46 protein-coding genes and 8 tRNA genes (1 of these 54 cut by a window edge) are annotated in these 57,671 nt (G+C 46.1%); 36 read left to right on the top strand and 18 right to left on the bottom strand.

The features are described 5' to 3' along the window. Both IEW88_RS13510 and gap read right to left on the bottom strand, forming a co-directional pair. Positions 1-77 carry the start of a D-hexose-6-phosphate mutarotase gene (locus tag IEW88_RS13510; protein ID WP_147904694.1) on the bottom strand. Its footprint begins 784 nt before the window's first position, so the window shows 77 of its 861 coding nt (coding positions 1-77); the start codon lies at positions 75-77; the stop codon falls past the left edge of the window. A gap of 67 nt (positions 78-144) precedes the next feature. After that, the gene (gene gap, locus IEW88_RS13505) at positions 145-1,158 is read right to left on the bottom strand and encodes a type I glyceraldehyde-3-phosphate dehydrogenase (protein ID WP_147904695.1); all 1,014 of its coding nucleotides are present in this window, start codon (positions 1,156-1,158) and stop codon (positions 145-147) included. 185 nt (positions 1,159-1,343) lie between these two features. Here gap and malQ point away from each other — a divergent pair, with 185 nt between their 5' ends. From malQ to msrB, 5 genes are all read left to right on the top strand, one after another. Then, the gene (malQ, locus tag IEW88_RS13500) at positions 1,344-3,527 is read left to right on the top strand and encodes a 4-alpha-glucanotransferase (protein WP_147904696.1); all 2,184 of its coding nucleotides are present in this window, start codon (positions 1,344-1,346) and stop codon (positions 3,525-3,527) included. Positions 3,528-3,690: 163 nt separating this feature from the next. Beyond that, positions 3,691-5,868: a 1,4-alpha-glucan branching protein GlgB gene (glgB, locus tag IEW88_RS13495; protein ID WP_147904697.1), complete on the top strand. Its 2,178-nt coding sequence runs from the start codon at positions 3,691-3,693 to the stop codon at positions 5,866-5,868. 17 nt (positions 5,869-5,885) lie between these two features. Beyond that, complete coding sequence (gene glgX, locus IEW88_RS13490; protein ID WP_229670488.1) at positions 5,886-7,916, top strand: glycogen debranching protein GlgX; 2,031 nt, start codon at positions 5,886-5,888, stop codon at positions 7,914-7,916. Positions 7,917-8,005: 89 nt separating this feature from the next. Next, positions 8,006-9,535 carry an NADP-dependent phosphogluconate dehydrogenase gene (gene gnd / locus IEW88_RS13485; protein ID WP_053425720.1) on the top strand — a complete coding sequence of 510 codons (1,530 nt, stop codon included), beginning with the start codon at positions 8,006-8,008 and terminating at the stop codon, positions 9,533-9,535. A 114-nt stretch (positions 9,536-9,649) separates the two neighbouring features. Then, positions 9,650-10,048 (top strand): peptide-methionine (R)-S-oxide reductase MsrB, encoded by a 399-nt coding sequence (msrB, locus tag IEW88_RS13480; protein WP_053425719.1) that lies wholly within the window; start codon positions 9,650-9,652, stop codon positions 10,046-10,048. On the opposite strand, the gene IEW88_RS13475 is transcribed toward msrB, so the two are convergent. Then, positions 10,029-10,823 carry a DUF2989 domain-containing protein gene (locus tag IEW88_RS13475; RefSeq protein WP_185148616.1) on the bottom strand — a complete coding sequence of 265 codons (795 nt, stop codon included), beginning with the start codon at positions 10,821-10,823 and terminating at the stop codon, positions 10,029-10,031. The genes msrB and IEW88_RS13475 overlap by 20 nt on opposite strands. A gap of 117 nt (positions 10,824-10,940) precedes the next feature. Here IEW88_RS13475 and IEW88_RS13470 point away from each other — a divergent pair, with 117 nt between their 5' ends. The 5 genes from IEW88_RS13470 (at position 10,941) to IEW88_RS13450 (ending at position 17,239) form a co-directional block, all read left to right on the top strand. After that, complete coding sequence (locus IEW88_RS13470) at positions 10,941-12,440, top strand: glyceraldehyde-3-phosphate dehydrogenase (RefSeq protein WP_229670486.1); 1,500 nt, start codon at positions 10,941-10,943, stop codon at positions 12,438-12,440. 282 nt (positions 12,441-12,722) lie between these two features. Beyond that, positions 12,723-13,850, top strand: a complete 1,128-nt coding sequence (locus tag IEW88_RS13465; RefSeq protein ID WP_147904700.1) for a M14 family metallopeptidase — start codon at positions 12,723-12,725, stop codon at positions 13,848-13,850. Between the two features lie 96 nt (positions 13,851-13,946). Continuing rightward, on the top strand, positions 13,947-14,273 hold the full coding sequence (locus IEW88_RS13460; RefSeq protein ID WP_147904701.1) for a zinc ribbon domain-containing protein: 327 nt from the start codon (positions 13,947-13,949) through the stop codon (positions 14,271-14,273). Between the two features lies 1 nt (position 14,274). Then, on the top strand, positions 14,275-14,556 hold the full coding sequence (locus IEW88_RS13455; protein ID WP_053425714.1) for a YeaC family protein: 282 nt from the start codon (positions 14,275-14,277) through the stop codon (positions 14,554-14,556). Further along, positions 14,543-17,239, top strand: coding sequence for a DUF349 domain-containing protein (locus tag IEW88_RS13450; RefSeq protein ID WP_147904702.1), 2,697 nt, complete (start codon positions 14,543-14,545; stop codon positions 17,237-17,239). The genes IEW88_RS13455 and IEW88_RS13450 overlap by 14 nt, the downstream gene beginning before the upstream one ends. 63 nt (positions 17,240-17,302) lie before the next feature. On the opposite strand, the gene ansA is transcribed toward IEW88_RS13450, so the two are convergent. Then, complete coding sequence (gene ansA, locus IEW88_RS13445) at positions 17,303-18,316, bottom strand: asparaginase (RefSeq protein WP_053425712.1); 1,014 nt, start codon at positions 18,314-18,316, stop codon at positions 17,303-17,305. Between the two features lie 233 nt (positions 18,317-18,549). Here ansA and IEW88_RS13440 point away from each other — a divergent pair. The 8 genes from IEW88_RS13440 to IEW88_RS13405 all read left to right on the top strand — a co-directional run bounded on the left by IEW88_RS13440 (position 18,550) and on the right by IEW88_RS13405 (position 22,494). Then, a tRNA-Ser gene (locus IEW88_RS13440) sits at positions 18,550-18,640 on the top strand. Between the two features lie 214 nt (positions 18,641-18,854). Continuing rightward, positions 18,855-19,490: a UvrY/SirA/GacA family response regulator transcription factor gene (gene uvrY / locus IEW88_RS13435; protein ID WP_286049908.1), complete on the top strand. Its 636-nt coding sequence runs from the start codon at positions 18,855-18,857 to the stop codon at positions 19,488-19,490. Between the two features lie 24 nt (positions 19,491-19,514). Next, positions 19,515-21,329, top strand: a complete 1,815-nt coding sequence (gene uvrC / locus IEW88_RS13430; protein ID WP_147904703.1) for an excinuclease ABC subunit UvrC — start codon at positions 19,515-19,517, stop codon at positions 21,327-21,329. A gap of 30 nt (positions 21,330-21,359) precedes the next feature. Next, positions 21,360-21,902 carry a CDP-diacylglycerol--glycerol-3-phosphate 3-phosphatidyltransferase gene (gene pgsA / locus IEW88_RS13425; RefSeq protein WP_147904704.1) on the top strand — a complete coding sequence of 181 codons (543 nt, stop codon included), beginning with the start codon at positions 21,360-21,362 and terminating at the stop codon, positions 21,900-21,902. Positions 21,903-22,035: 133 nt separating this feature from the next. After that, positions 22,036-22,111 (top strand) — tRNA-Gly (locus IEW88_RS13420). A 15-nt stretch (positions 22,112-22,126) separates the two neighbouring features. Then, positions 22,127-22,200 (top strand) — tRNA-Cys (locus IEW88_RS13415). Between the two features lie 57 nt (positions 22,201-22,257). Further along, positions 22,258-22,344: transfer RNA gene (locus IEW88_RS13410), tRNA-Leu, on the top strand. 74 nt (positions 22,345-22,418) lie between these two features. Further along, positions 22,419-22,494, top strand: a tRNA-Gly gene (locus IEW88_RS13405). A gap of 133 nt (positions 22,495-22,627) precedes the next feature. Here the strand turns inward: IEW88_RS13405 and IEW88_RS13400 are convergent. The 6 genes from IEW88_RS13400 to IEW88_RS13375 form a co-directional block, all read right to left on the bottom strand. Then, a complete protein-coding gene (locus IEW88_RS13400) occupies positions 22,628-24,046 on the bottom strand; it encodes an SLC13 family permease (RefSeq protein WP_147904705.1) in 1,419 nt (472 codons plus the stop codon). A gap of 44 nt (positions 24,047-24,090) precedes the next feature. Further along, positions 24,091-25,047: a porin gene (locus IEW88_RS13395; RefSeq protein WP_147904706.1), complete on the bottom strand. Its 957-nt coding sequence runs from the start codon at positions 25,045-25,047 to the stop codon at positions 24,091-24,093. Next, on the bottom strand, positions 25,040-26,362 hold the full coding sequence (locus tag IEW88_RS13390; protein ID WP_147904707.1) for a dicarboxylate/amino acid:cation symporter: 1,323 nt from the start codon (positions 26,360-26,362) through the stop codon (positions 25,040-25,042). Before IEW88_RS13390 ends, IEW88_RS13395 begins: the two co-directional genes overlap by 8 nt. 197 nt (positions 26,363-26,559) lie before the next feature. Further along, a complete protein-coding gene (locus IEW88_RS13385; protein WP_147904708.1) occupies positions 26,560-27,942 on the bottom strand; it encodes a sigma-54-dependent transcriptional regulator in 1,383 nt (460 codons plus the stop codon). Then, entirely contained in the window at positions 27,943-29,736 is a 1,794-nt protein-coding gene (locus IEW88_RS13380; RefSeq protein ID WP_147904709.1) for a sensor histidine kinase, read from the bottom strand. It abuts the gene before it with no gap. Further along, entirely contained in the window at positions 29,736-30,509 is a 774-nt protein-coding gene (locus tag IEW88_RS13375) for a pseudouridine synthase (protein ID WP_147904710.1), read from the bottom strand. The genes IEW88_RS13380 and IEW88_RS13375 overlap by 1 nt, the downstream gene beginning before the upstream one ends. A gap of 156 nt (positions 30,510-30,665) precedes the next feature. Between IEW88_RS13375 and IEW88_RS13370 the strand changes: the two genes are divergently transcribed. Continuing rightward, entirely contained in the window at positions 30,666-31,628 is a 963-nt protein-coding gene (locus tag IEW88_RS13370) for an aldo/keto reductase (RefSeq protein WP_147904711.1), read from the top strand. Between the two features lie 54 nt (positions 31,629-31,682). Here IEW88_RS13370 and IEW88_RS13365 read toward each other — a convergent pair whose 3' ends face one another. The 3 genes from IEW88_RS13365 to IEW88_RS13355 form a co-directional block, all read right to left on the bottom strand. Next, positions 31,683-32,510: an HAD family acid phosphatase gene (locus tag IEW88_RS13365; protein ID WP_147904712.1), complete on the bottom strand. Its 828-nt coding sequence runs from the start codon at positions 32,508-32,510 to the stop codon at positions 31,683-31,685. Between the two features lie 89 nt (positions 32,511-32,599). Continuing rightward, positions 32,600-34,696: a hypothetical protein gene (locus IEW88_RS13360; protein ID WP_229670503.1), complete on the bottom strand. Its 2,097-nt coding sequence runs from the start codon at positions 34,694-34,696 to the stop codon at positions 32,600-32,602. A 356-nt stretch (positions 34,697-35,052) separates the two neighbouring features. After that, the gene (locus IEW88_RS13355) at positions 35,053-36,681 is read right to left on the bottom strand and encodes an electron transfer flavoprotein-ubiquinone oxidoreductase (protein WP_147904739.1); all 1,629 of its coding nucleotides are present in this window, start codon (positions 36,679-36,681) and stop codon (positions 35,053-35,055) included. Between the two features lie 231 nt (positions 36,682-36,912). On the opposite strand from IEW88_RS13355, the gene IEW88_RS13350 reads away from it, so the two are divergent. The 9 genes from IEW88_RS13350 to IEW88_RS13310 all read left to right on the top strand — a co-directional run bounded on the left by IEW88_RS13350 (position 36,913) and on the right by IEW88_RS13310 (position 44,473). Then, positions 36,913-37,662: an electron transfer flavoprotein subunit beta/FixA family protein gene (locus IEW88_RS13350; RefSeq protein WP_147904714.1), complete on the top strand. Its 750-nt coding sequence runs from the start codon at positions 36,913-36,915 to the stop codon at positions 37,660-37,662. Then, entirely contained in the window at positions 37,662-38,588 is a 927-nt protein-coding gene (locus IEW88_RS13345) for an electron transfer flavoprotein subunit alpha/FixB family protein (protein WP_147904715.1), read from the top strand. Before IEW88_RS13350 ends, IEW88_RS13345 begins: the two co-directional genes overlap by 1 nt. A 189-nt stretch (positions 38,589-38,777) precedes the next feature. Then, positions 38,778-39,197, top strand: a complete 420-nt coding sequence (locus tag IEW88_RS13340) for a putative periplasmic lipoprotein (protein ID WP_147904716.1) — start codon at positions 38,778-38,780, stop codon at positions 39,195-39,197. 22 nt (positions 39,198-39,219) lie between these two features. After that, entirely contained in the window at positions 39,220-40,722 is a 1,503-nt protein-coding gene (locus IEW88_RS13335; RefSeq protein ID WP_147904717.1) for a DNA recombination protein RmuC, read from the top strand. 65 nt (positions 40,723-40,787) lie between these two features. Next, a complete protein-coding gene (locus IEW88_RS13330) occupies positions 40,788-41,972 on the top strand; it encodes a class I SAM-dependent methyltransferase (RefSeq protein ID WP_147904718.1) in 1,185 nt (394 codons plus the stop codon). Positions 41,973-42,859: 887 nt separating this feature from the next. Then, a complete protein-coding gene (locus tag IEW88_RS13325; protein WP_053425154.1) occupies positions 42,860-43,081 on the top strand; it encodes a hypothetical protein in 222 nt (73 codons plus the stop codon). Between the two features lie 96 nt (positions 43,082-43,177). After that, positions 43,178-43,444 (top strand): hypothetical protein, encoded by a 267-nt coding sequence (locus IEW88_RS13320; RefSeq protein ID WP_147904719.1) that lies wholly within the window; start codon positions 43,178-43,180, stop codon positions 43,442-43,444. Positions 43,445-43,544: 100 nt separating this feature from the next. Then, the gene (locus tag IEW88_RS18890; protein ID WP_147904720.1) at positions 43,545-44,012 is read left to right on the top strand and encodes a GIY-YIG nuclease family protein; all 468 of its coding nucleotides are present in this window, start codon (positions 43,545-43,547) and stop codon (positions 44,010-44,012) included. Positions 44,013-44,023: 11 nt separating this feature from the next. Beyond that, complete coding sequence (locus tag IEW88_RS13310) at positions 44,024-44,473, top strand: hypothetical protein (RefSeq protein ID WP_147904721.1); 450 nt, start codon at positions 44,024-44,026, stop codon at positions 44,471-44,473. Between the two features lie 242 nt (positions 44,474-44,715). Here the strand turns inward: IEW88_RS13310 and IEW88_RS13305 are convergent. From IEW88_RS13305 to IEW88_RS13295, 3 genes are all read right to left on the bottom strand, one after another. Then, positions 44,716-44,792, bottom strand: a tRNA-Met gene (locus IEW88_RS13305). A 52-nt stretch (positions 44,793-44,844) separates the two neighbouring features. Next, positions 44,845-44,921, bottom strand: a tRNA-Met gene (locus IEW88_RS13300). A 71-nt stretch (positions 44,922-44,992) separates the two neighbouring features. After that, a tRNA-Met gene (locus tag IEW88_RS13295) sits at positions 44,993-45,069 on the bottom strand. Positions 45,070-45,310: 241 nt separating this feature from the next. Here IEW88_RS13295 and rlmKL point away from each other — a divergent pair. The 5 genes from rlmKL to rmf all read left to right on the top strand — a co-directional run bounded on the left by rlmKL (position 45,311) and on the right by rmf (position 51,750). Next, positions 45,311-47,443 (top strand): bifunctional 23S rRNA (guanine(2069)-N(7))-methyltransferase RlmK/23S rRNA (guanine(2445)-N(2))-methyltransferase RlmL, encoded by a 2,133-nt coding sequence (rlmKL, locus tag IEW88_RS13290; protein WP_147904722.1) that lies wholly within the window; start codon positions 45,311-45,313, stop codon positions 47,441-47,443. Next, positions 47,440-47,679, top strand: coding sequence for a glutaredoxin family protein (locus IEW88_RS13285; protein WP_147904723.1), 240 nt, complete (start codon positions 47,440-47,442; stop codon positions 47,677-47,679). The genes rlmKL and IEW88_RS13285 overlap by 4 nt, the downstream gene beginning before the upstream one ends. A 2-nt stretch (positions 47,680-47,681) precedes the next feature. Next, positions 47,682-49,592 carry an ATP-binding cassette ATPase Uup gene (gene uup / locus IEW88_RS13280; RefSeq protein WP_147904724.1) on the top strand — a complete coding sequence of 637 codons (1,911 nt, stop codon included), beginning with the start codon at positions 47,682-47,684 and terminating at the stop codon, positions 49,590-49,592. Between the two features lie 12 nt (positions 49,593-49,604). After that, complete coding sequence (locus IEW88_RS13275) at positions 49,605-51,245, top strand: DUF3466 family protein (protein WP_147904725.1); 1,641 nt, start codon at positions 49,605-49,607, stop codon at positions 51,243-51,245. Positions 51,246-51,567: 322 nt separating this feature from the next. After that, the gene (rmf, locus tag IEW88_RS13270) at positions 51,568-51,750 is read left to right on the top strand and encodes a ribosome modulation factor (RefSeq protein ID WP_008898994.1); all 183 of its coding nucleotides are present in this window, start codon (positions 51,568-51,570) and stop codon (positions 51,748-51,750) included. A gap of 206 nt (positions 51,751-51,956) precedes the next feature. On the opposite strand, the gene IEW88_RS13265 is transcribed toward rmf, so the two are convergent. Beyond that, positions 51,957-54,338 (bottom strand): TonB-dependent receptor domain-containing protein, encoded by a 2,382-nt coding sequence (locus IEW88_RS13265; protein WP_147904726.1) that lies wholly within the window; start codon positions 54,336-54,338, stop codon positions 51,957-51,959. 179 nt (positions 54,339-54,517) lie between these two features. Between IEW88_RS13265 and IEW88_RS13260 the strand changes: the two genes are divergently transcribed. The 3 genes from IEW88_RS13260 to trhO all read left to right on the top strand — a co-directional run bounded on the left by IEW88_RS13260 (position 54,518) and on the right by trhO (position 56,763). Further along, the gene (locus IEW88_RS13260) at positions 54,518-55,168 is read left to right on the top strand and encodes a LysE family translocator (RefSeq protein ID WP_147904727.1); all 651 of its coding nucleotides are present in this window, start codon (positions 54,518-54,520) and stop codon (positions 55,166-55,168) included. A 35-nt stretch (positions 55,169-55,203) separates the two neighbouring features. After that, positions 55,204-55,746, top strand: coding sequence for a YaeQ family protein (locus IEW88_RS13255; RefSeq protein WP_147904728.1), 543 nt, complete (start codon positions 55,204-55,206; stop codon positions 55,744-55,746). 99 nt (positions 55,747-55,845) lie between these two features. Beyond that, positions 55,846-56,763, top strand: coding sequence for an oxygen-dependent tRNA uridine(34) hydroxylase TrhO (gene trhO, locus IEW88_RS13250; RefSeq protein WP_147904729.1), 918 nt, complete (start codon positions 55,846-55,848; stop codon positions 56,761-56,763). Between the two features lie 60 nt (positions 56,764-56,823). Here trhO and IEW88_RS13245 read toward each other — a convergent pair. Next, positions 56,824-57,671: IS4 family transposase (locus tag IEW88_RS13245; protein WP_188713511.1), on the bottom strand; the 848-nt coding region annotated here is incomplete at its 5' end.

The following is a 57,671-nucleotide window of genomic DNA, read 5'->3' as shown; positions in this document are numbered from 1 at the left end:
CCACATTGGAGTACATAACAAGGTAGGTCTGTCAGGTGGGCGAAACCAGATTGTTCAGTAATGCTGTTATTGCTCATTGGATTATCTCAAACGCTAAAGAAAGAAAAGGCGGCTAAAAAGCCGCCCCTGTATAGTCTCAATACCTTACTTTGAAAATTTCATCATCTCAACAGTGTTGTCCAGCATTCTGTTGCTGAAACCCCACTCGTTGTCATACCAGGCCATGACTTTGACTAAACGACCATTTACACGGGTTTCGCTGGCGTCAAAAATAGAGGACATTGGATTGTGATTAAAGTCGACAGACACCAATGGTAAATCGTTGACAGCTAATACCTGATTCATCGGACTCTGAGCTGCAGCTTTACGGATAATATCGTTGACTTCTTCAACTGTGGTGTTACGACCGGCAATAAAAGATAAATCCACTAACGACACGTTCAGGGTTGGCACTCGTACCGCTAAACCGTCAAATTTACCTTTCAGCTCTGGTACGACTAAACCTACGGCAGCAGCTGCGCCAGTTTGTGTTGGGATCATTGACATAGCAGCTGCACGGGCACGACGCACGTCAGTGTGGTATACATCACTTAAACGCTGATCGTTGGTGTACGCATGAATAGTCGTCATTAAACCAGATTCAATGCCTAACGCATCGTTTAATGGTTTAGCGATAGGAGATAAACAGTTGGTGGTGCATGAGGCGTTTGAGATGATGGTCATATCTTTAGTAATGACATCGTGGTTCACACCGTACACTACTGTTGCATCCACATCTTTCGCCGGAGCAGAAATAATGACTTTTTTAGCGCCTGCGCTTAAGTGAGCTCCTGCAGTCTGACGGTTGGTGAACAGACCTGTACATTCCAGCACCACGTCAATATTTAATTCTGCCCACGGCAGATTCGCCGGGCTACGTTCACTTAAAGTCAAAATTTCGTCTTTGTTAACGAAAATAGCTTTGTCTGAGTGCTCAACGTCAGCGAAGAAAATGCCATGCGCTGTATCGTATTTAAGCAAATGAGCGTTAATAGCAGCATCGCCTAAATCGTTGATGGCTACAACTTTGATGTCGTAATTCTTTTTGGATTCATATAAAGCGCGTAAAACGTTGCGGCCAATGCGACCAAAACCATTAATTGCTACACGAATTGTCATAACCTATCCCCAGACTGTAATTTAATTCTGTAATAAAATTACATTTTTTGTCATTCTTTTCAAGTACAAAAAAGTTATGCATTCGTATTTTGTTAATCCGGGTCTTGAATCTGGAGTAGACTGTGGTAGTTAATTTTTCCTAACCATTTACTTTTCCGAGCAAAAAACAGGTCGCTGGAGCCTTTATGGACAAACAATTACTTTCTGATCTGATTGCCTTTACCGGCATAGAAACACAATTTACTGACGCCTGGGGCAATCAATCAGAAGTCGCAGAGAAAAACTTACTCACTTTGCTGGCAGCTCAGGGCTTTGCCGTAGATAACGATGCACTGGCTCGTGAGCAGCTTCTGGAGCGTCAGCAAGATCATTGGGAGCAGTTACTGGATCCTGTTTCTGTGCAAAAAGCCGGGCACGATATCCAAATCGAACTGAAGTTACCTATCGCTTTAGCCAATACGCCTTTAGAGCTGGTGTTGACCACAGAACAAGGCAAAACACATACTTTTACAGTGACAGCAACTGATGATGCTGATTTAAATCAGGTGATGGTATTTGACGGCGAAGAATATCAGCAATATCAATGGACTTTACCTGTTTTGCTTGACCAGGGTTATCATAGTTTAAGCCTGACTCTGGGTGAGCTGGATTTTGTACAATCGCTGATCATTACGCCGTCTGCGTGCTTCCAGCCAGCAGAATTTAAAAAACAAAAACAATGGGGTGTATCTGTCCAATTGTATTGTGTACGCTCTGATCAAAACTGGGGGATAGGTGACTTTGCAGACTTACGTTTCCTGCTTGGTCATTTAGCTAAACAAGGCGCTGATTTTGTTGGGTTAAATCCTATCCATGCGCTGTATCCAGCCATGCCGGAATCTGCGAGTCCTTACAGTCCATCGTCCCGTCGCTGGTTAAATATCATTTATGTGGCTGCGCCACAAATGCCTGGTTTTGATCAATGCAAGCAGGTAAAACAGCTGGTCAATGCGCCAGGATTTCAGCAACAGTTGGACGCTGCGCGCGCTGCACAATGGGTCGATTATAGCGCTGTAACCCGTCTGAAACTGCCTGTATTCAAAGCGTTGTATCAATGGTTTATCGAACACCAGTCTGAACACGCTGAACTGGCTGCGGCTTTTTCTGTATTTAAACAACAATCTGGTGAAAGTTTATTACAACTGGCGCTTTATGATGCAATTCACGCGCATTTGATTCAAAAAGATAGTCATGCCTGGGGATGGCCAGTATGGCCAGAAGCTTGGCAAAGACCAGACAGCGATGAAGTATTGGCTTTTGCCAAAGCCCATGCAGATGAACTGGATTTTTATTGTTACCTGCAATTTATCGCCCGAGAGCAGTTGGCTCAGGCACAAGCTTTTGCCAAAGAACAGGGTATGTTATTAGGTTTGTACCGTGACCTGGCTGTTGGCGTCAGTGAAGCTTCAACCGAAATCTGGGGGAATCCTGATCTATACTGCCGCGATGCCAGTGTTGGTGCGCCGCCGGATATTTTAGGACCCAAAGGCCAGAACTGGGGCTTACCTCCGATGTTGCCTTATCAGATGTTTCAGCAAGCCTACCGTCCTATGATCGATTTGTTCCGTGCCAATATGCAAAACTCTGGTGCGCTGCGTATTGACCACGTGATGGCTTTATTACGCTTATGGTGGGTGCCGAAAGGCGCTGAAAGTGCTGGTGATGGCGCTTACATCTATTATCCTATTCAGGATTTGTTAGGTATTTTGGCTCTTGAATCGCAGCGTCATCAGGTGGTCGTGATAGGGGAAGATTTGGGCACTGTGCCGGATGGTATTCGCGAAATACTGGCTGAATATGGTATGTACTCTTATCGGGTATTTTTCTTCGAAAAAGCTGAAGATGGTGGTTACGTGTCTCCGGCCCATTATCCGGTGCAGGCGATGGCGACCTTAACCACTCATGATATGCCTACTTTAATTGGCTATTGGCACTGTGGTGACTTGCATTTAGGTAAAGAAGTAGGGCTGTACCGCGATGATCAGCTGCCGGGTCTTTTTGAATCCCGTCACAAAGATAAGCAAAAAATTCTTGATTCATTGCATGGTCACCAGATGTTAGCTCCTCATTTTGACCATAATGTCGATCACGTTGGCATGAGCACTGAATTGAGTTATGCGATTCAGCGCCATGTGGCTAAAGGCTCCAGCCAGTTGTTGTGTTTACAATTGGAAGATTGGATGGAAATGACGCAACCTGTCAATATTCCGGGCACCAGCGATGAATATCCGAACTGGCGCCGCAAACTAACGATGACGCTCGAGCAACTATCAGAGCAACAGAATGTCAATCAGTTGCTGCAAGAGCTAACTCGTTTGCGCCGCAATTAACTGACTCAAACGATGTAAATGAAATTGAATTTTTGAGGCCATAAATAAATTAAAGTTATGGCTTCAAATAATTCGGCCATAAAACTGCCAAAACCGCATGGCAGTTTTAATCTAATTTGTTATCTTAGAAATTAAGACGGTAAAAAAATCAAAAGGATAGTTCATGTCCGTAACTCAGTTAGCCTCTGCCAGTTGTTCTTCTCCATTTTCTGTATTGTCTTGGCAAAAAGGGACAACCAAAGGCTTTATGATCCGGGCTTATTTGCCGGATGCCGCAAAGGTTGAAGTTTTTGATCTTGCGACCCGCAAGTCTTTAGGGCAGATGGTTGCTCAGTCTGTGTTACACGGTTTATTTGAGCTTGAATTGCCAACTAAACGCAAAACCAGTCCTTATTACTTTCAGATTGAAACACCGCATCACCATAGCTACGAGCTGGTCGACCCTTATCAGTTTGAAGAAGAGGCTTACTACGCCGTACACTTTGTCAACAGTAAGCCAGAGAATTTGTATAAACAGCTAGGTGCTCAGTTGGTCGAATTGAAACTGGGTAAAAAGACACTCAAAGCGACCCGTTTTGCAGTGTTTGCTCCCAATGCATCCAGTGTGAGTTTGATAGGTGATATGAATCAATGGGATGGCAGGCGTCATCCTATGCAGCGCACCGAATGTGGTCATTGGGTGTTGCTGGTTCCTGAAGTTGGAGCCGGTGTTCGGTATAAATTTGAAATCAAAGACAGCTTTGGTAATTTGCTACCGCACAAGGCCGATCCGCTGGCTTTTGCTGCCGAACAGTACCCCTCACACGCATCGCTGGTGTTCGACCACTCACAGTACAAATGGCAGGATCAGAAGTGGCAAGAGCGCACTGTTGATCCTTATCACGAAGCTATGAGCATCTACGAGTTGCACCCGGGCTCGTGGAAGCATAATCAGCATGGTGAACCTTTAACCTACACTGAGCTTGCACTTGAGCTTATTCCTTATGTGCTGGACATGGGCTACACCCATATCGAGTTATTACCGGTAATGGAGCATCCATACTCTGGCTCCTGGGGTTATCAGCCACTTGGTTTGTTTGCCGCGACTTCACGTTTTGGCACCCCTGATCAGTTCAAGGCCTTTGTCGATGCCTGTCATCAGGCCGGACTTGGAGTGATTTTAGACTGGGTTCCGGCGCATTTTCCGGAAGACGCGCATGGACTGGCCCGCTTTGATGGCAGCCATTTGTATGAATACGAAGATCCTCGCCGTGGTTGGCATCCGGATTGGAACTCCTGCATTTACGATTATGGTAAAGACCCGGTTCGTCAGTTTTTAGTGGCCAGTGCATTGTTCTGGCTGGATTACTTCCACATTGACGCCTTGCGAGTCGACGCCGTAGCTTCGATGCTGTATCTGGATTACTCACGTCGGGACGGCGAGTGGGTGCCAAATGTTGATGGTGGTAATCACAATTACGAAGCCATCAGTCTGTTACGCTGGCTCAACACTGAAGTGTATCGGCAGTATCCGAAGGCCATGATGATAGCTGAAGAGTCCACTTCTTTTGATGGCGTCACCCGGCCGGTAGATTTAGGTGGTTTAGGCTTTGGCTTTAAATGGAATATGGGCTGGATGAATGACACCCTGCGTTACATTAAAAAAGACCCCGCCTATCGGAAGTTCCACCATAACGATTTAACCTTTTCTATGGTGTACGCGTACAACGAGAACTTTATCCTGCCGTTATCTCACGACGAAGTGGTGCATGGCAAAGGCAGTATTATCAATAAGATGCCTGGAGATGAGTGGCAACAAGCTGCGAATTTACGCGCTTATTATGCATTTATGTTTGCCCATCCGGGTAAAAAGCTGAATTTTATGGGCAATGAATTTGGTCAGGGCACTGAGTGGGATCATAACCAGCAATTGCCATGGTATTTATTATCTTTTGATAAACACAGGGGTGTACAACAGCTGTTCCGTGACTTAAACCTGACCTACAAAGCTTGCCCCCCATTGCATCAGTTGGACCATGAGGCGGCTGGTTTTCGCTGGATTAATTATCAGGATGCTGAACACAGTACCTTGAGTTTTTATCGTTTGGACAAACACGCCAATGCGGTGTACGTGGTCAGTAACTTTACGCCTGTTCCTCGCAGCGGCTTCCGTTTATCCGTAGCTGAGCCAGGCGAATACGAAGTGATCCTCAATACGGACAGCGAATACTATTGGGGCAGTAATTACCCTGTCGGAGAGTATTTACCGGCCTTTGCAGCTGCGGCCTTCGGGTTAAACTACATGGTGCAGTTGGATTTGCCTCCTTTATCGACCCTGTATTTGAGAAGAAAAATATCGTGAGCAGCAAGGCAGAGCAGATGTCTGAATGGATAAGCACAGTGGGTAGTGTATATCCACCAGGACCACAGCAAACCGGATCGGACAGCTGGAATTTTTCGGTTTACGCTCCTGATGCTTCTGCGCTTTGGTTATGTCTGTTTTGTGCTGATACAGAAGAGCCCTTGGCAGAAATTGAGTTTTTCGCCCGCACTGGTGAATCATGGCACTTGCATGTGGCTGGCATTGAGCAAGGCACTCTGTATGGATTACGTGCAGAAGGGGTGTGTCAGGCCAGTTCAGGCTTAGTGTTTGATCGCAACCGTCTGTTGATCGATCCCTACGCCAAACAGTTAAACCGGGCTCTGGTATGGAACGAACGGCTTTATCAGGTGCATAGTCATTATATGGTGCCTAAGGCTGTGCTCAGAACCGTTGAATTTGACTGGCAAGGCTCAAAAAAACCAGCCATCCCCCGTGAAAAAACTATTATCTACGAAGCTCATGTCAAAGGTCTGACCAAACTACATCCTGATGTGCCGGAACCGCTGCGTGGTAAATACCAGGGCATGTGCCATCCCGCTGTGATCCGGCACTTAAAAGACTTAGGTATCACGACGGTTCAATTGTTGCCTGTCGCCAGTTTTATGAGTGAACCTCGGTTAGAAAAGCTGAAACTAAGTAATTACTGGGGTTATAACCCCATCAACTTTTTTTCTCCGGACGCCCGCTATCAGGTAGATGATGCAGTCAAGGAGTTTAAAGAGCTGGTTCGCACTTATCACCAGCATGGCCTGGAAGTCATTCTGGATGTGGTGTTTAATCACACGGCTGAAGCAGAGGATTACCGCTTAAGCTTCAGAGGCCTGGCAAACCGGCATTATTACCTGTTTGAAAATCATGCCGATATTACCGACTACCAGCAGAACTGCAATTACAGTGGCTGTGGCAATACACTCAATGTTGCTCATCCAATGACACAGCGTTTGGTGTTGGATGCATTGCGCTATTGGGCCACTGAGATGCAAGTCGATGGGTTTCGTTTTGATCTGGCCGTGACCTTAGCCCGTGAGCATAAACGCTTTGATGCGTACGCAACTTTTTTACAAGTGATAGCACAGGACCCTGTATTAAGTCAGGTGAAATTAATAGCCGAACCATGGGATTTAGGTCCCTTTGGTTATCAGCTCGGCCAATTTCCGGCGCATTGGTCTGAACTGAATGATAAATGCAGAGACACCTTTCGCTCTTTCTGGCGTCAGGATCCTGGCCAATTACCACAATTTGCTACCCGGTTGTTAGGATCCCGCGATATTTTTCAGAAGCATCACAAGCCAGCTTGTTGCAGTGTGAATTACATCAGTTATCACGATGGGTTTACCTTGCAGGATATGGTGTCGTATCAGGATAAGCACAACTGGCTGAATGCAGAGCAAAATCGTGACGGGCATGGTCATAATTTAAGCGTCAATTACGGTGTGGAAGGGCCCAGCAGCGACGCTGATATTCTGCGCAACAGATACCAGCACAAACGAAATTTAGTCGCCACTCTGATGCTCAGTCAGGGCATAGTACACTGGCTCGGAGGAGACGAGCTGAGTCAGACTCAACAAGGTAACAATAACGCTTATTGTCAGGACAATGAGATCAGTTGGTTACACTGGCATCTGGATTATCAGGCCAGTCAATTTTTAGCTTTTGTCAAAAAGATGATTCGGCTACGCCAACAATTTAGCTGTCTGCAGCAACTCTCTTTGTTGGATGATCAGTATCAATTGCATGGTGACAAACATCAGGTGAGCTGGTATCTGCCCGATGGAAGTGTGAAACAAGACGAACATTGGACTGATCCCTACAAAACCAACTGTGTTTTTGTGATAGAGCATTTAAAAGATCAGCAAAGTCTTTTGGTGATTATCAACGCAGCGGATCATCCACTGCAGGTCGATTTACCGAAAAAAAGTTGGCAGCTGTTGCTGGATACGGAATTTGACACGGGTGAACCGCTGGAAAAAGCAGCAACAAGAACACGTTATATGCAAAGCGCACGATCTTTATCCATTTGGAGCTGAGTTTTTTCAGCTTGGCTTTTTCTTTATCCGCAGTTTTCCAGTATAATCGCGGCCACTTTTGCAGTGCCGGATTTTAAAAGGAAAATCAAATGTCTGAGACATCCGTATTATGTGATATAGGTTTTGTCGGCGCAGGTGTCATGGGGAAGAACCTCATTTTAAACCTGGCTGATCACGGTTATCGGGTTGCCGCTTTTGATTTAGACCATAAAAAACTGGAAGCTGTGATAGCGCAGGACAAAGCCGAGCGGGGCGATAAACCTGCCCGGGTCATCAGCTGCAGCTCTTATACAGAACTCCTGTCGCGTTTATCCTCTCCTCATTTAGTGATCTTATCTGTGCCAGCCGGCAAGCCTGTTGATGATGTCTGTTTAAAACTGATCGATGCCGGTATTCAGGCCGATGACATTATTGTTGATACAGGCAATAGCTTGTGGACAGACACGGTGCGCCGTGAAAAACACTACGAAGGCAAATTTATTTTCTTCAGTACAGCGGTCTCTGGTGGTGAAGTGGGGGCCCGTTTTGGCCCTTCCTTGATGCCAAGTGGCGATCCTTATGCATGGACCAGGATTGAACCTATCTGGCGCGCTATTGCGGCCAAAGTTGACCCTGCAACAGGTCGTCCGCTGGAACGGCACGAACCCGGTAATCCGGTGACAGAGGGAGAATCCTGCGCCACTTATATTGGGCCGGGCGGTTCAGGTCACTATGTCAAAATGGTGCACAACGGTATCGAATATGCCGATATGCAGCTGATTTGTGAAGTCTATCAGGTGATGCGTGACGCACTTGGTATGAGTGCAGAGCAGGTATCCAAAGTATTTAAAGAGTGGAATCAGGGCATATTAAACAGTTACCTGATGGAAATCAGCGCTGAAGTGCTGGCCACGAAAGATTCAGAAACAGGCTTACCCCTGGTCGATGTGATACTGGATAAAGCCGGACAAAAAGGCACTGGTCTTTGGACTGCAGTCAGCAGTCTGGAATTAGGTTGTCCTGCACCTACGATCAGCGAAGCTGTATTTGCCCGTTCTATGTCGACTTTAAAAGATCAGCGGGTGTTAGCATCTACGTTGTTATCTGGTCCTGTGCGTGAACATTGCACAAATCAGACTGCTGAGCAGATGATCAAGCAGCTGCATGACGCACTGTACTGCGCCAAAATTTGTGTGTATGCACAAGGCTTTGATTTAATGAAGACCGCAGCAGCCGAGCATGGTTGGCAACTGAATTTTGCTGAGATTGCAAAAATCTGGCGCGCAGGTTGTATCATTCGCGCAGTGTTTTTACAGTCTATTACTGAAGCTTATGAGCGTAACGACGATTTACAGAATTTACTGTTGGATCCGTTTTTCTCCAAACAAATTTCTGTCAATCAGATGAACTGGCGTCGGGCTGTGGCTGAAGCAGCCATGACAGGTATTCCGGTATCTGCATTAAGCTCAGCTTTAAGTTATTACGACTCGTACCGTACTGCCGTCTTGCCTGCTAACTTGCTGCAAGGGCAGAGGGATTATTTTGGCGCTCACACCTTTGAGCGTACGGATAAAGCTAAAGGTAAAACTTTCCATGTCGACTGGGGTCATACCGACAGGCCGATGCAAAAAATTAAGTAAATAAAAAGCTCCGCAAGGAGCTTTTTACGTATTAAGAGTACTGTCGGCATAAACTGCTGTTGAACAGCGCAGCACTTTTTGTTTTGCTGCCTGTCCTTTGACCTGGAGTAATGAATGAAAAAAACTGAACAAGAATGGCGTCAGCAACTCACCGAAGAGCAATACAGAGTGACACGGCAAAAGGGTACTGAGTATCCTTTTAGCGGCTCCTTACTGCACAATAAAGCAACAGGCTGTTATCACTGTATCTGTTGTCAGCAGCCCTTGTTTGATTCTGCAGATAAGTTTGACTCCGGCTGTGGTTGGCCATCATTTAGTAAAGCCATCAAAGGTCAGGTCAAGTATGAAAAAGATCACTCTCATGGCATGAACCGTATCGAGATTTTATGTCAGCACTGTGATGCACACTTAGGTCATGTGTTTGACGATGGCCCGGCTCCCACCGGGCAAAGGTATTGTGTCAACTCCGTATCATTACTCTTTAACGCGGATGTTAAAATTTCGGCGGAGTAAAGTGCCCCAGCTGCAGCTGAGCCATAGTATGCTCAGCTGTGTCTTTAATTTTTTCGTGATCAAGCTGGGCTTGCTCCAAATAAATTTTTAGCTCTTGCAGCTCGACATTAAAAGCGCCGCTTTGCTGCGCCAGCAGTGCCCAATGGTAGGAGCTGGCGTAATCTTTTTTCTTATAAAACATACTGCTCAAGGATGCATAAATTTCCGGGTCGACTTTAGGTTGTGGCGGATAAAGCTCCAAAGCATGGTGCAGCAGTTGAATGCTTTTTTCTCTGTCTCTTTTACTGTAATAACTGACTAATGCCATTTGCAGCTCTGGTGTTTCCAGCTGATTATTTTGTTCAGCCTGCAAAAATCGCTGCAGATGACTGTCACTCTTATTACGCGACCAGTGGTAATACAACAGATGCGGATCATCAGAGCTGATGGTTTCATCACTTAAACGTTTGATCTCTTTAAGGCTTGTTATATAACCTACCATGCGAGTGCTGGTTTTTTCTTTCAGCTTGATATGCTCTATGCCTGCGGCCAACTCAATACATTTTGAGTATTTTTCAAGATCTATCAGCAACTGGTATTTATTTTTATCCGAAGGCAGATGCTTTTCCTCAAAGCGCTGCATAATCAGGTCACGGCGTTGCAGGTTACAATGAGAATCATCATTTAAGTCGTTGCAAATTCCAGGTTCTTTTTCACAAACAGCACGTAGCGTCAGCTCACCTTCAGAGCAGGCTCCCAGCAATACCAAGCTAATGCTTACCAGCAAATATTTCATAAGTATCTCATTCGTCTTTTCTGCCTCCAGCATAACGAAGAATTCAGAAAAAATCTTTTTGTAATTGTTGTCGTAGTATTACATGTTCAATTACAATGCGCCTGCCTGAATGTGGCGATGACCACAGGCACACCTCTGAACCTACAAGACGTAAAAGGCGAAACCATGACTCTATCACACGAAGAACAGTATCAACGCAGCTGGCAGGAGCGCCAGGAGTACGCTGAGAACATGCAACCTATTATAGGTCGTTTGTATCGCAATAAAGGCATTGAGGTTGTGGTTTATGGTCGTCCTCTGGTCAATGCAACCACTATTGACATCATTAAAGCACATAAAACAGTCGAACGTTTTGAACAGCAGAAGTTACGTTTAAGAGAAAGTTTTCCGGTTTTAGAAGCTATCTCCAAAATGGAACTGGCTCCGGGCCGCGTCGATATTGGTAAGCTGGCTTTTGCTTATCTGTACAAAAATGCTGGCGAAGGTCAAACCTTGCAGCAGTATTTAGATAGTCAGCTGTCTGAAATATTACACCGGGGCGATCAAATTAAGCCTGTGGACGTGGTGCTGTACGGTTTCGGTCGTATTGGCCGTTTGTTAGCCCGTCTGATGCTGGAGCGCTCAGGCCCAAGCAGTAAATTACGCTTACGTGCCATAGTGGTGCGGGGCGGTCGCAAAGGTGATTTAGAGAAACGCGCCAGTCTGCTGCGTCGCGATTCTATCCATGGCCCGTTTAACGGCAGTATTACCGTGGATGAAGAAAACGGCGGCATCAAGGCCAATGGTACTTTTATTAAAGTGATTTATGCCGATTCACCTGAGTTGGTCGATTACACCGCCTATGGCATTCACGATGCGCTGGTGGTGGATAACACGGGTATTTGGAAAGATGACAAAGAACTGTCTATTCACTTTAAATCCAAAGGCGCTGCGAAAGTGTTATTAACAGCTCCGGCCAAAGGCGAAGTGCACAACGTGGTCTATGGTGTGAATCACAGCATGATCCAGCCACAAGACCGCATCGTTTCAGCTGCAAGCTGCACAACTAATGCGATCACGCCTGTGTTAAAAGCTCTGAACGATGAATACGGCATCAAAAACGGCCACGTAGAGACTGTGCATTCGTACACCAACGATCAGAACTTAATCGACAACTACCACAAAGCAGAACGTCGTGGTCGTGCAGCACCACTGAATATGGTGATCACTTCAACGGGTGCCGCCAGCGCTGTCGCTAAAGCCTTACCAGAGTTAAAAGGTAAGCTGACGGGAAATGCAATTCGGGTTCCAACCCCTAATGTGTCTATGGCAATTTTGTCATTAAATCTGAATAAAACAACCAACCGTGAAGAGCTGAACAGCTATTTACAAAAAGTAGCACTGTTTTCTGAGCTCCAAGACCAGATCGATTTCACCAGTTCCACTGAAATTGTCTCCAGCGACTTAGTCGGCTCACGTTATGCTGGTGTGGTCGATTCTCAAGCGACCATAGTGCAGGATGACCGCTGTGTACTTTATGTATGGTATGACAACGAGTTTGGTTACAGCACTCAGGTGATTCGAGTGATGAACGAGATGGCTGGTATTAAATACCCAACCTTACCTATCAGCAAATAATAAAAGAACGTTGAACGGGCCGCCTTAGTGCGGCCTTTTTTGTTATCGAAGGTTACTAAATCTGTGGTAGCTGCAGATCAGCACGCAGTGATCCCCAAAGCGATGCGTCATGCATATCAGGGACCTTGAAGGGCAGGTTTTGCAGCGCCCGACAAAAAAAGGAGAAAGGCAGTCTCTAGTCAACAAAGCTGTGGCTTCAAGTGCGAAGGGGATAGTGTTATGATGCCGGTCCGTTAAGACTGCCCCAAGGCAGCATCTGTTACCTAACCAAGTGGATATGTTATGAAAATTACCTGTAATTTTGACAGCGGTAATATTGACGTGATCAAAGCCGAACATCCAGCCGATATTCAGCTGGCCATCCGTAAAGACCACAACTCAGACTTTTATCAGTGGTTCCACTTCCGTTTACATTCTCAAAGCCCTGAACCTCATACTATCCGTATTGTAAACGTCAAAGATTCGGCTTACCCGGATGGCTGGAAAGGCTATCAGGCTGTTGCCTCTTACGACAGAGAAACCTGGTTCAGAGTTGAGACACAGTTAGTAAATGATGAATTAGTCATCACCCATTACCCTGAAGCTGAATCTGTCTACTTCGCTTATTTCGCACCCTACAGCTATGAACGTCATATGGATTTATTACACTCGGCACAAAGCTCTGGTATGGCGCAAATTGTTGAGCTGGGTGAAACCCTGGACGGCCGTGATATGAGTATGCTGGTGGTGGGTGAGCCTGCTGATGGCAAGAAAAAAATCTGGATCACCGCCCGTCAACATCCGGGGGAGTCTATGGCCGAGTGGTTTGTTGAAGGTTTATTAGACCGACTTTTGGATGAAGATGACGCCGTGTCTCGAACCTTATTGGACAAAGCGGTGTTCTACATAGTGCCAAATATGAACCCGGACGGTAGCGTGCGAGGTCATTTACGGACCAACGCTGCTGGAGTGAATTTAAACCGCGAATGGCAAACACCCAGTATGGAAAAAAGCCCAGAAGTGTATTTAGTCCGCCAGCAGATGCTGGAAATCGGTGTAGATATGCTGCTGGATGTGCATGGCGATGAAAACCTGCCGTATAACTTTGTTGCAGGCTCTGAAGGTGTGCCTTCTTACAATGCCAAAATGCAACAACTGGAAACTGCGTTTAAAAATGCGCTTTTATTAGTAACACCTGAGTTCCAAACTGAATTTGGCTATGAACTGGATGAGCCAGGTAAGGCTAATCTGACTATCGCCTCGACCTGGGTAGCAGAACAGTTTAAATGTCTGTCGTACACTCTTGAAATGCCATTTAAAGACAATGCGAACCTACCAGATTTAGACTACGGCTGGTCTGATGTACGTTCGATGAAGCTGGGACAGGATAGCTTAGTTGCTGTGCTTGCTGTGGTTGATCAACTGCGTTAATGACTACGTATCTGCTATGACGCAAGCCGGCTTGGGCTGGCTTGCAAACTAGTTCTTTTGCTTTATAGTGCGCCATAACTTTTAGAGGGTTTTACTATGGCAATTATTTCCTGCCCACGTTGCGCGAAAAAAATTTCGGATAAAAGTCAGAATTGCCAGCATTGTCAGTTAGATATGACAGGCATGTCAGCAGAAAGAAAACAACATTTAGCCATCGAAGCCAGAGATAAAAAAATGCAAGGCGTTTTGAATCAATCGATGCTCGCACTCATTTTGTTTTTAGCTGGTTTCTGTTTCCTGTATTTTTGGGCCTTAGAGCCGGATGGTTATGAAGCTGTTGTCTCCAAAGGCATGATAGCTTTAGGCTTTCTTTGGTATATTTATGCCCGTGCTCGTCTGATCTATCTGAAGCGAAAAAATTAATATGGATTTCAAAGCTCTTGTTCTGGCGATGTCGCCAGAAACCTACCAATCCCTGCTAGATACAGTAGCCACAGGACGTTGGGCTGATGGTGTAGTGCTGTCAGACAGTCAAAAATCGCATACTCTGCAACTGGTGATGGCTTATCAGGCTTACGTACTCAAATCCACTGAACCCTACACCATAGGGGCGGATGGAGAAATGGTGATTAAATCCAAAGCCGAAATGAAAAAACAATTCCCTCAGGATTCTTCGATAGCAAGGTTTGCGCATGATGATCTTTAAACGTTGGTTCGCGCCTAAATGGCAACATAAAGACGCTGCAGTGCGGCAACAGGCAATTGCCGGGTTAAGTGTCGATGCTCAGCATAAAGAAATCTTGCATGAACTTGCCTTTAATGATGGCCATGAAGCGGTACGTCGTGCTGCATTAGAAAAATTAAATGAATTTTCGTTATGGTGGCAAGCCAGTAAACAGGACAGTGCTGAACGTTTAAAGCAGTATGCCGAAACTCAACTGGTACAGATGATACTGGACAATCGTATTTCGGTGCATTTAAAACGTCAGTTTATTGAAGAGTGCCACAGAAGCAGTATTTTAGAGAAATTAGCCTTAACGGAAGCAGATGCGGATATCCGTTTTTCGCTGATTATGCGGCTGAAGAAAACAGATCTGATCCTGACCAATTTGCAGCAAGACCTGTTGAGTCTGGAGCAAAAACGTCAGTTGCTTACTTTAATCACCGAGCCAAAACAGTTAGAAAAATTAAGCAAACAACTGGCTGAGCCTTTAGCCAGCGAGTTAAAACTGCAACTGCAACAACAGCAAGAAGCCAAAGACAAACCTGTCCAGCTTCGTAAAGTGGTCAATTTGTTGTTAGCTAAATTCAATGCAGTGCGTGAACGTGGCGATTTAACTCAGATGCAGCAAAAATGGCAGCAGTACCAACAAGAGTGGGATGCTGTGCAGTCTGATCTGGCGTTGCTGGACGATGCGGTTGAACTGACGCAAAAATACGAAAAGATAAAAGTCTTAACGGAAAACGCCTGGGCGCCGCTGCGCAAAGAGCAGCAACAACAGTTGGCTCAACAGCAAAAAATTGTCGCATTACAACAGCAGCAACAGCAGTTTGAAAACCAACTTCAGGCGATGCAGCAGCAGTTATCTCAGCTGATGTCTGAAGGCCGCTTAGATGAGACGGATCCGTTAGCTGCAGAAGCGGCGACTTTGCTGCAACAGATCTCACAGAGTGAATTAGCAGCTGGGGTAAAGTCAGGTCTGCAAAAAGCGCTGGCTACCTTTGAACGTCAATTACAGCAATTACCAGCTCAGGCCGAACAGTTATTTAAATTAACCCGCTTGTTAGCGGATTGGTCGTCTGCTGTTGTTCCTGCGGATGCAGTGCAGTTTCAACATATCGAAGCCAAGTACCAGCAGTGGCAGCAAGAATGGAGTAAAGGTCGCAAGGCGTTGGGCGCTATGTTGCCAGAGAGCCTGGCGCAAGCTCAGCACCAACTCAATGCACAGTGGCAGCCACTGATGAGTGAGTTTGCAGCCCAGACTGAAAAAAATCTTAAATCGGTGCGCTCTAAGCTCGCTGAATTCCGGCGTTTATATGAAGCAGGGCGTTATAAAGTGTTGTTTGGCTTGTTCAAAGGCATTCAACAAAGTTACGCCGAGCTTAGTGTGGCTCAGCAACAACAACTGGCAAAAGATTATCAGGCTGCTGAACAGCAATTACAGCAGCTCAATGAATTACAAAACTATATTGCGACACCTCGCAAACAGGAACTGGTTGCACAAATGCAAGCTTTGGCTGTAGCCACTGATGTCGCTGCGCCAGAGCGTGCTGAACAAGTAAAGTTAGCTCGCGCAACCTGGCAGACTTTAGGTCGTGCCGATGAAGCGTTAGAGGCAGATTTGAATCAGGCCTTTAATCTTGCTTGTGAGCAGGCTTTTGCACCATGCCGCGACTATTTCGCCGCGCAGGATGAGCAGCGTAAACAAAATTCGTTAATAAAACAGCAAATTCTGGCGGATTTAACTGCGTTACTAGAGCAACCTCTGGACAAGAGCTTTGATAGTCAGTTAGCCAAATTACAAAAGAGCTGGCGGGAAAGTGGGCCTACAGAGTCGGGTCTTTATAAAGAACTTTCAGCCCGGTTTAAAACTCTGGTTGATCAGTTGAAAGGTCGCGTTCGTGGTCAACATGAACAGAATTTAACGGAAAAACAACAGCTGATTCAGAAAGCACAACAGTTGCTGAATTTATCCGTTGATGAAGCAGTGGCTGGCGCGAAAAAGCTGCAGCAAGACTGGAAACAGATTGGTTTTGCCGGAAAAACGGATCAACAACTCTGGTCAGCATTCCGTGTCGTCTGTGATCAGATTTTCGCTAATAAAACAGCTGCAAAGCAGCAACAAGATCAGCAATGGGCAGAGCAGCAACAGCAAGCGGAAACTCAATTCGCTGAAGTTGCAACACAGTGCACACAAGCAGCCACAGCGGCAGAACTGCATGCGGCTCAAGGCGCATTAAAAGCGCTGGACCTGCCAGCCAAATCTGCTTTGTTGCAGCAAAAGCAGCAGTTGTTAGCGGAAGTCCAACAGAAGCTGGAAATCTTAGAACAGACTGCTTTTAATGCCAGTTATCAGCAATTGTTTGCGGTACTTGAACAAGCTGATGTAACAGCTGAAGCTATTCCAGCGCGTTTTCGTGAATACTTTGCCAAAGGTAATGAAGAGCAACTGACCCGTGCTCAGCTTACGACCGCTATAGAACTTATTAGTGGGAAAGACTGCCTTGCTTCAGACAAAGCTCAGGTGCAACTGCAATTGTTGTCAGATAAACACAATTCGGGCTCCAGCCTGACAGTGGATGCGTTATTAACACGCTGGTTAGGTTTTGGCGCTGTGAAAGCAGAAGAGCAGAGCTTATTACAACGTCTAAAAGTTGTGTTTGCGTAAAGCAAATATTGCATACGAAAAAGCCAGCGCAAGCTGGCTTTTTTACATCAGAACTACACGAATTTACAGCGTCAATTCACCACGCAAACTTTGTTGCATAAAAAGCCGGACTTGCTCAGTGCTTAAAGGTTGACTCAGTAAATAATGCAGTTTGGTCAAGGTGGCTTCGAGCGTCATGTCGTACCCACTGATCACACCACAAGCTCGCAGGGCATTGCCTGTCGCATAGCCACCCATATTTACTTTGCCTTTAAAACACTGAGTGCAGTTGACAATGATAGTACCGCGCTTTGACGCTTCCGTCAGAGCTTCAAGTAATTCAGCTTGCTGCGGTGCATTACCTACACCGTAGGATTTTATAATTAAGGCTTTGATCGGAGCCGCCGCCATATTTCTGATCACATCCGCACTAATACCAGGATATAAAGTCACCACGCTGATTGGCTGAGGTGTGATTTGAGCAACTTTTAAAGCTCTGGTCACTGCAGTCGACGCCAAATGACCCGCTATTAAATTGATATGAATACCGGCTTCAATCAGCGGTGAAAAGTTCGGAGATGCAAAAGCATCAAAACCATCAGCATCCGCTTTGGTGGCGCGGTTTCCTCTGAATAATTTATTGTTAAAAAACAATGCCACTTCAGCGATAGGATAATAGGCTGCTAAATACAAAGCATTCAGTAAATTCACCTGGCCGTCAGAACGTAATTGCGCCAATGGAATTTGTGAACCAGTGACAATAACGGGTTTGGCCAAATCTTCCAGCATAAAAGACAAAGCCGAGGCCGTATACGCCATGGTATCAGTGCCATGTAGCACAACAAAACCATCGTAATCGGCGTAATGACTTTGAATATCAGTGGCAATTTCCAGCCAGTGCGCTGGTGTCATGTCAGAGGAGTCAATCACAGGGTGGTATTCGTGGATGTCAAATTCTGGCATTTCTGACCGGTAAAACTCTGGCATGCTTTTGACTGTCTCGGATAAAAAGCCCGGAACAGGCACAAAACCATTACTCGATTGTTGCATACCTATGGTTCCGCCTGTGTAGGCGACATAAATTCGTTTTTTGTTCATGACAGAGAAGGTCCTGATCTGTTGTCGCCCTATTGTAATCAACAGTAGCAGGGCTGTCAGGTTTTGTTCGGTTTAATCTGTGTTGATGCAGTTATTTAGGCCTTAACCGTCTTAAATCCCGGAGAAAATTAGTAAAAAGTGACCACTTTGCACAAATGCTGAGCAAACGAATGAAAAGCGATAGAAAAGCACTTTACAAAAAAAGGCGGGCCCCCTAATATGACGTCCAACGCGGAGGGGTGGCAGAGCGGTTTAATGCACCGGTCTTGAAAACCGGCGAAGGTTAATAGCCTTCCGAGAGTTCGAATCTCTCCCCCTCCGCCATTAAAACCACCATACAGGTGGTTTTTTTATGCCTTCAATTCGCTATCTCATTGGTCCATAACGTTTTTTCATTTTTTCTCCACTAATTTTATGTTACTTATCGCTTTCTGCATTGAAGGGCTTGAGCTTTGTCCCGTCTCTGCTTTATGCTCAGATAGAATGCAGCTAGACTAGAGACGTTAACCTTGGCCCTGGAGAGAGCAAATTGATAAATGTGTTATTAGTGGATGATCACGAGCTGGTTCGAACCGGTATCAGTCGTATACTAATGGACGAACGTGGCATCAAGGTCATAGGTGAAGCGATTTCCGGTGAAGCTGCCATCCAATTTTGCCGGGCTCAGACACCGGATGTAGTGCTGATGGATATGAATATGCCTGGTATGGGCGGTATGACAGCCACCAAACGTATTCTGCATTATTGTCCTGAAATCAAAGTGCTGGCTTTATCAGTCTCCTGCGAGGAGCCTGTTCCTACCAAAGTAATGCAACTAGGGGCTGCGGGTTTTATCTCGAAAAATGCGGCTCCCTCTGAGATGATTAGTGCCATTCGTAAAGTACATGCCGGGGAGCGTTATATCTCAGGTGAAGTCGCACAAAAGATGGCGATGAGTCGGGTGACTAGCAGTAACCAGAATCCTTTTGAGGAATTATCTGACCGTGAAATGCAAATTATGTTGATGATCACACGGGGACAGAAGGTCAATGATATTGCTGAGCAGCTGAATGTGAGCGCCAAAACAGTGAATTCTTACCGCTATCGTATGTTTGAAAAATTAGATATCAGCGGTGATGTAGAGTTAACTCACCTCGCTTTGCGTCATGGCATGATCGATATTGCAAAGTTGTAATTGTCTTTATGATGTTTAAATTTAATGTTTGATGCCAAAAGCTTCCTGAAAACAGCGCCTCATTTGCCGGGCGTGTATCGTATGCTTGATCAGAAAGAGACCGTCATTTATGTCGGTAAAGCTAAAGATCTGAAAAAGCGTTTATCCAGTTATTTCCGCCAGAATGTCTCCGGCAGTAAAACCCGGGCCTTAGTCAGCCATATTCATAGCGTAGAGCTGACGGTGACACAAAGTGAAACCGAAGCGCTGATTTTAGAAAACAACCTGATTAAGCAGTACCTGCCGAAATACAATATTTTACTGCGGGACGATAAATCTTATCCTTTTATTTTGATCACCAACCATAAGCATCCCAGGATCAGCTCACATCGTGGGCCCCGTAAAGTGGAAGGCCAGTATTTTGGTCCTTATCCAAGTGCCGGCGCAGTGTGGGAAAGCTTAAAGCTATTACAAAAAGTATTTCCTATACGCCAGTGTGAGGACGGCTTTTACCGAGCCCGTACCCGGCCTTGTTTGCAGTACCAGCTAAAACTTTGTTCAGCGCCTTGTGTGGGCAAAATCTCAGACGAAGACTATGCGGCTCAGGTAAAAAATACCTCGTTGTTTTTATCCGGAAAAAGTCAGCAATTAATAGAACAACTGGTGCAGCAAATGGAACAAGCCAGTAGCGAAATGGCTTTTGAAAAAGCGGCGCAGTTTCGCGATCAAATCATTAGCTTACGCAAAGTGCAGGAACAGCAATACGTCAGTGGTGATCACGAAGAGATGGATGTGATAGCGCTGGAGTGGTCACATGGAGTGGCTTGTATCCACGTGCTTTTTATTCGGGATCACAAGGTGCTGGGCAGTAAAAACTTTTTCCCTAAAGTGCCGGCGGGTTCTGAGCCAGAAGAAATTTTACCGTCATTTTTGGCACAATTTTATTTAAGTGGCGCTGGTGGTCAGATGGTGCCTAGAGAGCTGGTCTTGAGCGAGCAAGTGGCGGAAGATGAACAGCTGGCACAAGCTATTGGTGAATTAGCGCAACGTAAAGTGAGTTTTGTTTACGCCAAACGGGGTGAAAAAGCCCGATATTTAGCTTTGGCACAAAAAAATGCTCAGCTTGCTGCTGCGACTAAATTATCAGTGAAAGAGCAGGTGGCTGTGCGCTACCGCGAGCTCAGACAAACTCTGAAGCTTGAGTCTTTAGAACGAATGGAATGTTTTGATATCAGTCATACCATGGGCCAGTCGACTATTGCATCTTGTGTGGTGTTTGATGGCCAGGGGCCGAACAAAAGCGAATACCGTCGTTTTAATGTTGAGGGTATCACACCAGGTGATGATTATGCCGCTATGTTATTTGCGTTGAATAAACGCTATGGCAAACTCACCGATGAAAGCCGTATTCCTGATTTGATTTTAATAGACGGTGGCCAGGGGCAATTGACTCAGGCTATTAACTTTTTCAGTGACTGGCCTTTTGCGAAAAAACCTTTATTGGTGGGGGTAGCAAAAGGCACCAGCCGTAAACCTGGTTTAGAAACTTTAATTTTACCTGAGAACCCGGCAGGGTTTTCTTTGCCCACTGAATCGCCGGCTTTGCACTTAATTCAACAAATCCGCGACGAAGCGCACCGTTTTGCCATTACAGGCCATCGCAATAAACGCGGTAAAGCCATTATTAAAAGCCCGCTGGAAAATATCGATGGAGTAGGTGAGAAACGCCGACAAGCTTTGTTACAATACCTCGGAGGTTTGCATGGCGTAATGCAGGCTTCAGTGGACGAACTCGCGACAGTACCGGGAATTTCCAGGCAACAGGCCGAAAAGATTTACCAGGCATGTCACAATAACTAAAAATTTGTGCCGACTTTGAGAAGTAGCGTTATGTGGAATATTCCAAATCTGTTGACTCTGTTCCGATTGTGTTTGATCCCGGTTTGTTTATTCTGCTTCTACTCTGAACTGGAACACGCCCGTTTTTTTGCTGCTTTTGCTTTTTGGTTTGCCGCTATCACTGACATGTTAGACGGTTATTTAGCTCGCAAGATGCAGCTGATGACTCCTTTTGGTGCTTTTTTAGACCCGGTCGCAGACAAACTGATGGTTGCAGCAGCATTGGTACTTATTGCCGTAGATATGCAAACGCTGTGGGTGACTATTCCGGCTTTTATAATGATTAGCCGCGAGATTTTAATTTCAGCGTTGCGTGAATGGATGGCTGGAGTAGGGCAGCGTGCTCAGGTGGCCGTGTCAGAAGTGGGTAAATACAAAACAGCAGCTCAGATGTTGGCATTGATTGGCTTGATTTGGCAACCCGTAGGCTGGCTGACTGATTTAAGTATGGCGCTTCTGTATATAGCCACTTTACTGACCGTCTGGTCAATGTTGGTTTACCTGAAAGCATCCTGGCCAGCGCTGAGTAAATAAGCGGAAAAAGTTTGCAAAAACAGCAGTGAAGCTACTTTTTGAGCAAACGAATTTAAAAGCATAAATTTGTGGTTGACGTAAAAGCATAAACCAGTAGAATGCGTCTCGTGTTACGGCGAATGGCCAGTACAAAGCGGGCATAGCTCAGTTGGTAGAGCGCGACCTTGCCAAGGTCGAGGTCACGAGTTCGAGCCTCGTTGCCCGCTCCAAGTCGTACGCCAAATGGCGGGTTGGCAGAATGGCCATGCAGCGGATTGCAAATCCGTCCACCTCGGTTCGACTCCGGGACCCGCCTCCATTTAATGCGTTATTTGGTTAGATGCTGTTGGCTGTAATGCAAAATTGAAAAGTGTTTGCCCGGGTGGTGAAATCGGTAGACACAAGGGATTTAAAATCCCTCGCTCGAAAGGGCGTGCCGGTTCAAGTCCGGCCCCGGGCACCATCTCAACAGCACTATGTTGAGATAAGCTAGAAAGATAAAATACCAAAGCAGATTGTTATCTGCACAATGCCTAAGCGGGCATAGCTCAGTTGGTAGAGCGCGACCTTGCCAAGGTCGAGGTCACGAGTTCGAGCCTCGTTGCCCGCTCCAAATTAAGAAAAAAGCAGCCTGAAGGCTGCTTTTTTCGTTTCAGAATGTCTAAAGTATTTCGGTGATTTGGAACCATAGGTGTGACACAAAAAAAGCGGCCAAAGCCGCTTCTATTGCTAATCTGTTGAACGGTCTAACTTACAAGCTGTGGCCCTAACCACAGACTAAACAAGCTAATCGCCACTATACCGACCAGATTCAGCACCAGGCCTGCTCTTACCATATCTTTGATCTGCAACTTACCTGACGCAAACACAATAGCGTTTGGCGGCGTTGCCACTGGCATCATAAAGGCGAAGCTGGCGGCTAAGGCGGCTGGTACGACTAAATACAGTGGTGACAATTCCATTGAGACAGCAACAGGGCCTAATAGCGGCAGGAAGGCTGCAGCAGTCGCGGTATTGCTGGTGACTTCTGTCAGGAAGATGATCAGACTAGTGACAGTGACTAGCAGTAAAATAGGTGGCACTCCGTCCAGTAACTGTAATTGTTGCGCTAAGAGTTCAGCCACACCGGTTTTTTGGATCTGATCGGCCATACTCAAACCGCCGCCAAACAGCAATAACACGCCCCAAGGCACGTTTTGACTGTCTTTCCATTCCAACAACGCAGTGCCAGAGCCTTTTTCACCCGGTAATAAGAACAATAAAGCAGCGGCGCAAAGTGCAATCACGGTGTCGCTGATGGGTAATCCAGTCCATTTCACCAACCATTGTTGACTGATCCAGCTCAACGCAGCCAGAGCGAACACCATCAGCACCAGTTTTTGTGAACGTGACATCAAACCCAAAGCTTTTAACTGGGCCGGCGTATCATTCTGACTGGCCTCTGATTTAGGCATGCGAAAATGTACCTTTGTCAGCCATAGCCAACAAATGATCAGCATAGTCAGCGCCAATGGCACCCCCAAAATCATCCAATCGGCAAAACTGATTTGCATACCATAACTTTTCGACAGATAAGCAGCTAATAACGCATTAGGTGGTGTCCCTATCAGAGTTGCTATACCGCCAATACTGGCGCTATAGGCAATACCTAATAACACAGCTTTACCAAACTGGTCCTGAGTTGAAGCATTGGCCATGGCGATAATGGACAAACCAATGGGCAACATCATGACAGCAGTGGCTGTATTGGACATCCACATCGACAAAAACGCAGTCACACCCATTAAAGCCGCTATTTGCAAGCCTGGAGAAGTACCAACTAAAGACAAGGCTTTTAAAGCGATACGTTTATGCAAATTGGTTTTTTCCATCGCAATAGACAGGAAAAAGCCGCCGAAAAACAAAAATATTAGTGGATGCGCATAAGGGGATGTTGCTGCATCGAGTTTATCTATACCCAGCAGAGGAATAAAAATCATCGGCAGTAACGAGGTGACTGGGATAGGTACTATTTCGGTGATCCACCACAGCACCATCCAGGCCATTAAGCCTGTGACCATCCAGGCGGCCTGGCTCATTTCTGTCGCTGGCGCAGGCAGAAGAATAGTCAGTAAAAGCAATAAAGGACCGCAGAGTAGAAATAAGCGGCGGGTAACAGGTGACATAGATAATCCTTACTTAAAGCAACCGGAGCTAAGCTCCGGTATGTTCAGAATAAAAACTTCAGGCCTAAAGCGGCCGCATGATCTTTATCGGTTTCGAACTTGAGTTTGGACAGAAGCAGGTAAGCCGTCAAATTGTTTCGCCATTGATAATCCAATCCGATGTTATGCAGGCGTGCATTTTCTGCATGGCGGGTTTGGCTGTCATCTTTTTGCCATTGCCACTTGTAAGTCCAGTCACCACGCTGATAACTCAGCTGAGCCAGCCAGGCATCGCCTGCTATGTTGCGCACCACATCTTCACTGTGTTGATACATCAGGCCGGCAGCAAGTGTCGATCCATTCAGTTGCCACAAAGGCATCTGAGCCAATAAACGTTCTGCAGTGATGTTATTCAGCTCGTCTGTACGGCCATAGGCCAGATACAGCGGGTACTTTTTTAAAGCAGGGTCGCCATAGCCCAGCACCCAATCGTAGCCACCAGCAACCTCGTCGCTGGCTCCTGTTTGGTAAGTGGCAGATAAGTTAAAACCCTCAATCACCGGAGACTGGTAGCCAATCACATTTTCAAGCCTGTCCTGACCTGGCGTAATTTGAGCGATATCGGCCACTGTCTCGTTAAATAAATCGATTTTGCCTTCAGACTTTTTAAACTTGGTGTCGTTTTTACCAAACACCAGTTCGCCATAAGTCCCGGCAACGCCAATATAGGTGTTACGGGAACCTAGTCTGTGATCTTTGTTAGCGTCATCCAGACCGTTCACTTGCCATTCGTACACCGCAATCAGCGCCAAACCGTCGGTTAATTGATGTTTGGCTTTTACACCTAAGCGTGAGAAAGGCGCCTCAATCTGGTGGCCCTCATCGGCATACCTGTACAAGCCCTTGTCCACATCCAGCGCCTGTAATTCAAGTTTGCCGTACCAATCCCATTCAAAGGCATTGGCCGCTGAGCTAAAGGCCAGAGTGGTGCAAATGGCAGCGGATACATACGACTTAACCATGCTGCACCTCCACTGTTGCGGCAGTCGCTATTGGAGTCGTTTGCTGCGGTATTGCACCTTGGGCAAGCTCCTTATCCAGTTGCGCTGTATCCAACTCGCCACACCATTTTGACACGACTAAAGTCGCAACACCGTTGCCTATTAAGTTGGTTAAAGCCCGTGCTTCAGACATAAATCTGTCTATGCCTAAAATCAAGGCTATACCAGCCACAGGCACTGAGCCTACAGAAGCCAATGTTGCCGCCAGAACAATAAAACCACTGCCTGTGACGCCAGCTGCGCCTTTTGACGTCACTAATAATACGGCAAGCAGAGTCAGTTGCTGAGTTAAATCCATAGGCGTATCCGTAGCCTGGGCAATAAATACAGCAGCCATGGTCAGGTAAATGGCAGTGCCATCAAGATTAAAGGAATACCCTGTTGGTATCACTAAACCTACGGTGGACTTGGTCGCGCCCAGCTTCTCCAGTTTCGCCATCATGCGTGGCAGCACAGATTCAGAAGACGAAGTACCTAAGACAATCAGCAGTTCTTCTTTGATATAGCGGATAAATTTGGTAATCGAAAAGCCGTGGTAGCGGCAAATAGAGCCCAGCACGACAAAAATAAAGACTAAACAGGTAATGTAGAAGGTGGCCATTAAGCCAGCTAAAGACCATAAAGTCGCAATACCATATTTACCTATGGTAAAGGCCATGGCACCAAAAGCTCCGATAGGGGCGACTTTCATCAGCATATGCACTATGGCAAATAATACTTCAGAGCTTTTCTCGACATAACCAAAAATCAGATTCTGCCGGCCGCCTAAACGCTGCAGCGCAAAACCAAACAAAATAGAGAAAAACAGTACTTGCAGCATGTCACCGCGGGCAAAGGCGTCAAATACGCTGCTTGGGATCACGTTCAGTAAAAAATCTGTAGTGCTTTGCATCTGATCAGGAGCTGTGTACTTACTGATGGATTGCTGGTCCAGACTGGCCGGGTCTATATGCATACCCACACCAGGTTTGACGACATTAATCACCACTAAACCAATAATTAAAGCGATGGTAGAGACAATTTCAAAATAGAGTAGGGCGTAACCCCCTGTTTTTCCGACTTTTTTCATATCCTCCATACCTGCTATCCCCACCACTACGGTACAAAAGATAATGGGCGCGATAATCATTTTAATCAGCTTGATAAACGCTGTGCCCAGAGGCTGCATGGCGGTGCCGAGCTCCGGGTAAAAATGACCTAAAAAGATACCTATGCTGATGGCGAGTAACACCTGGATATAAAGGCTGGATAACAGCTTTATGGCTTTGTTTTTCATTGTTATAGTCTCTCTGATTATGGAGAAAATCTCCCTGTCAGACAGTGAATAGCAAAGAGGACGCCAGCTTTTTATTCTTTTAAATATTGTTTAAATACAGGTGGTTAGGTGTGAATTTCTAGCTAATTGCAAAAGCTTGTGTGGATTTCCACACAAAGCAAAATGAGTACTGTCACCAAATCCACACAAGACCATAATTAGTCTTCGTTTTTATCCAGAAAATCACGGCGGGTCAGTTGGTATTTTGCCATTTTGTCGTACAAGGTTTTACGGGGTAAATCCAGCTCTGCCATGACAGCTTTCATAGCGCCCTTATGCTGGTTCAGAGCTTCTTCCAGCAGCATCTTTTCGTAGTACTCCACCCGTTGTTGTAAACTCATACTGCCTGTGATGCCATGCTCTGCTTTATGTGGCTGTTGATTAAAAGCTATATCCGCGCCCATTAACACATAACGCTCGGCCATATTGCGCAATTCCCGAACATTACCGGGCCATGAGTGCTGCGCCAGTTGCTGTAACTCGGCCGTTTGAAGTGGGATATATTCTTTATGAAAACGCGCGGCAGCAATGCGGGCAAAATGTGAAAACAATAAAAATACATCGTCTTTGCGCTGACGTAAGGGGGGCAGCTGTAAATCTACCAAAGACAAACGGTAATACAAGTCGCTACGAAATTCTCCTGTACCTGCCAGCTGTTTTAGATCCGCTTTACTGGCTGCTATCACCCTGATATCCAGCTCAATCGCCTGGTTGGAACCTAAGCGGGTGACTTTGCGCTCTTCCAGCACCCGCAGTAGTTTGACTTGCAAAGACAGGGGGGTACTTTCTATTTCATCCAGCAGCAAGGTGCCGCCATTAGCGAACTCAAACTTACCTATACGTTTTTTGTCTGCACCGGTAAAAGCTCCGGCTTCGGCGCCAAACAGCTCACTTTCAATCAACTGCTCCGGAATAGCGCCGCAGTTAATAGCGACGAAATTATGTTGACGTCTGTCGCTTTGTTCATGCAGGTAACGTGCGACCAGCTCTTTTCCTGTGCCGGTTTCACCGTAAATCAACACATCAGCAGGAGCATTGATCACCGCATCCAAAGTGCGTCGCAGCTGCTGCATCGCCGGGCTTTGTCCTAAGATCCGTAAACCGGGTTGCTGTTCCCGTTCAACCGCTGCTTTTAATTGACGGTTTTCCAGTACTAAATGACGTTTTTCCAAAGCACGGCGGCTGACTTCAACCAGATGATCGTTATCAAAGGGTTTTTCCAGAAAATCATAAGCGCCTTGTTGCATCGCTTTCACCGCAAGGGATACAGCACCATAACCTGTCAACATAACGACTGGTATTTCGGCGTCAATGGCATGAATTTTCTGTAGCAATTCCAGGCCGTTTAAAGCAGGCATATGCATATCGGTAATGACAATACCGTTGAAGGTTGTATTGATGCGACTTAACACTTCACCTGGGTTGGCTGTGGTGATACAAGGCAAATCTTCAAGTTTAAACAGCTGACTGACGGCACTTCGAATATCGGCTTCATCGTCAATAAAAATAATAGCTGGAAGCTGCTGCTCTATGTTTGCCATTTAAGACCCCGTCGTTGCTGTCAAAAGCACAATAATAAACTCAGCTCCACCTTGTGGGGTATTACGCACCTCAAGCTGACCACCAAAGGATTGTACTATACGTTGCGAGATAGAAAGGCCCAAACCAAGGCCATCTCGTTGCTTGGTGCTAAAGAAAGCCTCAAAAATACGTTCTAAATGATGAGGTTCTATACCTGGGCCCTGATCACGGATATGAATGCTGACCTGCTGTGCTTGTGTTCTGACTGCAATATGAAAAGCTGCGTCTGCTTGTCCTGCCATCGCCTGCACGCCATTGGTCAGAATATTCACCAGCACTTGCTCCAATTGAATACTGTCGGCCAGAACCGAGGGGGACTGCTCAGGCAGTTGCAGTCGCACTTTTACCCCTTGTTGCTGACATTGGTGCTTCACTATACCCAGCGCGTCCAGCACGAGTTTATTCACCTGCACCAACTGACTTTTGCCAGAACTTTTACGGCTGAAATCTTTAAACTGCGCCACTATGACACTCAGTCGCTGCATTAACTGGCGCATCGCCTGAATATTAGTTTTGGCATCATCCAGATAACCTTTGTCTATAAGCTTTTCAGTCGTCTGAGCATAACTTTGCAAGGCTGTCAGTGGCTGATTCAGTTCGTGATTCAGCGACGCAGATAAAGCGCCTATGGTCGCAAGTTTAGCGGTTTGCACCAGATGTTGTTCGGTTTGGGCCAGTTCAGTTTCGGTTTGTTCGCGTCGTTCAATCTGGCGTATCAACTGTCGGTTGGTTTCCGCTAAATCCTTGGTACGGGCTATCACTCTTTGTTCCAGTTGCTGATTATGCTGCAGCAACTGCAGATGACGTTTTTTCCGCTCGCGTCTCACCCACACTGCAAGTAAGGCGGAGCTGTAGATTAAAGTGACCAGTAACAGGGCTGACCACAATGCTGAACGATGCGGAGTCGGAGAGGCCAGTACAGTCAGAGTCCAACCAAATTCAGCTAAGGTGCGCTGGTAGGGCAAAAAGCTCAGGGTTTTATCGTCAACAGGTAAATGCCACAACGGGTAAGAAGACGCCAGCAAGGCGGAGCCCACCGAATAATGCAGAGGTTCTATCGCCTGAGTGATATATCTTTGTTGCTCTGAAGCCGTTAAGGAGCGCCCCGTCAGGCTGGTTAAACGCCACTGGGGCACATCAGATAAAAATACCTCATCACTTTGGCCTGTGACCATAAAATGACTATCGGCTAAACCGGCAATTTGCTGCTGATGTTGTTCTATAGGCTCCAGATCGACCTTAGCTACCATCACCGCCAGAATTTTATTCTGAATACGCACAGGCACACTGTAGTAGTAACCCCGGCGCTCACTGGTATGGCCCAGCGCATAATACTGAGCGTCCTGGCCGGTCAGAGCTTGCTGTACATAAGGCCTGAAACCAAAATCACGGCCCAGATAATAAATTTTTCCGTTGGCATTGGAGCTGGCTATGACAATGCCTGACGGGTTTACCAGATAGAGATCGGCGACATCAGCGCTACGCTGCAATTGGAACAAATATTGATTCAGTTGCTCTGTACTGCGCGGTAAGTCAAGTAACAAGGATTGTAATAAGTCCGAACTGGCTATTTGCCTCGGTAAATCAGCGTAGCGACCTATTTCGTAGCGAATGAAAGCGGCGAGATTGTCGCTTTGATGCTGCGCTTTGAGTGTCAGTTGCCGATAGTTCCAGTGCTGTGCGGCTGAAGCTGCCAGTATCAACACCAGCAGATAACCACAAAGCAGCAGAAACCAGCGCAGCTGTTTATTCATTAGCTGCGTCTTGAGGTTATGTTGGCTTTTGGTGCCATCGCTGAGGCTTCTTCTGTTTTACTCGAGCTTAATAACTTCGCTTCTAACTCTGCCATTTCGGCTTGGGTCAGTTCGCGGTATTGTCCGGCTTTTAACTCCGCCAGGCGCACATTCATAATACGAACCCGCTTGAGTTTAGTCACATTAAAGCCCAAAAATTCAGTCATACGGCGGATTTGGCGGTTCAGGCCCTGAGTCAACACAATATTAAAGGTTTGACGGGAGATTTGTTTCACCTGGCAAGGTAAAGTAATAGTCTCAAGGATAGGCACGCCTGATGCCATTTTACGCAGGAAATGTTCAGTGATAGGCTTGTCGACCGTCACCACATATTCTTTTTCGTGCTCGTTACCAGCGCGCAGAATTTTATTGACGATATCACCATCATTGGTCAGGAAAATTAAGCCTTCAGATTCTTTATCCAGCCGTCCGATAGGGAATATCCGCTCCGGATAGCCGATAGCGTCGATAATATTACCTTTGACATCCAGCTCTGTGGTGCAGGTAATGCCCACTGCTTTATGGTAAGCCAGATACACCCGCCGTGGTTTGGCTTTTAATGGTTTACCATGGACCAGTACCTGATCCTGTTCTGTCACTTTGGTGCCTAAAGTACCGGGCAAGCCGTTAACCGTCACCACACCTTGTTCGATCAGCTTGTCGGCTTCACGACGCGAACAAAAACCTGTGTCACTGATAAATTTATTCAAACGAAACAATGTAGTTTGGTCCAAAGCTTCACACCCGGCAGTTGAAAAAGGACGATAGTTTAGGGGCTCAAGGCATCAGGGGCAAGGCTGGTGTTTATTTTAAAGCAGAAAACGGACCTGCTCTTGGCAAGGCGGGCAGATCAGGTAAACTTACAGCTCACTCTTCAGAAGGGACCATAGATGTTACCTATTCAGCATTATTTCCCCCAGGCCGATGCCTTAGTTTATGGCTGTATGGGATTGGGCGGCAGTTGGGATCATCCCACCACCAGTAAAGAGCAGCGTGATTTATCTTACACCGCGATAGAGGCCGCGCTGGAGGCTGGTATTCGCTTTTTTGATCATGCCGATATTTATACGCGCGGCAAAGCCGAAGCGGTGTTTGGTGACTATCTAAAAGCGCATTCAGGTTTACGTGACCAATTACTACTGCAAACCAAATGCGCTATTCGCTTTGCCGACGCAAGCACAGTAGGGCGTTATGATTTTAGTAAAAGTTATATTTTGGATTCAGTGCACCAGTCGTTAAAACGACTGCAAACCGACTATATAGATATTTTATTGCTACACAGACCTGATCAATTGATGTTGATTGATGAAGTGGCTGAAGCTTTTGCAGAGCTGAAACAACAAGGTAAAGTGAAAGCTTTTGGCGTGTCCAATTTTGGTTGGCCACAACTGCAGTTGCTGCAATCTGTATTGCCTGAGCCTTTGGTAGCGAATCAGCTGCAAATGAGCCTGAACGACTTCAACTATCTGGAGCAGAACGTACTGACGGCTATGCCGGAGGGCGCAGCCCATCATTATAGTTATGGCACAGTGGAATACTGTCAGTTACACAAAGTGCAATTGCAAGCCTGGGGCAGTCTGGCGCAAGGATTGTTTAGCGGAGGCCGCAAGCCCGAAACAGCAGCACAGCAAGCGACAGCGGCATTGGTGGCTCAGTTAGCCGCAGACTATCAAACCAGCGCTGAAGCTATAGTTCTGGCGTTTTTGCTCAAGCACCCGGCAGGTATTCAGCCAGTGATAGGCACCACCTCACCAGCTCGTATCGCCGCTTGCCAGAAAGCCTTAACAGTGAATTTAAGCCGTGAACACTGGTATGCGCTTTATGTCGCCGCCAGGGGCAAGGCGTTACCTTAATAACCTCGAATAAACAAGGGCCAGCATACCCTTGTTTATTCGAAGCAGAAGCGACTACTTAGTGGCTGGTACAGACTGCAAATACTGACTGTTTGGCTGCTTTAAAATGGTCTGCCATGAACCATAAGTTGGGTTGGCTAACACAAACCATTTGGCACCCCAGTAGTCCTGATATGTATCGACCAGGGCTGAACGCTGTTCTGGCGTGATATTTTTCTTTACGTCTGGCAGGAAATCGCCAAAGTCATCACCAATCGACATTAAAATGCGGAAGTCTTTCGCTGCCAACAAACGGCGGCTTTCTTTTTCGCTGCTCCAGCCTTGTTGTTCTGACTTTAGCCAGATTTGTGAGGCGTCGATCTTCTCTATACCCACGGTTTTTAAGTTACGCAGCGTATCGGCTTTTTGTGGACAGCTGTCAGTGGCGCCGGCACGTTTTTCGCACTCACGATTGCTGATATACAGCACTTTTACCCCGGCGGCTTCAGCTTTATTGACAAAAGAAACAGCGCCCGGCACAGCTTTGGCCGCTGCCATAGCCACCCATTGATCCCAACGTTTTGGATCATAGCCTGCGTTTAATAACACAGCTTGCGCTGCAGTCGGCGAGTTATCCAGAATAGTCTCGTCAATATCAACAATAATGGCCAAAGGCAGCTGTTGATAGTTGCTGGTTTGGCTCGGCAAAGCTGTCCAGTTTTTATCAGCAATAGCAAGGGGCAGCTGTAAAGCAGCCGTCTGGTAGGTTTGAATCGCACTGGCTTTGAATTCAGCTGAGGTTTGGTACCACAGAGTGGCATTCATATTGTCGTGAGACGCTGCTTGTGAAGCAAAAGTGCACAAAAGCAGGCTGGTTAGCAGCGAAGATAGAGAGGATTTCATCAAAGACTCCAAAGCAAAAAATTAGCAGGTTAAAACGACAGTGTTGTTTCTCTATAAAAAAAGCCCCCGCTGTGCGGAGGCCTTCAGGCTTAGGCTTTATCCGCGCCCGGATCAGTTTTGGCAGCCTTTTCAGACGGTTTATCTGATAGGTTATTCAGTGAGATCACCTTAGTTTTACTGATCTTATGACGATAGATCTCGCGCAGATAATGAATAGACTTTTTCACACTGTCGCGGGACAAACGAATGTCATTGATAGAGACAAACTTGTCTTTATTACGAATAAGTTCGCGGTATTTTTTCTCGTACATAGGTTTAATTGCATACCAGTTGGTATCGAGAATTTTCGCCGGGTTTTCAAACTCATGCAGCATGCTGTCCAAACGCTCTTCATCGAAGTGCTCTTCACGGATAAAGTCCAGCATGGCTTTGTCCAGTGAATCATTAAAACGATAATCGTCTTTGGCAAAACAACGTTTGATGAACGACACAATCAGCGTCAGGAAATCGTCACTTAAACACGGACTTTTTACAATCAATGTGGTCAGCGAGATATTGGCTGAAGCGCCAATCACCAAAGCATAACGTTTTAACGTAGTGTTCGGGAACAGAGTATTTAAATGGCTCTTCAGGCGATTTAAATCCATGTATGACAGTTTGTAGTCTTTTGGTAACGAGATGATCGACACCACAGACGAGCAGTTTTTAAAGAAATGCAGGTCTTTTAAATCTTTTGGATCGTAGCCGCTTTTCACATAGGAAGCTAAAGCTTCACGGTAACGACCAGACTCTATAGGTAATAAACTAATGCCCTCAATGGCCTGTGTCACTTTGTTAAAGTGGGGCAGGTCAATAGAACGGAAAAACAGGTCGTCAATATTCAAACCACTGTTGCTGTTTTTGTCGAACAGTTTCAGTTTATCCACAGCAGCTGGCGCGTTTGGGATCACAGATTCAGCATAAGCTACAGCCACAGGGCCTGCCAGACTCATAAACAAGTCGTTGGCGTCTAAACGTATGGTTTCACCAATATCGATGCCGGCACGACGGAAGTAATTTTCGTCATAGTCTGTGGTGACCGCTTGTGCTGTTAAAATGTTGAAGATTTGCTGCGAAATATACTGGTTGGCATATTTCTCCATCGCATTCACGTCGATGTGCTGAATTTCACCATCGTCGGTTTCTTCAGCATAACGCATAATGTCGTTAGAAATCAGCATCATCGCATTCCAAGGACGAATGCGGTGCATCACGCTGGACTCAGCACTGTCTTCATTTTCCAGGTTGTACGAGAAATCCCATTCTTCCGCCAGGTATTTACATAACAAGCGGCCTGAGTTGATATGCAACGCTTCTGACATTTCCACGCCATGGTCTGTAATATTCGGCAGAATACAGATACCACTGGTGAAAATGGGCTCGAACACAAAAGAGTGGCCCGCGTTCGCTTCGTTTTCCGTTTCTGGTCTGGTATCGAAGGTTTTGGCCATATAAGCGTACTGCTGCGCCAAACCGAACTCTGACGCCATACCAGAACCTGTACCACCACCGGCACTGAAAATATAAAAATACAAACGGGATTGGTTGGCTTTGATACCGCAGGAGTCAATCAGATAAGAGTGAATAAATTTCCAATCCGGGTTGGAGAACTTCTGTGTGTCTTTGTTCAGAATGATTTTGGCTAAATACTGACCCAGAATAGGAGCGTTACCGGCACCACCAGCATGGACTTCAGACAAGTCCATGATTTTCATTTTGTTATAGTCCTGCAGGAAATTGGACTTTTCACCTTTGTGAGAAAAACGAATACGACCTTCAATATCTTTGTCTAAATCGCCCAACATCACCAAAGGTTCAATCAGAAACACAGGCTTGACCTGATGCGATTTATCCAGATTAAGGCCTTTTTTAATCCAGCGTACAGGGCGGTATTCGGTTTCTTTTTGCTGACGCTCTTCAATATTAAATTCATTCATATAGAAGCTGCGTGCGTTGTACACCAGAGAGGCCACGTCCAGCGCTATATTAGAACCACAGCGGCCTAAACCTATTAAACAGACCGAAGGAAACTGTTGCTGACGTCTGTTGGCATCTTCTTCATCTGAAGCCGGGATAGGGAAAACACTATTTCGCAAAGCATCCAGATTAGACAAAATCCGGCTCAGGTCGCGTTCAGTGAAATACATATAGCGGCCCGAACCAAAATTCAGGTCAGCTTCAGTTTCAGTGGCAGAGAATGGACGCACTGTTACACTGACATCGTCTTTACTGGCGCTGCTTTTTATCACTTTTGTACTCATGGATGACCTTCCGGGCTATTTTTATTGTTCTGAGCTGCTATCTATTCGTGTCATAAACATAGACTTAGCTGTCTATTATTACAATTGGCATGAAGAACAGTACAGCAAAATCATCGCAGAGAATTGAACTTTTTGATAATCAGAAAAATAAAATTGAAAAATAACGCAGTTAAATGCAAATAAATGGGATCAGAAGCTGTCGATTTTAGTTTTTTGCTTCTGATCCCATCTCCCCCTGACTGTTACATATTCGGATAGTTCGGACCACCTGCACCTTCTGGTGTCACCCAGGTGATGTTTTGGCGTGGGTCTTTGATATCGCAGGTTTTGCAATGAATACAGTTTTGCGCATTGATCTGCAGTCGCGGCTGATTATTGTCTTCGACAATTTCATAGACGCCGGCAGGGCAATAACGCTGTGCAGGCTCGTCATACAAGGCCAGGTTCACCGCCACAGGAATACTGGTATCAGCCAGTTTCAGATGGCAGGGTTGGTCTTCTTCATGATTGGTGTTAGACAAATACACTGAAGACAGGCGGTCAAAGCTAAGCACATTGTCTGGCTTGGCATACTGAATTTTTGCTGCTTCGGCCGCTGGTCTTAACGTCAGATGATCAAGAGTGTCATCTTTTAACGTGAAGGGTAGTTTGCCGGCGAAGATATTCTGATCCAGCGTGTTAAAAGCGCCGCCCCAGAACGAACCAAACTTATGCATCGCCGGGCCAAAGTTACGACTTCTGAACAACTCATCAAATAACCAGCTTTGCTCAAAATGCTCTGCAAACTCAGTGAGATCAGCACCAGATTTCTCTTGCTGTAATGCAGCAAAAATAGTTTCAGCCGCCAGCATGCCGGATTTCATGGCTGTGTGATTGCCTTTGATTTTGGCAAAGTTCAGCGTACCTGCGTCACAACCCACCAATACACCGCCTGGGAAGGTCATCTTCGGCAGACTATTCAGGCCACCTTTAGCAATAGCGCGCGCACCATAAGAGACGCGTTTACCGCCTTGCAGATACTGTTTAATCACAGGGTGTTGTTTGTAACGCTGAAATTCTTCAAAAGGACTCAAATGCGGGTTGCTGTAGTTCAAATCGACGATTAAGCCGACCACGATCTGCTGCCCTTCAGCATGGTACAAATAGCCACCACCACTGGTATCGTCTTGTAAGGGCCAGCCTGCGCTGTGTACCACTAAACCTTGTTGGTGCTGCTCTGCCGGCACATCCCAGATTTCTTTAAAACCTAAAGCGTAATGCTGAGGGGAGCGGTCTTTATCTAATTCAAAACGGGCAATCAGTTGTTTACCTAAATGGCCACGGCAGCCCTCGGCAAAAACAGTGTACTTGCCACGCAGCTCCATGGCTGGGACGTAACTGTCTTTTTGGCTGCCATCATGAGCTACGCCCATTTCACCCGTAATCACGCCTTTGACGATATCATCTTCTATCAGTAATTCTGCTGCGGTAAAACCAGGGAATATCTCAACACCCAGCTGTTCAGCCTGTGTGGCTAACCAGCGGCATAAGTTGCTGATAGAGACAATGTAATTGCCTTCGTTGTGCATGGTTTTTGGTACTAAAAAATTAGGCAATTTTTGAGCGGCAGTCTCATTTTTGAACAGATAAATATGGTCACGCGTCACCGAAGCGGTTACGGGAGCCTGCATTTTTTGCCAGTCAGGGAATAATTCATTTAAAGCGCGAGGTTCAAATACAGCGCCGGATAAAATATGGGCGCCGACTTCCGAACCTTTTTCGACGACACACAAGCTGATGTCAGAACCAGCAGTTTTGGCTTGCTGAGCCAGACGGATAGCGGTCGACAAACCCGCAGGGCCAGCACCAACTATCACTACATCAAATTCCATCGACTCACGTTCAACCACAACAACCTCAACTTATCCATCTTTTTTGTCTGGCGTTTTGCCTTGTTCTGCTGATGGATGCTTATCTTGACATAAAATTTAGAACTTCTGCTCTACGCTAGGGTATTTCAGGTTGACGTTAACGTCAACAGTAAGTAGATTGATTGCCTGGAAAGAATCAGCTTTACCTTAACGTCAACTTAGTGCTGAGTATAGCGGCCGAATGGGGTTTTTATGAAGATTTTAGTACCGGTCAAACGGGTCATAGATTACAACGTCAAAGTACGGGTAAAAGCCGATCAAAGCGGTGTGGATTTAGCCAACGTAAAAATGGCATTGAATCCGTTTTGTGAAATCGCCGTGGAAGAAGCGGTGCGTTTAAAAGAAGCGGGCATTGCAACAGAAGTGGTGGTGGTGTCTATAGGTCCTGCCGCGGTGCAAGAGCAACTGCGTACAGCTTTGGCTTTAGGAGCAGATCGTGCTTTGCAGATCGATACCGAGTTGAGTTTAGATTCGCTGCAAGTGGCGAAGTTATTAAGCAAAGTCGTGACTGACGAGCAGCCGCAACTGGTGATCTTAGGTAAACAAGCCATAGACTCAGATAATAACCAGACAGGCCAGATGCTGGCTGCATTAACTGGTATGGGTCAGGGCACATTCGCCTCCAAAGTTGTAGTAGCCGATGGCAAAGTACAAGTCACCCGTGAAATCGACGGTGGTTTACAGCAAGTGGAACTGACCCTGCCAGCCGTAGTATCGACCGATCTGCGTTTAAACGAGCCGCGTTATGCGTCACTGCCTAACATTATGAAAGCAAAGAAAAAACCTTTGGATGTAAAAGCGGCAGACAGTTACGGCGTGAATTTAAGTTCTAACGTCGCCACGCTGAAAGTCACAGCCCCTGCGTCCCGACAGGCTGGTGTGATCGTAAGTTCAGTAGACGAGTTAGTTGCCAAATTAAAACAAGAAGCGAAGGTGATCTGATGAGCATTTTAGTTATTGCAGAACACAACAATCAGAGTCTGAAGGCAGATACCTTTAAAGCAGTCAAAGCTGCCAGTCAGATTGGCGGCGACATTCATCTGTTGGTTGCTGGTTTTAATTCAGCTGCCGTAGCAGCTGAAGCAGCAACGTTAGCAGGCGTAAGCAAAGTACTGCACGCTGACGCTGCGGTGTATCAACACCAACTGGCTGAAAATATCAGTTTGCTGGTGACCGAATTGGCGAAGAGTTATCGGCATATAGTGGCGAGCGCAACGACCAACGGTAAAAACTTTTTACCCAGGGTTGCTGCTTTATTAGATGTGGCACAGATTTCCGATGTGATCGCTATTGAAAGCGCTGATACCTTTGTGCGTCCTGTGTACGCTGGTAATGCGATAGCGACGGTAAAAAGCAGCGACACTATTAAAGTGCTGACAGTGCGCTCTGCAGCCTTTGATGCGGTAGATACAGGCAACAACGCAGCTATTGAAAGTATCAGCCTTGCGAAAGATGCTGGTGTATCAAGTTTTGTCAGTGAAGAGCTGACGAAGTCAGAGCGTCCTGAACTGACCGCTGCTAAAGTGATCATCTCTGGTGGTCGCGGTATGCAAAATGGCGAAAACTTTGCGCTGTTAAATGGCATAGCCGACAAACTGAACGCCGCTATTGGAGCATCCCGCGCTGCGGTTGACGCTGGTTTTGTGCCAAACGATATGCAGGTTGGTCAGACAGGAAAAATTGTTGCGCCGGATCTGTATATTGCAGTAGGTATCTCAGGTGCTATCCAGCATTTAGCGGGTATGAAAGACTCTAAAATTATAGTCGCTATCAACAAAGACCCTGAAGCCCCGATTTTCCAGGTGGCTGATTACGGTCTGGTGGGTGATTTGTTTACTATTCTGCCTGAGCTGGAAGCGAAGATTTAGTTTTCACCTTCATTTGTTCTGAGTAAAGAGAGTTTTCTTTCGCTCTCTTTACTCAAGTTAATAAATTGCTTACAAATTTCTGCTGTATCTCTCTTGTTCGCTTGGCATTCGATCTCTAAGATAGGCTCATCATGCGCTGTCGCAGGGCTTTTCGTCGTTTTGGCGAGCAAGCTGTTCAGGAGATAAAAAATGAAAAAAACGTTAACTCTTAGTTTGCTTGTCATGGCATTAACAGGTTGCGCTACTGTACCTGCAGATAAAGACAACCTGTCCACCCAGTTAGATGGCCCACTAGCTCAACTGCAGCTGGACACCCGCCAATTACAAATGCGGCTGGAGCGCCTGACCGAAAACAAAGAATGCCAACAAGATAACCAATGCAAAGTCATTGGTGTAGGAGCCCGGCCTTGTGGTGGACCGGACCAGTATCTGATTTATTCGACACTGCACACAGATGAAAAAATGTTAAGCTACACCAGTGAACGTTACCAGAAACTAAAAAAGCAGCAAAATGAGAAGCTTGGCTTAATGTCGACTTGCCAGATGCTGATGCCTCCAGTCAGCGCTTGTATTGAAAATAAATGCGCTATAGGTAACGCAAACCGCTAATTAATCTGATACCGAGAGGACCATGACCCCACAAGCTTCGTTTATTTTATTGTTGTGTTGTGCTGTGGGGATGCTTTGCTGTGCAGGCGGCCTGTGGTATTGGTACAGAGAATCACTGAAAAAGCAGCAAGAATTGCTGTTACTGCAAAGCACAAATCAACTACAAGCTCAACAAAATCAGCATGATAAGCTTTTATTGCAGCAGGTTCAGCAACAGCTGCAACAGGCGCAGGACGACTTTAAAGACTTAAGTTACCAGCAGCAAAAATACGCCGCTGAACTGGCGCGCAGCCAAAGTCAGTATCAGCAGGTATCGGAACTTTGGACTGAGCTTAAGCAGCAGTATCAAAGCCAGCAGCAGGATTATATGCAGCTGCAGCGCGAGCACAGCGCTTTGCAAATCAGTTTAAAAGAAAAGCAGCAGCATTTCGCCGAGCAACAGGCTTTGTTACAACAAAGCAAGCAGCAACTCAGCCTTGAGTTTCAGCAGTTGGCACAGCAAATTTTTGAAGACAAGTCAGTGCGTTTCCAGGCCTCGAATCAGGAAGCCTTAAATAGCTTGTTGAATCCATTCCGTTTGCAGTTAGATGCCTTTAAAAGCAAAGTGGAAGATATTCACCTGAAAGACAGTCAGCAGCAGGCGCTGCTCAATCACGAGCTACAGCATTTAAAAATCCTCAATCAGCAGATCACCGAAGAAGCCCATCAACTGGCTGTGGCACTCAAAGGCCAGAAAAAAACGCAAGGCAACTGGGGCGAACTGGTTTTAGAAAATGTACTGGAGCGTTCCGGCTTGCGAGCAGGCCAGGATTACCAGCGCGAGTTTTCTGTCACTCAGGAAGATGGCAATAAATTGCGGCCGGATTTAGTGGTGTTTTTACCCCAGGGCAAACATTTGATTATTGATGCCAAAGTGTCGTTAAACGCCTACAGCCGTTATATCAATTCAGAAGACGAGCTCGATCGTAAACTAGCGCTGCAGGAGCATGTGGCTTCGATGGCGGCCCGTATTAAAGAGCTGTCCGACCGTAATTACCATAAGTTGCCTGGCCTGAATTCACCCGATCTGGTGTTTATGTTTGTGCCTATCGAATCAGCTTTTGTTGAAGCATTAAAAGCAGATGAAAGCTTATTCCAGCAAGCACTGAATCAAAATGTTTTGGTGGCGACACCGACCACTTTGTTAACCAGCCTGAATATAGTGCGGCAGTTATGGCGCTACGAAGAGCAGCATAAACACACAGCAGAACTGGCCAAACGTGCTGATGCGGTGTTTAATAAACTTCGCACCTTCCTTACCACTTTTTTAAGAGTCAAAGAGAGCTTAAACAAAGCGCAGGAAGCCTATGAAACCGCAGAAAGTCAGCTGTATAAGGGCAGGGCGAACCTGGTGAAACAGGTCAATGAGTTTAAAGACTTAACTCCTGCGATACAGGCTGAACTTCCTGAGTATTTTGTCGAAAAGTCTCAGATTGAATTTGACTCAGAACCTTTGCCAGAGACAAAAACCTCGTCGGCTCCATAAAGCACTATGGAGCTTTGAGCTGTCAGGTTTATACTAACGGCCTTTTTTTATTGCAGAGAATATCAGTGAGTACTTCAGATTTCAGCGCCTTTATCCAACTCCTTACACAAAAGCTTGAACACAACAGCTGGCAAAAGCTGTTGTTAAGCAGTTATCAGGGCGAGGATAGCAGCCTGGTGCGGATTGAAGTACGGCCTGTGGTGTTAAAAGATGTTGCGCACTTAAGTTTTTTATACCGGCATAAAACCCGAGATATCACTAAAAACTTTACCGTGACTGAGGGGCTGCAACAGATCCAAACTTTATTAGGCACTGATTTTAAAGCTGCTCATTTCACAGCTTTGGATAGCGAAACTCAATTGAGTGTCAGCAAAAAAGGCAAGGTGCTTAGCAGTACTAAAGCGATAAAGCAGACAACACCTGTTGCTGCAGCCTTGACTCATGACAAAGAAAAACAGCGTTTTCTGACGCTGGACAGGCCTTTTTTACAGCAACTTGGTGTGACTGACGCTCAGCATAAGCTGGTGCCAGCCATGTCGCGTAAATGGAAGCAAATCAATAAGTTTGTCGAAGTATTCGACCGAGCTTTAAGCCAAACCGGCTTAAAGCAAAAGCCTGCAGTGCATATTGCCGATTTTGGCTCAGGCAAAGCTTATCTGACTTTTGCGGTGCATGATTACTTAACACACCAGTTAGGGCTTAATGCCAAAGTGACAGGAGTGGAGCTTAGGCAGGAGCTGGTGGATTTATGCAACGGTGTCGCCTGCGATTTGAACTTAAAGGGCATTGGCTTTGAGCAGGGCGATGTGAAGCATTTTCAGGCCAAAGGCATAGACGTGATGATAGCGCTGCATGCCTGCGATATAGCTACGGATTACGCTATTCATATGGGCATACGCACCGGCGCTTCAATGATTATGTGCTCGCCATGTTGCCATAAACAACTGCGGCCACAACTGATTAGCCCGCCTTTACTGCAACCTATGCTGAAACACGGTATTCATTTAGGTGAACAAGCCGAAATGCTGACCGACAGCCTACGCGCCTTGCTGCTGGAAGCTTATGGCTATGAAACTCAGGTGTTTGAATTCATTTCGCTGGAACACACCAGCAAAAATAAAATGATTCTGGCGGTCAAAAGCCAAAAATCCAAAAACCGCGAACAGATTCTGGCCCAAGTGCAACAAATCAAAAGCTTCTACGGCATACAGCAGCATTGCCTGGAAGAGTTATTGTTGCAGTCGGAGTGAGTTATTGTGTCAGAGTTGGAGTAATAAGCTCCTGTTCAAACGGCGCGGTCAACTACAACGCAGACACGCCGTAAATACATCCCTGTAGGCTCCTGTCCAGCATCCCTGCTGGACAGGGTCTGCTAACGTAGTCGTCCGTCCGTTTTCTAAGTTCCTTTGCGTCGTCACTTTATGCCAATACCGTATTTTTTACATGTGGACGAATACACAGTGTTATTTGCTTTCATCAAAAAACAGGCACACTTTGAGCAAATCAACAGGCACATTTATCTGTTGCTGAAGAAGGAAAAACACTCTAATTTAGATACTTAGAGTGGGCTAACCTAAAAATAACAGGCCAGAGAAAAGTAATAATGTGCCAGCACGCTTTGGTGCACAGCTAGCAGTAGCTGGTTGTGATTAGTTTTTTTTATTAATAACTTAATGCTGGCATTTCATCTGGTAAAACCAGAGAAAGCGTGCTGGCACAATATACAACTGTTATGAGCAAGGAATACTCCGGTGAACGATTCACAGCTTGAAAGGTGTATGCAGTCGGTCGGCAAGGGTTGTTTCGTACTGTATTTCGAACAATTCGCCAATCCGCACATTTCGAACGAAGATCTGATCGATCGGTTAGTGAGGGACGAACAATACATGGAGTCAGGCGCCAGGACTCGGGTACTTCAATCCCGTCGAATAATTCGAGCTGGGCGCGCTATTGATGCACTCCGAATCATTGCGTCCTCCGAGCGAGTTCCGCAGTCAGTTCGTGAAAGGGCAGGGAATTTAGCAAATGCTTTGTAGATTGCTTGCTCATAACAAGTCAAACAACTACGCGCCTGCGGCGCCGGACGCGGCAAGCCGCGCCGGTTTTTGAGGCGTTATAAACCACAAGGAGAGTTCATTTGAATATCAATGCAACGCTAGTTGGCCAAATTATGTTTGTATTTGTGCTGGTTGTAGGCGCATTAAGCTATTACCTCGGTCGCCGTAAAACGCAAACGCCGGTTTTGGCGGGTTTACTTGGCGTGGTGCTATGTATTATTCCACCATTTGCGCTGGTTTATCTGGTTGTATTAGTACTTAAAAAAGACGTAGGTTCAACATCGGCGGAAGTAAGTGGGTAAAGTGGTTTATAACAAGGCCAGTCACGGCGACGCCTTTTCCGCTGCGGCTTCGCCCCACTACAAAGCCGCGCATGCTGGCGGCGTTAGGTTTCACCGATGAATGCGAAAAGTGTTGCTGATGTAGAAGGGCCGTGGGTAGAGCCAGAATTAAACTCTGGGTTAATACAGCGCTGTAGAGATAATTGGTCAAAGCCAGTGTCCCAAGTTACAAATCATGTTCTTGCAACATTTATCCGCCAAAAACTTGCGCTAGCCATTGTAGTTCCAGAGGCAGAAAATCGCCTTAAACGTGGTTTCGTAGATGATACAGAGCTATACGATGAAGAGCTGGAAGTAGCAATAAATGAACTACCAAAAACCTAACAAGGCGGTTAATTTCGTTCGCTCTGCTCACTGGGACAGCTTACACGCCGCTTCGCTCTGTTCCTGCTGCCCATTACCGCGGCGTTAGGGTAATCAACTTATGCACCCAGTATTTAAAGAGTATATTGAGTCGTTGGAACCCTCTTTTCAAAGGCTCCTCAATATGGATCCGGTTACAGTCGCAACATTACCGAGTGAAATGCCTCTGTCTGGTATATACCTTTTCTCAGAAAACGGAGACCATCTATACGTTGGCCGGACAAACACGATTAGAAAAAGGTTACAAAATCATTGTCGTCCAAGTTCTGGTCACAATTCAGCGACATTTGCATTTAGGCTTACCAGAGTAATAACAGGTATCATACAGGCAACATATGTTGCCGAGGGTTCGCGTTCTAGTTTAGAGAAACACCCTACGTTTGGGCCTGAGTTCATTAGACAAAAGCACAGAGTAAGGGAAATGCAGGTGCGCTTTGTATCTGAGCCTGATCCAATGCGGCAGGCACTTTTGGAAATGTATGTTTCAGTCAGTTTGGGGACGCCTCATAATGACTTCGATAATCACTAAGGGCCCTAACAATGCCCATCAGTTCGCAGCCTTTGGCTGCCGGACTCGCTATGCTCACCGCTGTTATGCTCACCGCTGTGGGCGGCGTTATATCGTCTGAGGTAAATTTGAGAAATCTAACAGTTTTAATTTTATTGCTATTAACATCGTGCGCTGCAACAAATGACGAGAAAGATGTTAAATATCGCATAGACAGTAATACATACGTTAACTCTGAAGGCGTGATTATCCGTGAAGTATCAAAGCAAGAAGGTAAAAAGATATTACGGGCTTTGGACAAGCAAATGGACGAGTATAATATCCCGAGGGAGTCTGAATACGAGACGTGCGAAGAGCTTTTAGCCTTGTTAAAAGAAAGAAATCTGGAAGTGACTTCTGTCAAAGAGAGGGAAGTTGAAATCAAGTTGAAATGGAATCTTTGGCGCAATATACATCTTAAATCAGGTAATTGTTTGGATTAGTTTGCAATATTACCAGCAACTATTGCCGCTCACTGTGAGCAGTATTTTGCGATATAACAATCGCCATCAAAAACGCGCCCTGTGGGCGCTCGACTAGCAACAAGTTGCTCGCCGTTTAGGCGGGCGTTAATGTCCGTTTTTCGCTCTTTGCAGCCATAGTTTATTTCAAATGGTGGGGCTTATAACCGGTCAAACTCTAAATTTCAGACACAAAAAAACCGACTATTAAGTCGGTTGATTGTTGGTTGCGGGAGCCGGATTTGAACCGACGACCTTCGGGTTATGAGCCCGACGAGCTACCAGGCTGCTCCATCCCGCGTCCGTATTGATAGTCGAGCAGTAACTATCAGGATTTAAAATATACACATTGTTGGTTGCGGGAGCCGGATTTGAACCGACGACCTTCGGGTTATGAGCCCGACGAGCTACCAGGCTGCTCCATCCCGCGTCCGTATCTTACACCGCATAGGGCGTGTAAGAGGTGTACTGCATTCACGTTTCACTTAAGCTGACTTAAGTTGGTTGCGGGAGCCGGATTTGAACCGACGACCTTCGGGTTATGAGCCCGACGAGCTACCAGGCTGCTCCATCCCGCGTCCGTGTTTGCGGGGCGCATAGTAGAGCTTTTGCCCTGGCAGTGCAAGGCTTAATGTCAGTAAATTCCAAAGAACTGAACTGACTGCACAATTATTAAACGCATAGGTCTTTAAGTAGGCGCTCGTTGCTGTCTCTGAAGTAGTAGCTCCGCAAATCTTTGTTTTCGTGTTGAAAAACATCCCAATGCTTTCGAAAGCGCTTCTGTTATAATGTGCGCCATTTTATTGCAGGGCAGATCATATGTTGGAATTCTGGGCCTTAACATCCAAAGGTGTTGAAGAGCTATTGGCGGATGAAATCCGTCGTTATCAAGGCGAAATTATTAAATTAGGCATGGGCGTGGTGCGCTTTAAGGCTGAACTTAAAGATGCATACCAGCTGTGCTTATGGTCGCGTTTAGCGACCCGTATTCTGCGCCTGGAACAATCCATCGAAATTGATGCCAATTCAGACCTGTATCAGGTTGCTATGCGCATTAACTGGCCTTCGTTAATGCGGATGGAACAAAGTTTTGCGGTCGAGTGTGTCGGTAAGCACCCAACAATAGATAACACTCAGTTTGGTGGTATGCGGGTCAAAGATGCCATAGTGGATCAGTTCCGCGAGCGCTACGATGCGCGGCCTAATGTCGATCGTATCGACCCGGATGTGCGTTTTCAGGTGCGTTTAGAACGCCAGCATTTCCATTTCTTCCTGGATTTCTCTGGTCCGTCTTTGCATCAGCGTGGTTATCGTAAAGAGCAGGGGGAGGCGCCACTTAAAGAACATTTGGCCGCCGCTTTGTTAATTCGTTCGGGTTGGAAGGCCGATCAGCCTTTGTATGACCCGTTTTGTGGTAGCGGTACTTTATTAATAGAAGCAGTGCTGATGGCACGGCAGTTGGCGCCTGGTTTAAAGCGTGAAAAGTTTGCCTTTGAAAGCTGGGGCGATCACCAGCCAGAACTTTGGCAACAACTGCGGGCTGAAGCTTTAGGCTCTCGCAAAGCCATAGCCGAAGGCGTAACTTTTGTGGGTAGCGATACCGATGAGCGTACTTTGCAAAAGGCCCGTCAAAACGCAGCCCGTGCTGGCGTGGCTGATTTTATTGAATTTATTAACCAGGATGCGACACACATTCAGTCGGCAGTGTGCGAAGGTAAAGGTGTGATTATCACCAACCCGCCATACGGTGAGCGCTTAGGCGACTTGCCTCAACTTATTCCTGTGTACGCAGAATTCTCCTTAGGTCTGAAAAAACACTATCAGGGCTGGCGTTTAGCCATTATTACCTCAAGCCCGGATTTATTGCGGGCACTGAAGTTATCCAAAGCCAAAAGCTATAAGTTCACTAACGGTCCGCTGGATTGCGAATTTACCCTATTTGATTTGACCGAACAGCAAGTACAGGTTAATGCCAACAGTCAAACTGCGGCTTTGTTTTATGCTGAAAGCGAGTCTTTTGGTAATCGCCTGAAGAAAAACGTCAAGCAGCTGGAAAAGTGGGCGAAACGCGAAAACATCAGTTGCTACCGGATGTACGATGCGGATATTCCGGAATACAACGTGGCGGTCGATTGGTATGACGGCGAAGTGGTGATCCACGAATACGCTGCTCCTGCCAATGTTGATGAGCAAATAGCACAAAAGCGTTTATTTGATGTGGTGAACTTAGTACCTAAAGTACTGGGCATCAGCAGCGACAAACTGGTGCTAAAGGTCCGTGAAAAACAAAAAGGCAAAGAGCAGTATCAGGCGCTGGCCAAAGCTGGTCAGTACAAAGAAGTGACTGAATATGGCGCTAAGTTCCTGGTGAACCTGCGTGATTATTTAGATACTGGCTTGTTTTTAGATCACCGCGTCACCCGTTTGGCGATTCAACAGCAAGCCAAAGGTAAAAAAGTACTGAATTTATTTGCCTACACAGGTACGGCTTCTGTGCATGCGGCTTTAGGTGGCGCTTTGTCTGTCACTACGGTGGATATGTCCAATACCTATCTGGACTGGGCAAAACGTAACTTCCTGATCAATGGACTGGATGGCAAAGCTTATCAGTTTGTACAGGACAACTGTCTGGATTGGCTGAAGGGCTGTAAAAACCAGTTTGATTTAATCTTTGTCGACCCGCCAACGTTCTCGAACTCAAAACGAATGGAAGATACCTGGGATGTGCAACGGGATCATGTCAAGTTGCTGACTATGGTAGGGCGTTGTTTAGCGCCGAATGGCAAAGTGATTTTCTCCAACAATAAAAGACGCTTTAAAATCGACAAAGCCGCGTTGGAAGAGGCGGGTTGGAGTATCAAAGACATCTCAGCTCAGAGCTTACCGGAAGATTTTAAACGTAACCCCAATATCCACGTCTGTTTTGAGTTATTTAAACGAGTAGACGAATGAAATTAAGCTTATACAGCACCTGGGGTTGTCATTTATGTGAACAAGCCGAGCAGCTTTTGCTGCAGGCAGGTTTAGCAGGTGCTGTAGAAATTATCGATATAGTGGACGAACCAGCGGCTTTTGAACGCTATCGTGTGCATATTCCGGTGTTAAAAGTGAATGAACAGGAATTGTTCTGGCCCTTTGACCTTGAACAGATACAACAACTGCTGCGTCAGCAGTCGTCAGGATTATAAAAGTGGAATTATTACGTTTTCAGCAAGCCAGTCTGGCTTTTGGTACCCATCCGATTTTAGATAAAGTGGATTTCAGTTTATTTGCCGGCGAGCGCGTCTGTTTAGTGGGTCGTAACGGTGCGGGTAAATCGTCCTTCTTAAAAATCCTGACCGGTCATCAAAATTTGGATGACGGCCAGGTGGTGCGACAGAATAATTTAGTGGTGAGCCGTTTAGAACAAGACCCACCAGCCCGGGTGGATATTAAAGTCGCGGATTTTATCCGTGAAGGTGCAGGCGATTTAGCAGAAAAATTGCAGCGGTTTTATCATCTGGCTGACCATTTCTCTGACGCGACCGAGGCAGAACAACGCGAATTTGGCACCTTGCAGGCGGAGCTCGATACCCGTCAGGGCTGGCAGTTAGAAAGCCGGATTGAAGAGCTGTGTTTGCAGTTTGAAATGGATCCGAATACCACCCTCGCTTCATTATCGGGCGGTTGGTTGCGTAAAGCCGCTTTGGCCAAAGCTTTAGTGTCGCAACCTAATGTGCTGCTGTTGGACGAACCGACCAACCACCTGGATGTTGCTGCGATTCAATGGCTGGAACAGTTCTTTATGAACTTCAAAGGCGCCATTATTTTTATCTCGCACGACAGGGCTTTTATTCGTGCTTTGGCCAGCCGTATTATCGATTTGGACCGGGGTGAACTCACCTCACATCCTGGTAATTACGCCGAGTATCTGGAGCGGAAGCAAAAGATGCTGGAAACCGAGCAGCAGCACAATGCACTCTTTGATAAAAAACTGGCGGAAGAAGAAGTGTGGATCCGTCAGGGCATTAAAGCCCGTCGTACCCGTAATGAAGGTCGGGTACGAGCCTTAAAAGCGCTACGCAATGAGCGCGCTGCCCGGGTGGAGCAAATGGGCAAAGTGGAATTTGCTATTGAGCAGTCGCAAAAATCCGGCAAGCTGGTATTTGAAACCAAAGACGTGAATGTCAGCTTCAAAGGTGAGACTGTTTTAAAAGATCTGAATATTCTGGTGATGCGGGGGGATCGTATCGCCTTGGTAGGTCCTAACGGTGTGGGTAAATCCACCTTAATTAAAACTCTGCTTGGTGAATACACTGCCGATAGTGGTGAGATTAAACGCGGTACTAACCTTGAAGTGGCTTATTTTGACCAGCACCGTATTCAGCTGGATTTAGATGCCACTGTGCAGGATAACGTCGCTGATGGGAAACAAGAGATCACCCAAAACGGCCAGACGCGTCATGTGTTAAGTTACCTACAGGACTTCTTATTTGCACCAGCGCGTGCCAGAACGCCAGTACGGGCTTTGTCCGGTGGCGAGAAAAACCGTTTATTACTGGCGCGACTATTCGCAAAACCCAGCAATTTACTGATCCTCGATGAACCAACTAACGATCTGGATGTGGAAACCTTGGAGCTGCTTGAAGATATTTTGCAGCAGTATCAGGGCACAGTACTGCTGGTTAGCCACGACCGGGAATTTGTCAATAATACAGTGACAAGTTCGCTGTACTTTGCCGGTCAGGGCAAGGTGGTGGACATAGCCGGTGACTACGAAGATGTGCTGGCCTACCAAAAACGGCAGCAAAACCAAGTCAAAGCTGTTGAAACAGTGCAAAAAAGTGTAAAACCTGTCGAAGAAAAGCCAGTTGAGCTTTCATCCGGCAGCAGTAAGAAGTTATCATACAAAGAGAAACGAGAACTGGAACTATTGCCCGCTTTAATCGAGACGCTTGATACCGAATTAAGCGCCTTGCAGCAGCAAGTGAATGATCCACAATTTTTCCGGCAAAGTGCCGAGTACACCCAAAAAGCGTTGAACCAATTGCATGAGACCGAGTCGAAGCTCGCGCACGCTTATGAGCGTTGGGAACAATTAGAAGCATTAAATCAGCAGTAACAGGGGACCTGAATGAGATTATCACCCGTAGTATTAGCCTTATTACCCGGCCTGGCAGCCAGTTCAGCCTATGCCGCTGTTTATCAGGTCCAGGAGTTGCCGGAAGTCAGCACTACACGCTCTCAGTATGGCGCAGCTATTAATGATAATGGTGATGTAGTAGGTAGTGGTAGTTTGATCTACAACTTCCCGGTTGATGTCAGTCGATTAAATTTTGAAGATGCTGATTTAACAGCCAGATTGTCGGCGGAAGCCATTGAACAAATTAAACTGGGCAATGTGACTGCGGCTTCACTGGCACAATTGTTGAGTTATTTAGAAAGCAAAAGCACGAATTTTAGTGTTCAACGATACAGTGACGTGATGGCACTGAACTTATCAACGGGCGCGCAAGTTAAGATCAGAGAGCAGTCTGCTGTTCCAACCAACAAAGAATATCTCTACGATATTAATAGCAGTGGCAATGCCGTTGCTTTAGCTACAACAACCTTTACTCTACAAAGCTTTACTCCTGAGGCCACTGAAACGACTCCTTCACCTGAAACGGTGGAATTATGGATGCCTGAGCCAGGCTACATGAAATCATATGTTGTCAATGGCAACAGCGTCACGCCGTTACCTATCCCCTTTGAAGAGTTAGGCGGCGGTTTTTCCTTTGCGTCTAAAATTAGCGAATCGAATTACATCGCAGGCTCAGGCAGTGTCTCTATGCCAACTGCGACGCAAGAAGCAGTAAATACTACATGTACAGGTAAAGCATCCCCTTTAAGCCTTTGTTACTATAATCTTGCAACCACCAGTTATGTTGAAAGAGCACTGGTGTGGAAAATGAACGACACAGGTCAGATTTCCGCTCCGGTTCAATACGGCTTTTTAGGCCCGGCTATAGCAGAGACCTCTGATTTAACGTACGTCAGTCGTGCTTTATCAGTAAACGATGACGCTGTTGCTGTGGGCTATTCCACCTATGTGAGTGAAGAGCGTCAAATCAGAACCAGTCATGCGACAGTATTTGCCGAAGGTGAGGTTTCAGCCATTGTTGATCCGATCGAGTGGGACTCAAGCTCAGCAAACGACATCAACAATGAAAACATCATAGTCGGCAATGCGAATAAAAGAATGAACGGTATAGCGCGTAACCGGATGTTTATTTTTGATTACAATACCAAAACAGTCACATACCCTAATGGCTTTTTCAGTACTTCAGGCACTATTCCTTCAGCTATTAATGAAAACAATCTGATTGTAGGCGCAGCTGAGGTGATCCCAGACGACAGTACGACACGTCGCCAGGTTGCATTTTTATACAATCTGGAAGATCAGACTATGACTGACTTAAATACTTTATTGCCTTGTGGTGTGAATTTTAATTTGGTTGAAGCAAAAGATATCAACAACAACAATGAGATCCTAGCCAATGCTGTTTTCTCGGTTGAGCAAAGAGATGCAAAAGGCGAAGTAGTGAAGGATAGTGCAGGTAATCCGGTACTTGAAAACGTCGTTCGCCCGGTGAAATTAACACCTGTCCCTAACGGTACTATTGAAAACTGTAACGCACCAGAAGAAGTGACTTATGAGCGTAAAGGCGGCACTTCAGGTTGGCTAACTTTACTACTGTTACCTTTAGTGATATTAAGAAGACGGGTAAAGTAAAGCTAGATCCGGTTTAAAGAACCTGCTTCGGCAGGTTTTTTTTTCGCTCCGCCAGTAGGCTTTTATCGTGTCAGCATCTATCCCCCTGAGCGTAAATATACCGAAGCATGAGCAATACTGTAGAAAAATTCAAAAATTCAAAAATTCAAAAATTCAAAAATTTTAAATTATTTTGTCATCAAATCTTAAATAAGTTCAGGTTCTTACTTAATGTCAATAGGGTGGGGTTAAGTTTAATTGTGGAACCTTTTGAGCATCTCGACTATCTATTAAAGTGCAACGCAAGTTGCTTGTTATTTACCAGATCGAGGAAGATTGCCTTATGAAAAGACAGAAAAGAGATCGTTTAGAACGTGCTCATGCTCAAGGTTATCGCGCCGCTGTCACAGGTCGCTCAAAAGAGATTTGTCCTTATCAGAATTTAGACACCAGATCGCAATGGCTCGGAGGGTACCGGGAAGCGATGGAAGACAAAGGGACTGGCCTGTTTGCCAGAGGTCAATAATTTACGAATTCAGATAACAAGGCCCCTATATTAGGGGCCTTGTGCGTTTTAGGGGCTTAACAACTTCATTTATACCCTTATACCCAAAGTAATTGGAGTTGCAGAGAGGCGACAGGAGCGTGAGACCCCGGGAGCATAGTTTCCCTATGTGACCGGGGCGAGAGCTCGTAGTCAACAAAGCTGCGGCTTCAAGTACGAAGGGTATATTAGAAGCGGGCTTTGAGACCTAAGGTAAAAGAACGGCCTGGCAGAGGTGCATCTTCTTTAATAAAGGAGCTGTGTACGAATCCAAGTTCATCTGTCAGATTATTGGCTTTGGCAAAAGCTGTCAGGTCCAGATCATTCAGATTAAAGTAGTAGCTAAAACCTAAATCAAGGATCTGGTAAGAACCTGTAGCGCTTTCGCCAGCTGCAACCCGATTTTGTTTCATATAATGAGTCCAATCGATAGTGGCAGACCAATCCTGTGCTGAGTAGCTGTATCCAGCGCCCGCTTTAACAGGCGGGATACGTGGCAAATCACCACCGTTATCCAGTTTAGCCCGCACTGAGTCGATAAAGAACTCCAATTCCTGCTCAGCAGTCAGCTGATAAGCCATCGCGAATTCGGCGCCATATAAAGTGGCATCCTGTTGTTGGTAATGGAAAATGGAGAATTCTTCCCCTTCGTGCTCATGATCATGTTCTTCTTCATGACCTTCTTCCTCGTGAGCCTCCAGATCGGCCATGGTTAAGCCAGAATCCCGCATGTATAAATAGTTATGCACTTTGTTGTAAAACAGGTTGTAGGTGAAGGTAAAGTCCCCTTCAAACTTGCGCAAAGTCAGGTCGATATTATTCGCAACTTCCTTTTTGAAGTCAGTTTCAGATTTGCTGATCTCGCCATCGGCATCGAGTGCATAAGCCAAACCCAGTTCATAGGTTTGAGTCGCAATATGTGCACCGTTGGAATAGAGCTCAGCAGCACTTGGCGCACGTTCAGAGCGGCTCACTGACAGTGCCCAGTTGTAACCTGGTTGGAAGTTCCAGACCAGACCTGCCGAGGCACTTGCTGCAGTAAAATCATTTTTGACGTTTTCAGACGAATGCTCTTCCGCTGCGTCTTCGTCATGGTGATGCTCAAATTCTATGCCGGAAGCTTTGTAGTCGATCTGTTCAATACGGGCGCCTAACTGCGCCGTGAAATCACCGAAACTACGTTCCTCCAACACAAATAGAGCGTGAGAATCTGTTTTGCTGTCCGGTGTAAAAGCCTCATCACCAATGGCCTTGTAATCACTTTGCTGCAGGTGGTAACCCACAACCCCATGCCAGCCAGCGAAGGTTTCATGCTCAGCAGTGAAACGACTTTCAAAGCTGTCATTTTTGAAGGTAGTACCAATAGCACCACCTTCAATTTCATGATGCTGATAGCGGGTCAGAGCACTGTTAAAAGATAAAGTTTCAATGCCAGCGAATGGTTTATAGAGCTCACCTGCTAAGCCGTATCTGTCTTGTTTTACGCGGGCAAAGACACCGTCTTCCTGATGGTTTTCTTCCTCTTCATGCTCATCTTCTTCGTGTTCTTCATGATGATGGTGATGACCAGGAATGCCGTATTCACTGTCAATATGACCTACGGAGAAACCTAACAAACCTTTGTCAGTGATCCAGCTTAATCCACCATTGACTGCCGAATTATCTAACCAGGAGTTCGCCAGTTGATTGGTACTTTCTCCCTCATCATTGGTAAAGTCGGGCACATCGTAATTATTTGTTTTGCGCTTGAAACCATCAAAATGCCAGGCTATTTGCTCCTGACCACCGTCGTGCGCCAAAGCCGCAGTCTTTTCATCTGCGCCAGAACTGTAGCGGGTTTCAATCTGAGTGCTGGCAGGGCGCAACTGACGCGGTAATCTGTTGTCGACCACATTCACTACACCACCCACAGCGCCACTGCCGTATAGCAAGGTAGAAGGACCACGCAAGACTTCAATCTGCTCAGTGGTAATGGCATCAGCTGTGATAGCGTGATCAGGACCGATACGTGACACGTCGGCTGAATCCAATCCATTATTCAAAATACGAACTCGTGGACCATCCAGGCCACGCAGAATAGGGCTGGCAGCCACAGGACCATAATAGTTACTGTGCACACCAGGCATAGACTTTAAGGTTTCGCCTATCGTCGGTTCAGTTTTACAGCTCAGTTCTTCACCGGATAACACAGAGACAGGGTTGGCCATTTCCAGGTCGTAGTGATGCAAGCCAGATGCTGCGACCACAATACGTTCCAGACCACCGGCTTCGAGTTGGATCTTAAGCTGGTCGCTTTGTGCGTCTGCGACTTTCACAAATTGATCACCATAGCCTTTGGCAGATATATGCAGTTCTGCATCCGCAGGGGCCTGAATAGTAAAGCGGCCGTTTTTATCGGCATAAACGTATTGCTGACGGCCATGTACGTGCACACGAGCTTGCTCAATAGCTTTTCCGTCCTGATCCAAAATAAGGCCGTTAATGCTGACACTTTGTGCCTGAACTTGAGTTGAAAAGACTGCAGCGACCAGCGCAGCCAATGGAGAAAGTTGAAAAAGAGAAGGGCGCATCGAAAAACCTTTTACTGTTGGTTAATGTGTGTGATGTTATAACATTTTTGCGGATTAACGATTTTAGCGCAAGTACTTTTGTGATGAAGTAACATTTTTTCGAGATTTCATTTCGAAAGCCTGTAGCCTCATGCTCTAATTACAACTCATTTATCTACGAATTATCAAAAGGATAAGGCATGGAGTTTTGGCCTGAATTTATCTTAATCGCCTCGGTTCATTTGGTCGCTGTTGCAAGTCCAGGCCCAGATTTTGCGATCGTATTACGTTATGCAGTACGTTATGGCCGTAATGTTGCATTAGCCGCCAGTATGGGTATAGGCATGGCGATTTTTCTGCATGTCTGTTATTCGCTGCTCGGTGTTGGGCTGTTGATTAAAACTACGCCTTGGTTATTTACTTTGTTCAGCGTACTGGCGGCAGCCTATCTGGCTTACATAGGCTGGCAGGCTGTTCGCAGTGGTGCACCTGTTTCAGTTACGACGGATGACAAAGCAGAAGCTATAGCGGAAAGTCCATCCTTGCTTAAAGCTTTTACTTCAGGTTTTGTCACTAATGGCCTGAACCCCAAAGCGACCTTGTTTTTTTTATCGCTTTTTGCCGTCATTATTTCGCCTATGACACCAGTTTCATACAAAGTGATCTACGGCGTTTATATGGCTGGTGCTACTGCAGTCTGGTTTTCTTTTTTATCTGTAATCCTAACCCGCGAAAAAGTAAGGTCTTTTTTACTACGCAAAGGCTATTGGTTTGATAGGTTAATGGGCGGCGTATTACTGGCACTGGCTATGCATCTGATCTATGGTGCAATTCAATCTCAGCTACACTAAACAGAGGTTGTTGCCGATACCAGCGAGGTGTCTGTATGCAAGTAGTCAGTAAGGTGATTCGGCTGGATCTGAATTATGCATCAGAGGTGAGCCATCTGTACCAAAAACGAACCTGTTATATAGCACCCTATAAAACAGAGTTGGCAGAACATTTTGCCCGTCGTTTGCTGGCCTACCTATCCTTTTTTGAGTTTTCCCCCCAACTGTCGAAAACAGAGGGCGCTGGCAAAACGCCTGATCTGTATGTCAGTGATGCGACCGACCATATCAAACTTTGGTGTAATGTTGATTTGCTCAGCGAAAAGCATATGCAACGCGCCAGTCATCAGGCCGATCAGGTGGTGTTATTTCTGGATGAAACGGATCAGAAAAAAATTAAAAGCCAATACAAACAACATTTCAGCAATGTACTGTTCCATACCTTATCTCATCAACAATTACTGGATTTTTGCAGCATGCTTAAAGGTCATATGCAGTTAGATCTATGGCGAGAGGATGATAAGTTATTGATCACAGATGGAGAGCAAACTTTTGAGCTGGCACTTGCCGTGCCACCAGAGCTTGAATTCAGGCATTAAGCCTGCTGAAACTTGTTATTTCATGTTCAGTAGCTATAATGCTCGCCCGTATTTTTGCCCCGGATTTACGGTCCGGCTTTGCAGAAGGTGAACTCAAAGATGTACGTTGTTGCTGCTTTATATAAATTCGTCGCTCTACCTGATTATGTCGCTTTACGCGATAAGCTCTATCAACACTTAGTTCTGAATAAAGTCAAAGGCACTTTGCTGTTGGCTGAAGAGGGCATTAATGGCACTATTTGTGGCCCACGCGAAGGTATAGACGCGATGCTGCAATGGTTTGCTGCCGATAGCCGGTTTGATGGCATGTCCTACAAAGAATCTTTTGCCGATGAGCAGGCGTTTTATCGCACTAAGGTCAAGCTGAAAAAAGAAATTGTCACTATGGGCGTAGAAGGTATCAATCCGGCTCATATAGTGGGTACTTATGTTAAAGGTGAAGCCTGGAATCAACTGATTTCGGATCCGGAGACTATTGTTATTGATACCCGCAACGACTACGAAGTGGCCATTGGCACTTTTAAAAACGCCATCAATCCAAATACCACCAGCTTCCGAGAGTTCCCAGAGTGGGCGGAGCAAAACCTGGACAAAACCAAACATAAAAAAGTGGCTATGTTTTGCACTGGTGGTATTCGCTGTGAAAAGTCGACCGCCTTTTTAAAAGAGCAGGGCTTTGAAGAAGTGTATCACCTTGATGGCGGTATTCTGAAATACCTGGAAGAAGTGCCAGAACCAGAGAGTTTGTGGCAGGGTGAATGTTTTGTATTTGATCAGCGTGTGGCTGTTAAACATGGTTTGGAACAGGGCAGTTACGATCAGTGTTATGCGTGCCGTATGCCGTTGTCACAAGATGAAATGAAATCGCCGCTGTATGTACAGGGGTTAAGTTGCCCACATTGCCATGACAAAATTACTGAAGAGCAAAAAGCTTCCTTTGCTGAGCGTCAAAAACAGATTGCGCTAGCTAAACAACGGGGTGAACAACACATCCGCGATGGCAAAGTAGAATTTTAATTGCTGCTATCTTAAAAAAGAGCCTTCATGGCTAATGCCAGTCAGTTAAGCTGACTGGCATTATTTTTTGTACGCATATTTGCTGGATTTCCTTTTGATTTGCCTTGGATAACTACGCTCTTCGCGCCTGAATGGTAAGACGTAAAACTCAGCCTGCTCTGTCAGGTTCGAGAGTTCTTTGGGTATGTGATGGGCATGACTCAATGTAAAACCAAACGTGAACATGTTGATGATGGCATGCGCGCACAAGGTAAAACTCAGTTCGTTTGGATAAATACCCGGCAAGACCTTACTCATCCTTACCATCTGGTATCGGATAAGGTTGTAACATAACAACATCCCCCATAACTCTTGCCTGATGAGTTCTGGCTTTTTACTGCGCAGTGTAAATTCATTCTGCAGCAGCTGTTGTTTCATCTCCCGGTAACCCAATTCAATTTCCCAGCGCTGGCTGTATAAATCGACGATTTCATCGCCGACATAACGCTGAGTATCCAGCATGGACGTCAGGATAAAGCACTCTTTTCCCTTGATTTTTTTATGCAATAAACGCGCTTCTATCTCTTCTGGCAGTTCTGCCCATTTTTTCCGCGCCTGTGGCGTCGTGTTCAACCGAACCCTATAGTCCTGTTTGCCTAGCTTTTCTAAGACCTCGTACTGAGTGCCTTTTTTCAGCGGAATAAGCCAGTGTCGATTGTGTCCATTGCGTTGCCACGCATGTAACAATCCCAACGAATAAAAGCCGCGGTCAAACAAGGTCAGACTGTTATCGGGAGTGGTCTCAATCAACTGCTCAGCCAGTACCATTTCATTGCTGGCATATCTATCCATCGCCGCATTCACCAGCATATGACTCGTCAGTTCCATTTGGCAGACCATCCGAAGTACCGGCCAGCTCACTTCTCCCA

Source organism: Rheinheimera tangshanensis (assembly GCF_014645135.1).
GTDB lineage: Bacteria > Pseudomonadota > Gammaproteobacteria > Enterobacterales > Alteromonadaceae > Pararheinheimera > Pararheinheimera tangshanensis.
This window is presented reverse-complemented; position numbering and strand designations above follow the sequence as displayed.

What these genes read in the sequence shown, in the direction of transcription:
- uvrC (WP_147904703.1), top strand. Translation starts at nt 19,515, where the DNA reads ATGTTTGATGCCAAAAGCTTCCTGAAAACAGCGCCTCATTTGCCGGGC.
- IEW88_RS13350 (WP_147904714.1), top strand. Translation starts at nt 36,913, where the DNA reads ATGAAGATTTTAGTACCGGTCAAACGGGTCATAGATTACAACGTCAAA.
- IEW88_RS13455 (WP_053425714.1), top strand. Translation starts at nt 14,275, where the DNA reads ATGGATTTCAAAGCTCTTGTTCTGGCGATGTCGCCAGAAACCTACCAA.
- IEW88_RS13275 (WP_147904725.1), top strand. Translation starts at nt 49,605, where the DNA reads ATGAGATTATCACCCGTAGTATTAGCCTTATTACCCGGCCTGGCAGCC.
- ansA (WP_053425712.1), bottom strand. Translation starts at nt 18,316, where the DNA reads ATGAACAAAAAACGAATTTATGTCGCCTACACAGGCGGAACCATAGGT.
- gap (WP_147904695.1), bottom strand. Translation starts at nt 1,158, where the DNA reads ATGACAATTCGTGTAGCAATTAATGGTTTTGGTCGCATTGGCCGCAAC.
- glgB (WP_147904697.1), top strand. Translation starts at nt 3,691, where the DNA reads ATGTCCGTAACTCAGTTAGCCTCTGCCAGTTGTTCTTCTCCATTTTCT.
- IEW88_RS13400 (WP_147904705.1), bottom strand. Translation starts at nt 24,046, where the DNA reads ATGTCACCTGTTACCCGCCGCTTATTTCTACTCTGCGGTCCTTTATTG.
- pgsA (WP_147904704.1), top strand. Translation starts at nt 21,360, where the DNA reads ATGTGGAATATTCCAAATCTGTTGACTCTGTTCCGATTGTGTTTGATC.
- IEW88_RS13370 (WP_147904711.1), top strand. Translation starts at nt 30,666, where the DNA reads ATGTTACCTATTCAGCATTATTTCCCCCAGGCCGATGCCTTAGTTTAT.
- IEW88_RS13345 (WP_147904715.1), top strand. Translation starts at nt 37,662, where the DNA reads ATGAGCATTTTAGTTATTGCAGAACACAACAATCAGAGTCTGAAGGCA.
- IEW88_RS13260 (WP_147904727.1), top strand. Translation starts at nt 54,518, where the DNA reads ATGGAGTTTTGGCCTGAATTTATCTTAATCGCCTCGGTTCATTTGGTC.
- glgX (WP_229670488.1), top strand. Translation starts at nt 5,886, where the DNA reads ATGTCTGAATGGATAAGCACAGTGGGTAGTGTATATCCACCAGGACCA.
- IEW88_RS13255 (WP_147904728.1), top strand. Translation starts at nt 55,204, where the DNA reads ATGCAAGTAGTCAGTAAGGTGATTCGGCTGGATCTGAATTATGCATCA.
- IEW88_RS13395 (WP_147904706.1), bottom strand. Translation starts at nt 25,047, where the DNA reads ATGGTTAAGTCGTATGTATCCGCTGCCATTTGCACCACTCTGGCCTTT.
- malQ (WP_147904696.1), top strand. Translation starts at nt 1,344, where the DNA reads ATGGACAAACAATTACTTTCTGATCTGATTGCCTTTACCGGCATAGAA.
- IEW88_RS13475 (WP_185148616.1), bottom strand. Translation starts at nt 10,823, where the DNA reads ATGAAATATTTGCTGGTAAGCATTAGCTTGGTATTGCTGGGAGCCTGC.
- rlmKL (WP_147904722.1), top strand. Translation starts at nt 45,311, where the DNA reads ATGTTGGAATTCTGGGCCTTAACATCCAAAGGTGTTGAAGAGCTATTG.
- IEW88_RS13460 (WP_147904701.1), top strand. Translation starts at nt 13,947, where the DNA reads ATGGCAATTATTTCCTGCCCACGTTGCGCGAAAAAAATTTCGGATAAA.
- trhO (WP_147904729.1), top strand. Translation starts at nt 55,846, where the DNA reads ATGTACGTTGTTGCTGCTTTATATAAATTCGTCGCTCTACCTGATTAT.
- IEW88_RS13310 (WP_147904721.1), top strand. Translation starts at nt 44,024, where the DNA reads ATGCCCATCAGTTCGCAGCCTTTGGCTGCCGGACTCGCTATGCTCACC.
- IEW88_RS18890 (WP_147904720.1), top strand. Translation starts at nt 43,545, where the DNA reads ATGCACCCAGTATTTAAAGAGTATATTGAGTCGTTGGAACCCTCTTTT.
- gnd (WP_053425720.1), top strand. Translation starts at nt 8,006, where the DNA reads ATGTCTGAGACATCCGTATTATGTGATATAGGTTTTGTCGGCGCAGGT.
- IEW88_RS13390 (WP_147904707.1), bottom strand. Translation starts at nt 26,362, where the DNA reads ATGAAAAACAAAGCCATAAAGCTGTTATCCAGCCTTTATATCCAGGTG.
- IEW88_RS13365 (WP_147904712.1), bottom strand. Translation starts at nt 32,510, where the DNA reads ATGAAATCCTCTCTATCTTCGCTGCTAACCAGCCTGCTTTTGTGCACT.
- IEW88_RS13285 (WP_147904723.1), top strand. Translation starts at nt 47,440, where the DNA reads ATGAAATTAAGCTTATACAGCACCTGGGGTTGTCATTTATGTGAACAA.
- IEW88_RS13265 (WP_147904726.1), bottom strand. Translation starts at nt 54,338, where the DNA reads ATGCGCCCTTCTCTTTTTCAACTTTCTCCATTGGCTGCGCTGGTCGCT.
- IEW88_RS13355 (WP_147904739.1), bottom strand. Translation starts at nt 36,681, where the DNA reads ATGGAATTTGATGTAGTGATAGTTGGTGCTGGCCCTGCGGGTTTGTCG.
- IEW88_RS13335 (WP_147904717.1), top strand. Translation starts at nt 39,220, where the DNA reads ATGACCCCACAAGCTTCGTTTATTTTATTGTTGTGTTGTGCTGTGGGG.
- IEW88_RS13450 (WP_147904702.1), top strand. Translation starts at nt 14,543, where the DNA reads ATGATGATCTTTAAACGTTGGTTCGCGCCTAAATGGCAACATAAAGAC.
- IEW88_RS13340 (WP_147904716.1), top strand. Translation starts at nt 38,778, where the DNA reads ATGAAAAAAACGTTAACTCTTAGTTTGCTTGTCATGGCATTAACAGGT.
- IEW88_RS13385 (WP_147904708.1), bottom strand. Translation starts at nt 27,942, where the DNA reads ATGGCAAACATAGAGCAGCAGCTTCCAGCTATTATTTTTATTGACGAT.
- rmf (WP_008898994.1), top strand. Translation starts at nt 51,568, where the DNA reads ATGAAAAGACAGAAAAGAGATCGTTTAGAACGTGCTCATGCTCAAGGT.
- IEW88_RS13360 (WP_229670503.1), bottom strand. Translation starts at nt 34,696, where the DNA reads ATGTATTTCACTGAACGCGACCTGAGCCGGATTTTGTCTAATCTGGAT.
- IEW88_RS13320 (WP_147904719.1), top strand. Translation starts at nt 43,178, where the DNA reads ATGAATGCGAAAAGTGTTGCTGATGTAGAAGGGCCGTGGGTAGAGCCA.
- IEW88_RS13380 (WP_147904709.1), bottom strand. Translation starts at nt 29,736, where the DNA reads ATGAATAAACAGCTGCGCTGGTTTCTGCTGCTTTGTGGTTATCTGCTG.
- msrB (WP_053425719.1), top strand. Translation starts at nt 9,650, where the DNA reads ATGAAAAAAACTGAACAAGAATGGCGTCAGCAACTCACCGAAGAGCAA.
- IEW88_RS13470 (WP_229670486.1), top strand. Translation starts at nt 10,941, where the DNA reads ATGACCACAGGCACACCTCTGAACCTACAAGACGTAAAAGGCGAAACC.
- IEW88_RS13465 (WP_147904700.1), top strand. Translation starts at nt 12,723, where the DNA reads ATGAAAATTACCTGTAATTTTGACAGCGGTAATATTGACGTGATCAAA.